The following is a 56,461-nucleotide window of genomic DNA, read 5'->3' on the forward strand; positions in this document are numbered from 1 at the left end:
CGCCGCGGTGGGCGCGCAGGGAGGTCTGGATGAGTTCGAGGTCGGTGAGGAGTTCGGCGGTGCCGAGGTAGTCGCAGCCGGGGCGGTGGGGGGTGCCGGAGGCGAGGCGGGCGCGGGTGTTGACGAGCTTCTGCCGGATGCAGGTGGCCTTGAGCCGGTAGGGCTCCTCGGCGTTCAGCCGCTTGTAGCGGGGGCTGATCTCGGGGAGGCGTTCCAGGTCGGTTTCGAGGGAGGCGAGGAGTTCGTCGGTGGCGCCGGTGTAGCGGATGGAGTTGGAGAGCAGTCCGCGGAGCTGGTCGATGAGTTCGAGGGCGTCGGTGATGCCGTGTTCGTGCTGGAGGATCAGGACGTCCCAGGTGACGGCGGGGGTGACGTTGGGGTTGCCGTCGCGGTCGCCGCCGATCCAGGTGCCGAAGGTGAGGGGGCGGGTTCCGGCGGGCAGTTCGACGCCGACCCGGTCGAGTTCGGCGGCCAGGTCCTCCAGGACGTCGCCCACGGCGTTGGCGTGGAGTTCGTCGAGGTAGTAGATGGCGTTGCGGGCCTCGTCGGCGGGCTCGGGGCGGACGACGCGCAGTTCGTCGGTCTGCCAGATGAGGTCGATGTTCTCGGCGAGGCGGAGGTCCTGGCGGCGGCGGTCGGACTCGACGACGGGGGTGTCGAGGAGGGCGGCGATGCGGCGGAGCTTGTTGAGGACGGAGCGCCGGGCGGCCTCGGTGGGGTGTGCGGTGAAGACGGGGCGGACGTTGAGGTTCTTGACCGTTTCGCGCAGGTGGTCGGGGTCGGCGTCCTTGAGCCGGTCGGCCGTTCGGGCGAGGAGGCCGCCCTCGGCGGCGCGGCGGTCGCGCATCTCGCGGGCGCGGTGCACCTGTTCGGTGACGTTGGCGAGGTGGAAGTAGGTGGAGAAGGCGCGGACGAGCCGGGCGGCGGTCTCCAGGTCCGTCTCGCCCAGGAGCTGGGCGGCGGCTTCGCCGTCGGTGCGGGTCAGGGCGCGGACCCGTTCGACGAGGTCGAGGAGTTCCTGGCCCTCCTGGCGGACGAGGGACTCGCCGAGGAGGTCGCCGAGGCGGCGGATGTCGGCGCGCAGTTCGGTGCTGGCGGCAGGTGTCTGGTCGGCACTGCTCACGGTGTGCGGCTCCTTGCAGTGGTTGAGCACGGGGGTACTCCGGGGCCGCGGCGGGCCGCGCCCCCGGGGGTTTCCGGGACGTGGCGGGCTGCGGGACTGCCGCCGTCCCGGGAAAGCGGAGTGCGGACCGCGCTGTCCGACTCCACTCAGGATAGGTGTCCACGAAGTGGACACCCGCTCGCGGCCCGATCGGGTATCCCCGCTGGCGCGGCCCGGTCGCGCTCTCGTGCGTCGGGCCCTCGCGCTGCCATACTTACGTTGCCGTAGGTTACGGAACCGTAGCCGGAGCTGTCCGTCGTCTTTCTCTTCCCCAGGGGACCCCCCATGAACACCAGTCCCGCCGCGCTCGACGATCCCCGGTCCGCCGCGGCCGACGACGGCCGGCCCCTGCCCTCCGCGACGCTCGGCGGGGACAGCAAGCGGTCGATCGAGCAGATCGCCCTGCTGCTGTTCATCGTGGTGCCGTTCGTGGCGCTGGTCGCGGCGGTGCCGCTGGCCTGGGGGTGGGGGGTGAGCTGGCTGGATCTGGGGCTGTTGGTGGCGATGTACTTCATCGGCTGTCACGGCATCACGATCGGTTTCCACCGGTATTTCACGCATGGCTCGTTCAAGGCGAAGCGTCCGTTGCGGATCGCGCTGGCGGTCGCGGGGTCGCTGGCGGTGGAGGGGCCGGTGGTGCGGTGGGTGGCGGATCACCGCAAGCATCACCGGTTCTCCGACGCGGAGGGTGATCCGCATTCGCCGTGGCGGTTCGGGGAGAGCCTGCCCGCGCTGATGAAGGGGCTCTGGTGGGCCCACATCGGGTGGATGTTCGACGAGGAGCAGACGCCGCAGCAGAAGTACGCCCCCGATCTGATCAAGGACCCGGCGGTCCGCGCGGTCTCGCGTCACTTCGCGACGTTCACGGCGGTCTCGCTGCTGCTTCCGCCGCTGGTGGGCGGAGTGGTGACGATGTCGTGGTGGGGTGCGGCGACGGCGTTCTTCTGGGGCTCGCTGGTCCGGGTGGCGCTGCTGCACCATGTGACCTGGTCGATCAACTCGATCTGTCACGCGGTGGGCAAGCGGCCGTTCAAGTCGCGCGACCGGTCGGGGAACGTGTGGTGGCTGGCGGTGCTGTCCTGCGGCGAGTCCTGGCACAACCTGCACCACGCCGATCCGACGAGCGCCCGGCACGGGGTGATGCGCGGTCAGATCGATTCGAGTGCCCGGGTGATCCGCTGGTTCGAGAAGCTGGGCTGGGCGTACGACGTGCGCTGGCCGGACGCGGCGCGGATCGCTTCCCGCCGGGTCGATGCCGGTCCGAGCGACGCCCGGCGCGACCGCGGTCGTACCGAGGCGGCATGATTGACGACGTGGCGACCGACTCCAGTACCAGCAGCGAGAACACCCGTCCCTCCTCCTCCCGGCGTGCCCGCAGGGTGCGGATGACCGGGAAGGAGCGCCGGGAGCAGTTGCTGGACATCGGTCGCACGCTCTTCGCCGACAAGGGCTTCGAGGGGACGTCGGTCGAGGAGATCGCGTCCCGGGCCGGTGTCTCCAAGCCGGTGGTGTACGAGCACTTCGGCGGCAAGGAGGGGCTGTACGCGGTGGTCGTCGACCGCGAGATGCGCCAGCTCCTCGACATGGTGACCGGTGCGCTGACCGCGGGGCACCCCCGGGAGCTGCTGGAGCAGGCGGCGTTCGCCCTGCTCGACTACATCGAGACGTACACCGACGGTTTCCGCATCCTGGTCCGCGATTCCCCGGTGGCGCAGTCGACCGGGACGTTCGCCTCCCTGATCAGCGATATCGCCACCCAGGTGGAGGACATCCTGGGTCTGGAGTTCAAGGCGCGCGGCTTCGACCCGAAGCTGGCCCCGCTGTACGCCCAGGCGCTGGTCGGCATGGTCGCGCTGACCGGCCAGTGGTGGGTGAACGCCCGCAAGCCGAAGAAGTCGGAAGTGGCCGCCCACCTGGTGAATCTGGCCTGGCACGGCCTGGAGAACCTGGAGTCGAAGCCGAGGCTGATAGGCCACCGGAAGAGCTGAGCCGGGGCTGTTCACCCGTGGGGATGACGGTGGGGGGACAACAGCCCTTAGGGTGGTTTTCAGGGCCGAGGATCCCTCGTATGGGAGGAACCATGACCGCCGAGCCGTTCGCCGGGCACAGCAGCCGCTGGCCGGTGCCGCCCCAGGGCGGATACACGGTGGACGACCTGTTCACCTTGCCCGATCTCCCGCCGCACACCGAGTTGCTCGACGGGAGCCTGGTCTTCGTGAGTCCGCAGCGCCGTTTCCACGCCAAGATGATCGACCTGCTGATGAACGGCCTGCGCGCCCGGATCCCGGCCGAGTTCAAGGCCGAGCGGGAGATGACGGTGATCCTCGACAGCCGCAACGGGCCGGAGCCGGACATCTCGGTGGTGCGTTCGGACGCGATCACCGATTACGACCAGACCCGCTTCCAGGCCGCCGACGTGCTGCTCGCCGTCGAGGTCGTCTCGCCGGACTCCGAGGCCCGGGACCGGGACACCAAGCCGCGGAAGTACGCGGAGGCCGGGATTCCGAACTTCTGGCTGGTGGACATGGCCGGTACCGACCACCACCCCGTGGTGCGGGTCTACGAGCTGGACCCGGTGTCCAAGGCGTACGCCCTGACCGGCATCCACCACGACCGGCTCAAGACGGCCGTGCCGTTCCCGGTCGATATCGACATCACCGGGGATGCCCTGGCCCGGCTGTGACGGCCGGGCCGTCGGGCGTCAGCCGTCCGGCGGAGGGTGTCAGCCGTCCACCGGTTCCAGGAACTCCAGGCGGTTGCCCACCGGGTCCTCGGCGTAGAAGCGGCGGTGGCCGGGGAGGTGGTCGTCCCAGTGGACGTCGGCGCCGTGTGCCGCGAGGCGGGCGGCGAACGCTTCGATGTCCGTGACGCGCAGGCCCGGGTGGGCCTTGCGGGCCGGGCGGAAGTCCGGCTCGATGCCGAGGTGGAGCTGGACGGGCCCGGCCCGGAACCAGCAGCCGCCGCGGGCCGCGAGCGCCGGTGGCTTGGGGATCTCCGTCATGCCGAGCACCTCCGCGTAGTAGGCGCGCAGGGCGTCCTCCGAGCCGGGCGGGGCGGCGAGCTGTACGTGGTCGAGGGCGGCGATCATCGGCTCTCCTTGTGGGCGACGGCGAAGACGCGGCGGAACGGGAAGACCGTGCCGTGCGGGCCGGCCGGGTAGGCGGTGCGCAGCAGGTCGCGGTAGTCGGCGAGGAAGGCGTCGGTGGCCTCGGGGTCGTCGGCGAGGGCGGTCAGGACGGGGCGCAGGCCGGTGCCCTTCACCCAGTCGAGCACCGGGTCCTCGCCGGGCAGCAGATGCAGGTACGTGGTCTCCCAGACGTCCGTGGTGAGGCCGGGGGCGGTCAGCGCGTCGAGGTAGGCGGCGGGGGTATCCACGGCGTCGGCGTGGCGCAGGAGGCCGGAGAGGCGGTCCCGCCAGCGCGGGGAGTCGGCGAGTTCCCGCATCAGGGCGTGGCTGGGCTGGTCGAAGTTGCCGGGGACCTGGAAGGCGAGGGTGCCGCCGGGGGTGATCGCGTCGAGCCAGGCGGGGAAGCGGGCGGTGTGGCCGGGGACCCATTGGAGCAGGGCGTTGGAGATGATCAGGGCGTGTGGTTCGGCGGGGGTCCAGGTGGCGGCGTCGGCCTCGGCGAAGTCCAGGCGGGGGCCGGTGCGGGTGCGGGCCCGTTCGAGCATCTGCGGGGAGTTGTCGTAGCCGGTGATCCGGGCGTCGGGCCAGCGGTCGGCGAGCAGGGCGGTCACGTTGCCCGCGCCGCAGCCGAGGTCGGCGATGCGGGGTGCGGGGGTGGCGGGGAGGTCGGGGACGCGGGCGAGGAGGTCGAGGAAGGGGCGGGTGCGGTGGTCGGCGTGGCGCAGGTACTGGTGCGGGTCCCAGGAGGGTGTGCCGGGTGCGGTCATGGGGCCAGGATCACGCCAGAATTATCTTGATGTCAAGACACTTGAATTCAAGAGACTTCATGTCGACAGACCAACTACACTGATCCGCATGGAGGACGAGGTCGACCGACTGGTCGCTGCATGGCGCCGCGAGCGCCCCGACCTCGACGTGGAACCACTCGAGGTGCTCAGCCGCGTCTCCCGCCTGGCCAGGCATCTGGACCGGGCCCGCCGGATCGCCTTCTCCGAGCACGATCTGGAGCCCTGGGAGTTCGACGTGCTGACGTCGCTGCGCCGGGCCGGTGCCCCGTACCAGCTCTCCCCCGGTCAGCTCCTCACCCAGACCCTGGTCACCTCCGGCACGATGACCAACCGGATCGACCGGCTCACCAAGAAGAACCTCGTCGAGCGGCTGCCCGATCCGAACGACCGCCGCGGCGTCCTCGTCCGGCTCACCGCCGAGGGCCGCGACAAGGCCGACCAGTCGCTGGCCGGACTGCTGGCCCAGGAGCGCGCCATCCTGGGCGAGCTCTCCACCCAGCAGCGGGGCGAACTGGCCGGACTGCTACGCCAGTTGACCGCCCCGTTCGACAACATCCCCTAGGGCGCCGCCCGGCGGGGCGGGGTCGGCCGGGCCAACACCCGCGCGGCGGGCCAGCGCGACCGCGGCCAGGGTGGAGTGCACGCCGAGCTTGCCCAGCACATTCTGCATATGGGTGCGGACCGTGTGCGGGGAGAGGAAGAGGCGTTCGGCCACCGCCTTGCGGCCCAGGCCCGCCACCATGCAGCGCAGCACCTCCCGCTCGCGCGGGGTCAGCGACTCGACCAGCTGCTCACTCTCGCTGCGGTGCTTGCGCGCCGCCGTCAGCTCCCGCAGTACGCCGGTGAGCAGCGCCGGGGGCAGATGCGTCTCGTCGCGCAGGACGCCCCGGACGACCGCGAGCAGGCGTTGCAGCGAGCAGTCCTTGGCGACCCAGCCGGCGGCCCCGGCCTGGAGGGCGAGCGCGGCACGCCGGGGGTCGTCCCGCTCGGCGAGCACCACCGTGCGCACCGAGGGGCGCCCGGCGCGGACACCGGCCACCAGCGAGATGCCGTCCACCGGGGCGTTCCCCCCGTCGGCCGGAACGGGGACGGGGCCCGGTGCCGGGCGGTCGCCCGCCGGAGACAGGGCGCCGAGGTCGGCGTCGACCAGCATCACGTCGTAGCCGCGCCCCTCCGCCGCGCCCCGCTCCAGGCACCGTAACGCCGCGGGGCCGCTGCCCGCCGCGGACACCTCGACGTCCGGTTCGGCCGCCAGCGCCGCCGCGAGCGACTCGGCGAAGATCCGATGGTCGTCCACCACGAGAACCCGGATACGCACCACAGGCACCCCCCTATGTGTCGGTCCCTGAGGCCACCCCGGGGACGACGAAAAGGGGCCGGTCAGTGCGGGTACGGCGACCCGGATCGGGGATTCGGACCGCAGTCCCACGGCCGCCGCCGTGTGCCGACTGCGAACCCTCCCCGGGTGCCGTACCCGACTGTCTCGTACCCCTGAATCAGCACCGGCCCCCACCGGTGCTGTGCATCAGAGTACGGGCGACGGGCCCGGGCGGAAGTGAATTCACAGAACTGGCCCATGCCGCTTGGGTGTTCGGGCCATAACCGGGTTCCGGCCGTCTCCTTCGGATCGGGCCGGACCCCGCGAACCGGGCGTGATCCGGGTGGGACGGCCTACGCGAGGCGGCGGGCGCCTGCCGAGGGGACGGCCGGGAAGATCCGCGGGGCGGTGTACCCGGCCTCGGCGAACGCCTTGCGCACGGCGTCGGAGACCTGCTCCGCGCGCTCCTCCTCGACCAGGACGATCGCCGAGCCGCCGAAGCCGCCGCCGGTCATCCGCGCGCCGAGCGCCCCGGCCGGGCCGGCCGCCGACACCACCAGGTCGAGCTCCGGGCAGGAGACCCGCAGGTCGTCGCGGAGCGAGGCGTGTCCGGCGTCCAGGACGGGGCCGACGGCCCGCGCGTCGCCCGCGTCGAGGAGCGCGATGACCCGCTCCACCCGTTCGTTGTCGCCGACCACATGGCGTACGTAGCGGATCACGGACTCGTCCACCCCGGCCCCGGCCAGGGTCTCCAGCGCCTCGTCGAGCCCGGCGTACGGGATCTCGCGCAGGGTGGCCACGCCGAGCGCCGCGGCGCCCGCCTCGCAGCCGGCCCGCCGCTCGGCGTAGGCGCCGTCGCCGAGCGCGTGCTTGACCTGGGTGTCGACCACCAGCAGCCGCAGCCCCTGGGCGGACAGGTCGAAGGGGACCTGGCGCCGGGTGAGGTCGCGGGTGTCGAGGTGCAGGGCGTGGCCCTCGGTGCAGCAGGCGGAGGCCATCTGGTCCATGATCCCGCAGGGCACGCCCACGAAGGCGTTCTCCGCGCGGCGGCCGATCACCGCCAGCTCGGGCAGGGAGAGCCCGAGGCCGAAGAGGTCGTTCAGGGCGAGGGCGGTGACGACCTCCAGCGCGGCGGAGGAGGACAGGCCCGCGCCGGTGGGGACGGTGGAGCTCAGCTGGATGTCCGCCCCGGTGACCGGGTGCCCGGCCTCGCGCAGCGCCCAGGCCACCCCGGCGGGGTACGCGGCCCAGCCGTGGCCCTCGTGCGGGGCCAGTCCGTCGAGCCGGAGCCGGACGACGCCGCCGGGCACGTCGGTGGAGTGGAGCCGCAGTTCGCCGTCGGTGCGGCGGGCGGCGGCGGCGAGCGCGGTGTGCGGCAGGGCGAGCGGCATCACGAAGCCGTCGTTGAAGTCGGTGTACTCGCCGATCAGGTTGACCCGGCCGGGGGCGGCCCAGATCCCTTCCGGCGCGTACCCGTAGAGCTCGGTGAAGGAGGCGGTCAGGGCACCGGTCTCGGTGGTCATGGGGCGGTGGGCTCCTCTCGGCGGGCGAAGTTCCAGGCGTCGGTGACGATTCCGGCCAGGTCGGCGCGGGACGGGGTCCAGCCGAGCCGCTCCCGGGCGGTGGCGGCGGAGGCGACCAGGACGGCGGGGTCGCCCGCGCGGCGGGGGGCGACGACCTCCGGGACGGGGTGGCCGGTGACCGCGCGGACGGTCTCGACGACCTCGCGGACCGAGAAGCCGTTGCCGTTGCCGAGGTTGCAGATCAGGTGCTCGCCCGGGGTCGCGGCGTCCAGGGCCAGCAGGTGGGCCTCGGCGAGGTCGGCGACGTGGATGTAGTCGCGTACGCAGGTGCCGTCGGGGGTCGGGTAGTCGTCGCCGTAGACCGAGATCGAGGCGCGGCGGCCGAGGGCGACCTGGAGGACCAGCGGGATCAGGTGGGACTCGGGGTCGTGCCGCTCCCCGCATGTGCCGTACGCCCCGGCCACGTTGAAGTACCGCAGGGAGACGGCGGCCAGTCCGTGGGCGGCCGCCTCGCCGGTGATCATATGGTCGACGGCGAGCTTGGTGGCGCCGTAGGGGTTGGTGGGCGCGGTCGGGTCGGTCTCGGTGATGGGGGTGGTGGCCGGTTCGCCGTAGGTGGCGGCGGTGGAGGAGAAGACCAGGGTGCGCACCCCGGCGTCGCGCATCGCGGCGAGCAGCGCGAGGGAGCCGCCGACGTTGTTCACCCAGTACTTCTCGGGGTCGGTGACGGACTCGCCGACCTGGGAGTACGCGGCGAAGTGGAGGACCCCGTCGTAGGAGGCGTCGAGCCACTTCCCGGCGTCCTGGACACGGCCCTCGATGAACTCGGCGCCGGCCGGGACGCCCTCGCGGAAGCCGGTCGAGAGGTCGTCGAGGACGGTGACCGCGTGGCCGGCCTCCAGCAGGTGCTGGGCGACCACGCTGCCGACGTATCCGGCACCGCCGGTGACCAGGTACTTCTTCGGGGGCTTGCTCACTGGCTCGCTACCTCTCTCAGTCGCTTCGCCGCGGCTTCCGGCGGCACGTCGTTGATGAACACGTTCATGCCGGATTCGGAACCCGCGAGGAACTTCAGCTTGCCGGAGGTGCGTCGGATGGTGAAAAGCTCCAGATGGAGCCCGAACTCCTCCCGCCCCTCGACGCCGAACGGGGCCTGGTGCCAGGCGGCGATGTACGGGGTCGGCGGCTCGTCGGGGCCGAAGATCCGGTCGAACCGACGCAAGAGTTCCAGATAGATCTGTGGGAACTCTGTGCGCGCGGCCTCGTCCAGCTCGCGCAGGTCCGGGACGCGGCGGCGCGGGTGGAGGTGGACCTCGTACGGCCAGTGCGCCGCGTACGGCACGAAGGCGATCCAGTGCTCGCCGGCGAGGACGATCCGGGAGCCGTCGGCCTCCTCGCGGGCCACCACGTCGTCGAAGAGGTTGCCGCCGGTCTCGGCGCGGTGGGCGGCCAGGGAGCGGAACATCAGCTCGGTGCGCGGGGTGACGAAGGGGTAGCCGTAGATCTGCCCGTGCGGGTGGCCGAGCGTGACGCCGATCTCGGCACCCCGGTTCTCGAAGCAGAACACCTGCTTGACCTGAGGGAGTTCGGCGAGGGCGGCGGTGCGGTCGGTCCAGGCCGCGAGGACCAGTGCGGCCTGTTCCTCGGTGAGGTCGGCGAAGGACGCCTCGTGGTCGGAGGTGAAGCAGACGACCTCGCAGCGGCCGGAGTCGCCGGCCAGCGAGGGGAAGCGGTTCTCGAAGACGGCGACGTCGTACGTGGCCTCGGGGATCTCGCTGTGCTTGCCGTCCCGCGAGGGGCAGAGCGGGCACTCGTCGGCCGGCGGGTGGTACGTACGGCCCTGGCGGTGCGAGGCGATGGCCACACTGTCACCGAGGAAGGGGTCGCGGCGGATCTCGGAGGAGGTCGACACGGCGCCGAGCGGGCGCTGGTCGACGGCCTCGCGCACGGTGTCCTCGCGGCGGTCGTAGTAGATCAGCTCCCGGCCGTCGGCGAGCGTCGTAACCGTCTTCTTCACCAGTCTCCTCCCAAACATAACCAAACACAATGAACCACAAGTCAACATTCGCGTCAATGAGTGGCGCCCGCCCGCGGGGAGCGGGCGGGCGCGGGAGGGGGTGCTGCAGGAGAGGCGTTACAGCTGGCGGAGGTGGTCGCGCAGGCGGCGGGCCACCTCGGACATCAGGGCCTCGGCCCCGGGCTGGGCGCTCGCCGGGACGGAGGACTCCGTGAGCACGGCGACGGCGAAGGTCTGGCCGTCCGCGTGCTCCACGACGCCGACCTCGTGCCGGAGGTTGAGGAGGGTGCCCGTCTTGGAGGACCAGGTGCTGGCGTCGGAGGCGAAGTCCGGGGCGAGCCGATGCCGCAGGACGTTGTCGCCCAGGAGGCCGCGGACCCGCCCGGCCACCTCCGGGTGGATCGCCGAGGGCGTCCACAGGGCCTGGAGCAGGTCGACGAAGGCGCGGGCGCTGCCGGTGTTGGCACGAGTGGTGTCGAGCTGCGGCACCCGGTGCCCGCGACCACCCGTACCGGCGTCGATGGCCAGTGCGTGGGCGAGGTGGCGCCCCGCCGCGTCGAAGCGTTCGACGGGGGTGTCGGTCAGCTCGCCCATGGTGTGCCGGACGGTGATCCCGCCCAGGCCCAGCTCGTGGAGGATCGCGGCGACCCGGGGCGGCGGGGTCAGGTCGAAGAGCGCGTCGGCGGCGGCGCTGTCGCTCAGGCAGGTGCTCAGGTAGAGCAGGTCGTCGATCGCCATCCGGGCGGGGTGGCGGAAGCGGCTCAGCCCGGTCGGGCCGGGGGTGGTGATCCGGCCGGGGAGGACGTCGATCATGGTCGCCCCGTCGAGTTCGCCCCGGTGGACGCGGACCGCGGTCGCCAGGGCCAGCGGGAGCTTGATCAGGGAGGCGGCGGGCAGCCGGGTGTCCGGGTCGATGCCCAGCTCGTCGCCCGTGCGCAGGTCCCGGACGAGCAGGCAGCCGCGCAGACCGCCGTCGTCCAGTCGGCGGCGCAGCGCGCGCAGCAGGGTCTCGCTGTTCACGTCGCGGGGCCCTTCTCGCGGCCGCCGGTGCGCGGGGCGCTTCGGGTGTGCGGGGTGCGTGCGGTACGTCCGGGGCCGGGCGGAACTTCTGGGGCGGCGGGGCGGGGCGGGGCACCGAGGCAGCGCGCCAGGGCGTCGTCCAACTGGTCCCGCAGGGGCCGGGGGTCGCCCTCGGCGGCGGCCACGAGCGCGTAGCCACGGCCGAGGGGGAGCTCCCCGACGGGGCGCCAGTGCAGGCCGAACTCGCGGGCCTGGTCCGGGGAGCACAGCAGCAGGTCCCGCGTCCGGAGGACCTCGGCCAGGGCGGTCGTCGGATCGGCCGCGACGGCGAGCTGCCCGGGACGCAGCCCCAGCGCGTCCCGCAGCCGGGTCAGCGGGTCGCGCAGGTGCGGTACGTCGTCCTCGGGCTGGAGCCACACATGACGGGCCGGGCCGGTGGAGCCGCGCCCGAGCCGCAGGGTCTCCAGGTAGACGCGGTTCACGCAGGGGTCCCCGGCCCCGGCCAGGCCGAGGGGGACGGACCAGGCCGCCTCGTCGGCCGGCACGGCCAGCAGGGCGGCGCGGACCTGCTGGAGGCGGACCAGTTCGGCGCGGCGCGCGGGTGGTGCGACGCGGAGGTCGAGGACGAGGCCGTGGTCCCGGGCCTCGGCCACCAGGTGGGCGAGGGCCACGGCGGAGCAGGTGCCGGGCACCGCGAGCCGCACCGGCCTGCTGCCGGCCGCCCGCGCCTCGTGGATCAGGTCGTCGGCGGCCTGCACGAGCTGCCGGGCCGCCGGGAGGAGGTCCCGGCCGAACGGGGTGAGGACGGCGGCCCGGCGCGAGGTCCGCTCGAAGAGCCGCTCGCCGAGGCGTGCTTCGAGCGCGGCGATGCGGCGGCTGGCGACCGGCTGCGACATCCGGGCCGCGGCGGCGCCGACGGTGAAGCCGCCCCGCTCCCCGACGCTGACGAACGCGCGACACGCTCCGACAAGGTCCACGCACGCATCCTAGAAGGGTCACATGTGGAAAGAGCATGGAACCGGCCATGCGCGTATTGGACCGTATGTCGGTGCGGGGGTCAGGGTGTTCGTACGCCCTCACACCACCGGGACGGAGCCTTCTGCCGCTCCGTCCCCCGACTGCCCTGCCCCGAGCGGGGCGACCGGAGGTACGGATCATGCGCATTGCCCGTTCCCACCGCACCAGGCTCGGAGCGCTCGCCGCCGTTCTCGCGTTGACCCCGCTGACGGCCTGCGGTGCGGAGTCCGAGGACCGGTCCGCTTCCCCGTCCTCGTCCTCGTCCGTCCCGGGCGCGGCGGGGAAGGGCGCCGTGAAGCCGTACGCGGGGCGGCTCGAGGAGTTGGAGCGCGAGTTCGGCGCCCGGCTGGGCGTGTACGCCGTCGACACCGGCACCGGGCGGGAGGTGGCGTTCCACGACGGCGAGCGGTTCGCCTTCCACTCCACGTTCAAGGCCCTGGAGGCCGGTGCCGTGCTCCGCGAGTTCTCCCTCGACGGGATGGACAAGCGGATCAGGTACACGCGGGACGACCTGATCCCCAACTCTCCCGTGACCGAGAAGCATGTGCGGACCGGGATGACGCTGGCCGAACTGTGCGACGCCGCCGTCCGCTTCAGCGACAACGCGGCGGCCAACCTGCTCTTCGACGAGATCGGCGGGCCCGCGGGACTCGACGCCGTACTGGAGGGCATCGGGGACGACGTGACCCGGATGGACCGCCGCGAGACCGCGCTGAGCCGGTGGGTGCCGGGTGAGCAGCGGGACACGACGACGCCCCGGGCCCTCGCCGGGGACCTGCGCGCCTTCGTCCTCGGTGACGTCCTCCCGAAGCCGGAGCGGGCGCAGCTCACGCGGTGGCTGCGGGACAACACCACCGGGGACGAGCTCATCAGGGCCGGGGTGCCCAAGGGGTGGGAGGTCGCCGACAAGACCGGGACCGGCACCTACTACGGCGGCCGCAACGACATCGCCGTGGTGTGGCCGCCGGGATCCGCCCCCGTCGTCATGGCCATCCTCTCCCACCGCAACACCAAGGACGCCCCCTACGACAACCGGCTGATCGCCCGGGCCGCGGCCGTGGTCAGCGCGTCCCTGTCCTGAGGGCGGAACTGCCTTCGTAACGGCATTAGGAACGGTCTTCGGGACACGCCCTACGCGGTTCCGGGGCGGGTGGCGCGGTCCAGCAGTCCGGTGCGGGCGGCGAGGGCGGCGGCCTCCAGGCGGGAGCCGACGCCCAGCTTCATCAGCACCCGCTGCACATGCGTCCGCGCGGTGCTGGGCGCGATCCCCATCCCGGCCGCGATGACCCGGGTGTCCTCGCCCTCGGCGACCCGCACCAGGACCTCGACCTCGCGCGGGGTGAGCAGCCGGAGCAGCCGCCGGCCCTCGTCGTCCGGGGCCGCGGCCGGGTTGAGGAGTTCGGCGAAGGCGCTGCGCAGCAGTTGCGGCGCGACCGCGGCCTCGCCGGCCCGCGCCTTGACCATGGCCCGCTCGACGCCCTCCATGCGCTCGTCGTGGCGGACGTATCCGGCGGCGCCGGCCGCGAAGGCCGCCGCGATGCCGCGCGGGCTGGGCACCGGTCCGAGCACCACGACGGCCACCTGCGGGCGCTCCCGCCTGATCCGTGCGACCGGGTCGAAGGTGCCGGGGGCGGCAGGGGCGGCGGTGCCGAAGAGGCAGACCTCCGGGGCCCTGCTGACGACCAGTTCGGCCGCGCCGGCCGTCGGCGCGGTCGCCGCGAGGACGCGGTGGCCGCGGAGTTTCATCGCCGAGGCGAGCGCCTCGGCGAGCAGCCTGTGATCATCGACCACCATCAGCCGCACGCCCATCGCACACACCCCCGTCGCACCGGCACGCCGGGCACCCCGGCTTTCCTGGTCCGGCAAGTTACACGCTTGTTCGACGCCGAGGGGCGCCTTACGGCCAAAAGGCGACGGGACACGCGAAGGGGGTGGTGCCCGTCCCCGGGCACCACCCCCTTCGTACTTACGCGCGTGTCAGCCCCGGCTGAAGCTGACGACCAGTCGGCGGTCGTTGTCCAGCGAACCGCTCGGCTTGCTGACCATCGTGGCGGACAGGAAGAGGCGCCCGTCGCTGTAGACGAACTCGGAGTAGTCCGGCGTGAAGCTGGTCTCCGCGTTGCGGACCGATTCGTCGCTCGGGTTCTCCATCAGCACCGTCTGCTTGAAGGTGGCACCGTCGATGGAGACGACCTGGCCGCCCTTGTCGTACGGCGGCTCGCGGTACGCGATGATGTTGCCGCCGTCCATCCGGAGCGGGAACATCGTGTAGCGGTTGCCGGCGTCGGCCCGGTCGCCGGTCTGCTTGCCGGTGGTGAGGTCGAAGGAGACGATCTCGTTGGTGTTGCCGTAGTCGCCGGTGCCCTCGTGCTCCTCGGTCGGCAGGTAGATGCGGTTGTTGCCGACCGCGAGCTGGCTGCAGCTCTCGACCTCGGTGGATGCGCAGCGCGCCGCGTACTTCTCGGCGTCGGCGGCGATCCGGGTGGTCAGCTTGCCGGTCTCGGCGTCGATCGAGAAGAAGTCCGAGATGCCGCTGCCGTCACCGGCGGTGTCGCCGACGTCGGCCGCGACCACCAGCGGCTTGGTGGAGACGATGCTCGCGTAGTCGACGCCGGGCGGCATCTTGTACGAGGAGATCGGGGCCCCGGAGGTGGGGTTCAGCGCCTGGATGACGAGCTGCGGGTCGTCGTACGTGCCGCACTTGCGGACCACGGCGAGGGCGGGGCCGCCGCCGTAGCCGAGGTCGTAGCAGCCGTCGGAGGAGGTCTTCGGCTTCCAGCGCTCGGCGCCGGTGTTCAGGTCGAAGGCGGCGCCGCCCTCCAGGCCGCCCGCGGCGACGGTGGTGCCGCTGACGGTGACCTCGGCGAACCGGACCGGGGCGTCACCGCTGGTGGCGGCGGTGATCGACTTGCTCCAGAGCAGTTTGCCGGTCTTCAGGTCGAGCGCGCCGACCTGGTTGCACGGCGGGTACTTGAGCTGCTTGGTGGGCTTGCTCTGCTGGAAGAGGATCGCGGTCCGGAAGTCGTCGGACATGTGCCGGGAGGCGGCGCAGACCTGGCCCGCGAGCGGGATGGACCAGAGCTTGGCGCCCTTCTTGGCCGGGTCGTAGGCGACGATCTCGTTCAGCCCGGTCTTGACGTACGCCTTGTCGGTCAGCCAGGAGCCGTCGACCTTGGTGACCTCGGTGACCTTGGGCATGGGGACCTGGAAGGCGACGGTGGACTTGGGGTCGGAGGGGGCCTTCTCCTTGCCCGCGCCGTCGGTGGCGCCGCCGCCCTTGTTCTCCCCGTCCGTCCCACCGCTGGTGCCGCCGGACTGGGTGGCCTCGTCCTTCTTGTCGTCGCCGCTGTTGGCGTACCAGATCCCGCCGCCCACGATGAGGACGACGGCCACGGCGGCGGCCACGATGATCTGCATCTGGGTGGTGAACTTCTTGCCGCCGCCGGTGTTCTGCGGCGGCATCGGCTGCTGCTGCATCGGCGCGGTCGGGTAGCCGTAGCCCTGCTGGGGCGGCGCGCCGGGCGGCATGCCCTGGGGAAAGCCGTAGCCCTGCTGCGGCTGGCCGGGCACGGGGGCCTGCGGGTAGCCGTAGCCGGGCTGGGCGGGCTGGGTCTGGGGGTAGCCGTAGCCCGGCTGGGTCTGCGGGTAGCCGTACCCGGCGCCCGGCTGCTGCTGTTGCTGCGGCGGCGGGGTCGGGGAGCCGTACCCGCCGGGCGGCGTCGCGGGGGACTGCGGGCCCTGAGGTGTCTGGGGCGCCTGGGGTGGCTGGGCACCGGCGGGTGGCGGGGTCGGGGCGCCGAATCCACCTGGCGGCGGGTCCTGCGGGGCACCGAACCCGCCCGGCGGCGGGTCCTGCGGGGCGCCGAATCCGCCCTGGGGCGGCTCGTTGGGCGGCTGCGTCATGGCGTACGTACCTCTGGGAGGGGACTGGAGGGACTGGAAGGAAAGAGAGTGGTGGGACGGGGGCGGCGGGGCGGGCGGTGCGATCCGGCCGCCCCGCCGGCCGTGAGCCGTGGGGCTTCGGCGGCCGGTCCCCACCGGGGTCCGGCCGTCGAGGGACTTCCTGAGCCGTCAGTCGCCGAAGGCCATCATGGTCTTCGTCTCCAGCTCTTCCTTGTCGTTTCTGGCGCTGACCCGGCCGCTGGCGAGGAAGGAGCGGCCGTCCGCGTAGACGATCTGCGGCCGGTAGAAGCTCTTCTCCAGCTGGGACGTCGACGAGGGGTGCGTCAGCACCGTCTTCACGGCGCCGCCGGTCGGGGCGAGGGTGGCGATGCCGCCGCCGCGCTGGTAGCCGGGCTCCATGTAGAGCAGCACGTTGGCGCCGTCCATGCGCAGCGGCTTCACCGTGGTCTTGGCCGGGGCCGTGGCCTTCCACTTCGGCTTGCCGGTGTTCAGGTTGAACGCCACGACCTTGTTGGTCTGTTCGAGCCCGCCGCCCGCGTCGGTCGCGATGTAGAAGGTGTTGGCGTCGGCGGCGACCCCGGTGCACCCGTCGAGGGACTTGCCGAAGACGGCGAAGGCGCTGCCGCAGTCCGGGGCGAACGAGTCGCCCTTGTCACTGGAGAGGCCGGAGCGCAGCGTGCCGTCGTGCTTCAGCGCGAGGATGCTCCACTCCTTCTCCTTCTTCAGCGAGACGACCAGCGGGTCCACCGAGTAGACCTTGTCGATCTCCCAGCCGCGCTTGGGCTGGTACGTCCACCGGGCCTTGCCGGTCGCCGGGTCGATCTCCTGGATCTGGTGCTGCGGGTTGTCGACGTCGTCGGTGCGGCAGCTGGCGGCGGCGATCAGCTTGGAGCCGCCGGCGAACGCGAAGGGCTGGCAGTTGCCCGCGGGCTTGCCGAACAGCTCCTTGCCGTCGCTGACCCGGTACGCGTTGGAGTTCCCGGTGCGGGCGACGGTGACCGTGTCACCGCTGACGGCGAGGGAGATGTCCGAGAGGAAGTCCCAGGTGCCGTTCTTCTTGACGGACTTCTTCCAGCCCGCCTTGCCGGTCTTCAGGTCGATCATCTGGAGGTCCGCGCAGTCGGCCCGGCTGGTGGTGCCGTTCTTGACCCCGATGACGATCTTGCCGTCGGCGGTGGTCTGGTTGGGGGCCGCGCACAGGTCGGCGGGCAGGTCGACCGACCACTTCTTCTTGCCGTCGGCGACGGAGTAGCCGGTGACCTGGCGGTACATGCCCTTGACGATCGTGTCGCCGACCACCCAGGGGCCGCGTACGTCGGAGCCGTTGCGCGGCAGGTCCACGTCGTTCGTCTGGAGCCAGAGAACCTTGGCCTCGCCGGCCTTGCGCCCGGCGTTGAGGTCCCCGTCGCCGCCGCGGCCCGTGCCGTCGCCGTTGCCGTCGCCCTGGTCGACGGAGGCGGAGACGCTCGGCTTGGCGCCCTCGCTCTCCTTCGCGACGGGCTTGTCGTCGGAGCCGCCGCTCGTGGCGACGTAGATGCCGGTGCCGATCACCGCGAGCGCGGCGACCGCGGCACCGATGATGATCGCGGGCTTGCGCTTGGCGGAGCCGCCGCCCGGACCGCCCGGACCGCCCGGGGCCGGGGCCGGGGCGCCCGGGTACTGCTGCTGCGGGTAGCCGTAACCCGGCTGCTGCTGCCCGTACGGACCGGGCTGCTGGCCGTAGGGTCCGGGCTGTTGGGCGTACGGGCCCGGCTGCTGCTGGGTGGGGGCTGCGGGCTGCTGCCCGTACGGGCCAGGCTGCTGGGCGTACGGGCCCGGCTGCTGCTGACCGTACGGGCCGGGCTGGGGCTGGGTCGGCGGCTGAGGCGGCTGGGGCTGCTGAGGGGCCTGCTGCGGGTAGCCGTAGCCCGGCTGGGTCGGCGGCTGGGGCGGGGCCTGGGGCGGCTGAGGAGTTCCCGGCGGCGGGTCCTGCGGCGCGCCGAAGCCTCCCTGCGGCGGTTGCTGGCTGGGCGGCTGGGTCATCAGCACGTCCCCCTTCGTGCGGTCCGGATGCCCGTTCCGATCTCCCCCGCGATTCCGTGGAACACCACGGGGCCGAAACCCCGCCGAATTCCCCGGAAAGGAGCGAATCGGGCATGGATCCCGCGGCGTTGCGTCAGTCGAGCGGGGCTTCTTTGTACCACCCGCGGATGCCCGGACAGCGGGTCGGTCCATCCCCTGTTCCCAAGGGAGAACCGCCCCGTGATGGCTCCGTTACGCCTGGGACCTTGCGTTCGTACCAAGGTTTCCACCCGTCGCGGCGTCAGTCGCCGAACATCTCCAAGGACTTCGCCCGTACCTCGTCCCCGTCCTTGATCCCGCTGATGAACGTGGTCATCACCAGGGAACGGCCGTCCCGGTAGACGACCCGGGGCTGGAACAGGGAGCGTTCGGTCGGCGATCCCGCGTCCGGGTGCTGGAGCAGCAGTTCGGGCTTGCCGCCGGTCTGCGGCAGGGCGGCGATGGCACCGCCCTTCTTCGACTCCGGTTCCACGTAGAGGATCAGCCGGCCGTTCTCCGTCCGCAGCGGCATCATGCCCTGCCCGGCGGGGGCCGGGGACCGCCAGCGGGGCTTCCCGGTGGCCAGGTCGAAGGCGACGACCTTGTTGTCGACGGCGGAGTCGGAGGCGTCGGCACCGAAGGACTTGGTCGCCAGGTAGACCGTCCGGTCGTCGGTGGCCACCCCGGCGCAGTTGTCGAGGTTCCCGTTGCCGGTGATCAGGTCGGAGTCGCACTGCACCCGGTAGTCCTCGCCCTTGCCGCCGACCAGCTGGGAGCGGTAGGTGCCGTCCGGGTTGAGCGTGATGATCGCCCAGCCCTTCTCCTCCTTCTTCTCCAGGGAGACGACCAGCGGATTGACGGAGTAGAACTGCCCGATCTGCCAGCCCTTCTTGACCTTGTACTTCCACAGGAGCTTTCCGGTGGCCGGGTCGATCCGCTCGACCAGCTGCTCCTTGTGGTCGTCCTCGGCCGTCTGGCAGCTCGCCGCCGCGATGCCCTCCGGGCCGCTGGCGAATCCGAACGGCTGGCAGTTGCCCGGGAGTTCACCGAAGAGCACCTTGCCGTCACTGATCCGGAAGGCATCCGTCCGGGTCGTGCGGCCGACGGTCACGGTGTTGCCGTTGGTCGCCATCGCGAGGTCGGAGAGCATGTCCCAGGCCCCCTGGCGCCGGTAGCTCTTGAACCAGCCGGCCTTGCCCGTCCTGAGGTCGACCATCTGGAGCCCGTTGCACATCGCCCTGTCGCCGGTGCCGACCTCGACCCCGAGGACGATCTTGCCGTCGGCGGTCGCCTGCGACGGGGCCCCGCACATCCGGCCGGGCAGCTGGAGGGTCCACTTCTCGGCGCCGTCGCCGACCGCGTAGGCGGAGACGGTGCGGTACATCGCCTTGACGACGGTGTCGCCGACGAACCAGGGACCGTACGCGTTCTGGCCGTTGCGGGGCAGGTCGATGCCGCCCTCCTGGAGCCAGAGGACCTTCGCCTCGCCCTTGCCGCGCAGCTTGTTGATGCCGTCCGCCTCGGCGCGCAGGTCGCTCGGGCCGGGGCTCTCCTCGCCCTTGCCGGTGGGCTTGGGGGCGGGGACGGTGGGACTCGCGCTCGCCTTCCCGCCGGGGGACGGGTCCTCGCTGCCGCCAGTGGCCAGCCAGACGCCGCCCCCGGCGAGCAGCGCGACCGCGATCACGCCGCCGACGATCGCCCCGCGCCTCCCCCGGAAGAAGCCGCCCCCACCGGAGGAGCCGCCCGCCGGAGGGCCGGGAGGCGTCTGGGGCGGTGCGCCGTACGGGCCGGGCTGGGTGGGCACGTTGTACGGACCGGGCTGGGTCGGAGCGTTGTACGGACCGGGCTGCTGGGGCGGCGTGCCGTACGGGCCCGGCTGCTGGGCCGGGGCGTTGTACGGGCCCGGCTGGGCGGGCGCTCCGTACGGGCCGGGCTGCTGCGGCGGCCGGCCGTACGGGTTCGGCTGCTGCCCGTACGGGTTCGGCGGGGGGTCGCAGGAGGCCGGCGGGGGGTCGTACGGAGCCCCGAAGCCCTCCTGCGGCGGCTGCTGGCCGGGCGGCTGGGTCATCAGCACGTCCCCCTTCGTGCGGATCGGCCCGGCTGCGGAACCGGGGCAAGGTTTCTTTCTATCACCCGCCCCGTGAGCCCCATCCGTCACACCTGACGCACCCGCCGAACCACCGCGTTCCCGTCAGCTTTCAGGCGCCATGCGTCGGCCGCCCAAGCGTCAGCCGTCAGGCGTCCTCGGCCAGTTCGAGCCAGCGCATCTCCAACTCGTCGCGCTCGGCGACCAGTTCACGCAGCTCCGCGTCGAGCGCGGCGACCTTCTCGAAGTCCGTGGCGTGCTCCGCGATCTGCGCGTGCAGCGCGGTCTCCCGGGTGGAGATCTTGTCGAGCTGCCGCTCGACCTTCTGGAGCTCCTTCTTCGCCGCGCGGGCGGCCTGCGGGGAGACCGTCGCCGCCGGGGCGGCCGTCTCCTTCGCCGGGGCGGGGGCGGCGGACGGGGTGGCCGCCTCCTCCATCCGCTGCCTGCGCTCCAGGTACTCGTCGATCCCGCGCGGCAGCATCCGCAGCGTGCGGTCGCCGAGCAGGGCCATCACCCGGTCCGTGGTGCGCTCGATGAAGAACCGGTCGTGGGAGATCACGACCATCGACCCGGGCCAGCCGTCGAGGAGGTCCTCCAGTTGGGTCAGGGTCTCGATGTCGAGGTCGTTGGTCGGCTCGTCGAGGAAGAGGACGTTCGGTTCGTCCATCAGCAGGCGCAGGATCTGGAGCCGGCGCCGCTCACCGCCGGAGAGGTCGCCGACCGGCGTCCACTGCTTCTCCTTCGTGAAGCCGAACCGCTCGCAGAGCTGGCCCGCGGTCATCTCCCGGCCCTTGCCGAGGTCGACCCGGTCGCGTACCTGCTGGACGGCCTCCAGGACCCGCAGCGCCGGGTCGAGCTCGCGGACCTCCTGGGAGAGGTAGGCCAGCCTGACGGTCTTGCCGACGACGACCTTCCCGGCGGCGGGCTGCACGTCGCCCTGGGTGCGGGCCGCCTCGGCGAGCGTCCGCAGCAGCGAGGTCTTGCCCGCGCCGTTGACCCCGACCAGGCCGATCCGGTCGCCGGGGCCGAGCTGCCAGGTGAGGTGCTGGAGCAGGGTCTTCGGGCCGGCCTGGACGGTCACGTCCTCCAGGTCGAAGACGGTCTTGCCGAGCCGGGCGTTGGCGAACCGCATCAGCTCGCTCGTGTCGCGCGGCGGCGGCACGTCGGCGATCAGCTCGTTGGCCGCCTCGATGCGGTAGCGCGGCTTGGACGTACGGGCGGGGGCGCCGCGGCGCAGCCAGGCCAGCTCCTTGCGGACCAGGTTCTGCCGCTTGGTCTCCTCGGTGGCGGCGATCCGCTCGCGCTCGGCGCGGGCGAAGACGTAGTCGGAGTAGCCGCCCTCGTACTCGTAGACCGAACCGCGCTGGACGTCCCACATGCGGGTGCAGACCTGGTCGAGGAACCAGCGGTCGTGGGTGACGCAGACGAGTGCGGAACGGCGGGCGCGCAGATGGCCGGCGAGCCAGGAGATGCCCTCGACGTCGAGGTGGTTGGTGGGCTCGTCGAGGACGATCAGGTCCGGCTCGCCGATCAGCAGCTTGGCCAGGGCGATCCGGCGCCGCTCGCCGCCGGAGAGCGGGGCGATGACGGTGTCCAGACCGTGCTCGAAGCCGGGCAGGGCGAGGCCACCGAAGAGGCCGGTGAGCACATCGCGGATCTTGGCGCTGCCCGCCCACTCGTGGTCGGCGAGGTCGCCGATCACCTCGTGGCGGATGGTGGCCCCGGGGTCGAGCGAATCGTGCTGGGTGAGGACGCCGAGCCGCAGCCCGCCGCTGTGCGTGACGCGGCCGCTGTCCGCCTCCTCCAGCCGGGCGAGCATCCGGATCAGCGTGGTCTTGCCGTCGCCGTTGCGGCCCACGACGCCGATCCGGTCCCCCTCGGACACACCGAGGGACACCCCGTCGAGCAGGGCACGGGTGCCGTACACCTTGCTGACCTGCTCGACATTGACCAGATTGACGGCCATTTCACTCCTGCCCGGTGGATCGATCGACTCTCCAGGGTAATCGGCCGACGGCTGCGCTAGCGTGCGGCGACCGATCAAGGGCCGCGGCCCAGGTCGGAAGGGCTTCGGCATTTCGGGAGTGGGGACATCGATGGGGAATTCCACGGCGCACGGCGCACGGCGCGACGTCATGGACGGCGCCCGGCACGGCGCCCGGCGCGACGCCGCTCGCGGACCGGTTCGCGGTGTGACCGCGGCGGTGGCGGTGCTGGCGGCGTTCGTCCTGGTGGGCTGCACGTCCCCGGCACGGGACGCGGACGCCGGGGAACCGTCGCGGAAGGCGGACGCGGAGGCGGGGGAGAAAGCGGGGGCGGCCGGGAGGACCGCCGCCGGGGCGGGTTCGGTCGGAGCCGCCGGCTCGGCCTGCCCGATGCCCCTCTCCTTCGACCTCGCGGCGTCCTGGAAGCCGAAGGCGGCCCATGTAGACAAGGACTCCGAGCTGGGCGCCGCGCTGGGGGTGCAGGGCGGGGCCACCCTGATCTGCGAGATCGACGCGAAGCCCGCGGGGAACATCGGGTTCCTGCGGGTGTGGCGGGGCGAGAAGTCCGACGCCACCCCGCGCCGGGCCCTGGAGAGATTCACGGCGGCCGAGGACGGCGCGGAGAAGTTCGTCTACACCGAGGTCAGGGCCGGTGACCTGCCCGCGGTCGAGGTGGCCTACACGGCCCACAGCGAGCTGCTGGACGAGAGCAAGAAGGAGCGGGCGTTCGCCGTCGCCACCCCGGACGGCCCGGTCGTGGTCCACCTGGGCGGGATGGACACGCGGGAGCACGAGCAGATGCTCCCGGCCTACGAGCTGGCGAAGAAGACCGTGCGGCTCGGCTGACCTGGCGGAGGGCGCGGGAGCCCGCCCTCTCCGGCCCGCTCCCCCTCGTGCGGGCCGTCTACAGGACCGTGGCCACCGGGGCGGGCGACACTGCGGTGCGGGCCTCGCGGCAGGTGCCGGAGGCCATGAGGGCGGCGGCCACCTGGCGGGCCGACTCCTCGTCCGCCGCCAGGAAGGCGGTGGTCGGGCCGGAGCCGGAGACCAGGGCGGCCAGGGCCCCTGCGGCGGTGCCCTCGGCGAGGGTGTCGGCGAGCGAGGGGCGCAGGGAGAGCGCGGCGGGCTGGAGGTCGTTGGAGACCGCCGCGGCCAGGGCCTTCGGGTCGCCGGTGCGCAGGGCGTCCAGGAGGGCGGGCGAGGCGGTGGGCGCGGGGACGTCGGTGCCCGCGGTGAGCCGGTCGAACTCGCCGTAGACGGCCGGGGTGGACAGGCCGCCGTCGGCGACCGCGAAGACCCAGTGGAAGGTGCCACCGACCTCGACCGGGGTGAGGTGCTCCCCGCGCCCGGTGCCGAGGGCGGCGCCGCCGACCAGGCTGAACGGGACGTCGCTGCCGAGCTCCGCGCAGATGGCCAGCAGCTCCTCGCGGTCCGCGCCGGTGTTCCAGAGGGCGTCGCAGGCCAGCAGGGCGGCGGCCCCGTCGGCACTGCCGCCCGCCATGCCGCCGGCGACGGGGATGTCCTTGGCGATGTGGAGGTGGACGTCGGGGGCGATGCCGTGCCGTTCGGCCAGCGCGATCGCGGCGCGGGCGGCGAGGTTCGTCGCGTCCAGCGGGACCTGGGCCGCGTCCGGCCCGGAGCAGGTGACGCGCAGCGCGTCGGCAGGGGTGGCGGTGACCTCGTCGTACAGGCCGACCGCGAGGAAGACGTTGGCCAGGTCGTGGAAGCCGTCGGGGCGCGGGCCACCCACGGCGAGCTGGACGTTGACCTTGGCCGGTACCCGGACGGTGATGCTCACGCGTCGCTCCCTGTGGGCTCGCTGGTGGTGCTGGTCGGCTTGTGCTCGGCGATGGCGGCGAACTCCTCGACGGTGAGCGCCTCGCCCCGGGCCTGCGGCGAGATCCCGGCGGCGACCAGGGCGGCCTCGGCGGCGGGGGCGGACCCCGCCCACCCGGCCAGGGCGGCCCGGAGCGTCTTGCGGCGCTGGGCAAAGGCGGCGTCCACGACCGCGAAGACCTCGGTGCGGCTCGCCGTCGTGGCGAGCGGTTCGGTGCGCCGGACCAGCGAGACCAGCCCGGAGTCGACGTTGGGCGCGGGCCAGAAGACGTTGCGGCCGATGGAGCCGGCCCGCTTGACGTCCGCGTACCAGGCGGCCTTCACGGAGGGCACGCCGTAGACCTTGTTGCCCGGCCGGGCGGCCAGCCGGTCGGCGACCTCGGCCTGGACCATGACGAGGGTGCGCTCGATGGTCGGGAACCGCTCCAGCATGGTCAGCAGGACCGGCACGGCGACGTTGTACGGAAGGTTGGCGACCAGCGCGGTGGGCGCCGGGCCGGGCAGCTCCCGGACGAGCATCGCGTCGGAGTGCACCAGGGCGAACCGGTCGGCCCGCTCCGGCAGCCGGGCGGCGACGGTGGCGGGCAGAGCGCCCGCCAGCACGTCGTCGATCTCCACGGCGACCACCCGGTCCGCCGCCTCCAGCAGGGCCAGCGTCAGCGAGCCGAGCCCCGGGCCGACCTCGACGACGACGTCGTCCGGGCGGACCTCCGCCGTCCGTACGATCCGGCGGACCGTGTTGGCGTCGATGACGAAGTTCTGGCCGCGCTGCTTGGTGGGGCGTACGCCCAGCGCGGCGGCCAGTTCGCGGATGTCTGCGGGGCCCAGGAGGGCGTCGGGCTCTGTGGTGCTCACCTGTAAAGCGTAAGGGCACCCCGCGCGGCTCCCCCGCGCCTCGGTCAGTAGTCGAAGGCCCTCGCCGTGTTCACGGCGACCGCCTCGGCCAGGACGTCCTCCTGGACGCCCTTCACCTCGGCCATCGCGCGCAGGGTGACCGGGATCAGGTACGGCGCGTTCGGCCTGCCCCGGTACGGGGCCGGGGTCAGGAACGGCGCGTCCGTCTCGACGAGCAGCAGCTCCAGCGGGGCGATCGCCAGGGCGTCCCGCAGCGGCTGGGCGTTCTTGAAGGTGACGTTCCCCGCGAAGGACATGAAGTACCCGGCGTCCGCGCAGATCCGGGCCATGTCGGCGTCGCCGGAGTAGCAGTGGAAGACGGTGCGCTCGGGGGCGCCCGCGTCGGCGAGGACGCGCAGGACGTCCTTGTGGGCGTCGCGGTCGTGGATGACCAGCGCCTTGCCGTGCCGCTTGGCGATCTCGATGTGGGCTCGGAAGGACTCCTCCTGAGCGGCCATGCCCTCGGGGCCGGTGCGGAAGTGGTCGAGCCCGGTCTCGCCGACGCCGCGTACGTGGTCGAGGGCGGCCAGGGCGTCGATCTCTGCGAGGGCCTCGTGCAGTGCGGCCCGTCCGCCGGCCGGGCGGGCGCCCTGGCGGGCGGTGCCGTCCGGGTCGCCGTGGACGATGCGCGGGGCCTCGTTGGGGTGCAGCGCCACCGCCGCGTGGACCTGGGGATGTGCGGCGGCGGTCTCGGCGGCCCAGCGCGATCCGGCCAGGTCGCAGCCCACCTGGACCACGGTGGTCACATTGACCGCGGCGGCCCTGGCCAGGGCCTCCTCGACGGTCGCGTCCTGCATGTCCAGGTGGGTGTGCGAGTCTGCGACCGGCACCCGGAGGGGTTCGGGCAGCGGCGGGGCTTCGGTACGGCTCATGCGGACGATCGTACGAGGGCGCGCCGGTGACCCCGTGCCGTTTCGGTGGAGGTGCCGCTTCCGGTGGAGGCCCCGCTCGGGTCTCCGGCGGCCCGGTGGAGGCGCTACTTCCGGTGGAAGGGGTGCAGCAGGTCGGACAGGTGCCAGTGGTGGCCGGTGGCCGCCGGTACCGGGGTCGCGCCCGCGGGCTCCGGGGCGTCGGCGCTCCCGGCGGCGGGCCTGAACCGGACCGGCGGGGAGTGGCGGAGCAGCTGCTGGACGGTGGAGACCCGGCCGGGGCGCATGATGCGGACGACCTCTCCGCCGCAGTTCGCGCAGCTGGGCCTGGAGAGCGGCGAGGGGACCTGCTCCCCGTCCGCCTTGTAGATGACGAATGCGTTGTTCGAACCGTCGACGTGGTGCTCTATCTCGTACGCCTGTTCCCAGCCGTACCCGCACCTCATGCAGGCGAAGGCGTACGCCTCGTGTGCGGTGGTCGCTGCGATGTCGCTCATGCCCGCTCCTTTGTCCGCCGGACAGGCTCCCCGGGCAGGCGGCCCGGAGAGCCGGAGAACGCGTCCCCGAACCAGTGGACGCCTTCACCAGGAAGAGCGCACCGGGCCCGGCCGACTATTGGAGTCCTTTTGGTCTTCTCGTGGCGGAAAAGGCCGGTGCGCGGCTCTTGCTTTGCTTTTTACGATAGTCCTTTTGACCTACCGGAAGCAGGTGCACGATCAAGGGCCGGCGGCGGTGTTCTCCGCTCAGCCCTTCGCTCCGCCCTTCGCTCCGGTCTTCGCCGCGTCCTTGGCCGCGTTCTTCGCCGCCACGACCGCGTCGAACACCTCCCGCTTGGGCAGTCCGGCGTCGGCGGCGACGGCGGCGATCGCCTCCTTGCGCCGCTCCCCCGCCTCCTCCCGCACCAGGACCCTGCGCACCAGCTCCTCGGCGTCCAGCTCCTCGGGCCCGGACTCGGCGGCGCCCTCGACGACGACGGTGATCTCACCGCGTACGCCTTCGGCCGCCCAGGCCGCCAGCTCGCCCAGCGGGCCGCGCTTGACCTCTTCGTACGTCTTGGTCAGCTCCCGGCAGACCGCGGCCCGGCGGTCGGCGCCCAGGACCTCGGCCATCGCGGCAAGGGTGTCGTCGAGCCGGTGCGGGGCCTCGAAGAAGACCATGGTGCGACGCTCCCCGGCCACCTCGCGGAGCCTGCCCAGCCGCTCACCGGCCTTGCGGGGCAGGAAGCCCTCGAAGCAGAAGCGGTCCACCGGCAGCGCGGACAGGGCGAGCGCGGTGAGCACGGCGGACGGGCCGGGCACGGCGGTGACCTTGACGTCCTTCTCCACGGCGGCGGCCACCAGCCGGTAGCCGGGGTCGGAGACCGACGGCATCCCCGCGTCGGTGACCAGCAGCACCCGGGCGCCACCGGTCAGCGCCTCGACGAGTTCGGGCGTACGGGCCGCCTCGTTGCCCTCGAAGTAGGAGACGACCCGGCCCGTGGTGTGGACGCCGAGCGCCTGGGTGAGGCGGCGCAGCCGCCGGGTGTCCTCGGCCGCGACGATGTCCGCCGTCTCCAGCTCGGCGGCGAGCCGGGGCGGGGCGTCCGCCACGTCGCCGATCGGGGTTCCTGCCAGTACCAGCGTTCCAGTCGTTCCAGTCACGGGAACCATCCTCCCAGCACGGGCGACAGCGTTCCCACAGACGCGTTCCCTACGATGGCGCGGTGACGAGTACAGCGCCCGAAGCCCGGCAGGGCCAAGACGCCGGGGAACCGCACGGCGAAGAATCGGCCTCCTGGCAGCGGCGGCTCCGCCGCTTCGGCCATGTGCCCAGGCCCGAGATCGGGCTGCGCGAGCGCCTGGTCCCGCCGTACACGCGGCCCGGCGCCCAGCTGTGGGCGGTGCTCGGGGTCTCCCCGCGCCTGGCCGACCGGCTGGTGCGGTGGTCGGCGTGGGGCGGTCCGCTGCTGGTGGCACTGGTCGCCGGAGTACTGCGGTTCTGGAACCTGGGCAGCCCGCACGCCCTGATATTCGACGAGACGTACTACGCCAAGGACTCCTGGGCGCTGATCCACCAGGGGTACGAGGGCAACTGGCCCAAGGACGTCGACAAGCTGATCCTCGCCGACCCCTCGAAGGTCGACATCCCGGTCGATCCGGGGTACGTGGTGCATCCGCCGGTCGGCAAATGGGTGATCGGCCTCGGTGAGCAGCTCTTCGGTTTCACGCCGTTCGGCTGGCGGTTCATGGTGGCACTGCTCGGCACGGTGTCGGTGCTGATGCTCTGCCGGATCGGGCGGCGGCTGTTCCGTTCGACGTTCCTGGGCTGCCTGGCGGGGACGCTGCTGGCGGTGGACGGCCTGCACTTCGTGATGAGCCGGACCGCGCTGCTCGACCTGGTGCTGATGTTCTTCGTGGTGGCGGCGTTCGGTGCGCTGCTGATCGACCGGGACTGGGCGCGGCGCCGGCTCGCCGCCGCCCTGCCGGTCGACGAGGAGGGGGTGCTGCGGCCGGACGCGTGGACCGCCGACCGCCTGCGGCTGGGCTGGCGGCCGTGGCGGATCGTCGCGGGCCTGATGCTGGGGCTGGCGTTCGGCACGAAGTGGAACGGCCTGTACATCCTGGCCGCCTTCGGCCTGATGACCGTCCTCTGGGACGTCGGCGCGCGCCGCACCGCGGGCGCCGCACTGCCGTACCTCACCGTGCTGAAGCGGGATCTGCTGCCGGCCTTCGTGTCGACGGTGCCGGTCGCGATCGGCACGTACCTGGCCTCCTGGACCGGCTGGATCGTCACCGGCAAGGGCTACTACCGGAACTGGGCGGCGACCGACGGGCAGGGCGGCCACTGGACGTGGCTGCCGGACTGGCTGCGCAGCCTGTGGCACTACGAGTACCAGGTGTTCGAGTTCCACGTGAACCTGACGTCCGGCCACACGTACCAGTCCAACCCCTGGAGCTGGATCGTGCTGGGCCGCCCCGTCTCGTACTTCTGGGAGGAGGAGCCCGGCTGCGCGGCGTCGGAGACCGGCAAGTGCGCCCGCGAGGTGCTGGCCATCGGGACGCCGCTGCTGTGGTGGGCGGCGTGCTTCGCCCTGGTGTACGTGGTGTGGCGGTGGATCTTCCGACGCGACTGGCGCGCGGGCGCGATCGCCTGCGGGGTGGCCGCGGGTTGGCTGCCCTGGTTCATGTACCAGGAGCGGACGATCTTCCTCTTCTACGCGGTCGTCTTCGTGCCGTTCCTCTGTCTGGCGGTGACGATGATGATCGGCGGCCTACTGGGCCCCGCGGCCGGAACCGGCCCCCGCCCACCGGGGCTCACGACGACGGGCGACGACCCGACCGGCGAGCGGCGCCGGACCCTGGGCGCGGTGGCGGCGGGTGTCCTGGTCCTGCTGATCATCTGGAACTTCATCTACTTCTGGCCGATCTACACGGGCGCCTCCATCCCGGACGGCTCGTGGCGCGACCGGATGTGGCTGGACACCTGGATCTGAGCACGGGCAACCGCGTACGCGACGGACCTGGCCTGGCCTGGCCTGGCCTGGCCAGGAACATGTGGTCCCCGCAGGCGCGGGGGTGGTCCAGGGCTCAACCTACTCACGTGAGTAGGTTGAGCCGTTGTCCCCGCAGGCGCGGGGACGGTCCCAGGACAGGGCCGCCCATCTCGCTGCCGGCATTGCCGCCCCCTGGCACCCGCGTTCGAGGGTGTCGCCCTCTCGGGCGGTCATCGCCCCTTTCACGCCGCTGTGCCGGTAAAGGACCTTCTCGGGCCATGGCGGCGAAATTACCCTTCAGCACATTGGGACGGTTCTCGGCGAAAGGGTAAAAAATGCGTTTCTCCATGCGGGCCCTGGTAGTTGGCGGCATGTCGGCGGCCGCACTCTCGTGTGCGGCCGCCTTCCCCGTGAACGCCACCGAGGCACCGGCCGCCGCGCCCGTCACCGTGGCCACCGGCTGTTACATCCACAACGTGTCGGGCAGCACCCTCAACATCCGCAGCGGGCCCGGAACCCGGTACACGGGGATCGGGACGATGGCGGCGGGCAGTCGGCTGCCCTGCGGCGTCGACAAGGAGAGCGTGACGAAGGGCCAGAGCTACACCTCCTGCGGCGGCGGGAACGGCTGGATGACCGTGAAGATCGACGGCCGGGACGGCTGGGTCGCCGAGGAGTGCGTGGCCGTGGGCGCCAACTGACGCGCCATCGATGGGACGGGACGCCTCGGAGGCTGGGTCTCCGGGGCGTCCCGTCGCGTCGGACGAAGTCGGACGAGTTCAAACGAGGTCGGACGGGCCCGCGTCGGCGCCGCACAGGGCGACGCGAATCTTCTGCCCGGCGGCCGACCGGTAGCCGTGGCCCGCGGTGTCGCCGTACGGGCGCCGGTGGCCCGTCGCCGCTCCTGCCGAGAGATGGTGGTGGCCGGGCTACGAGCCGGTCCGCGCCACCCCGTATCGCGTTCCGGTAACAACCGTCACGGCTTCAACCATCCTCCCGTAAGGTGCCCAGAAGTATGCCGTTGAACATGTTCAACGGAAACTTCCGGGGAGGGGGACTGCGGATATGCGCAGTGGAGTGAAGATAGGAATGGTCAGTGGAGTCCTCGCCGTCGTGGTCGGCGGGGCGGGATACGGGGCGTACAACGTCTGGTCCGCGCTGAACGAGGGGAACGGCGGGGGTACGGACACGGCGTCCGCCTCCACCGAGGTGAAGACGGGGCCCGTCACCAAGGAGGAGATCGCGGACGCCTCCAAGAAGTTCCTGCTGGCCTGGGCGAACGACGAGTCGGACGCCGCGTCCCAGCTCACCAACAACCCCGTCGAGGCCGAGCCGCTCCTCGCCGGGTACCGCGGGGACGCGCATGTCACCAAGGCGGTGATCACGCCCGGGGCACCGACCGGCGCGAAGGTCCCGTACACGGTGAAGGCGACCGTCTCCTACGGGGGCAAGTCCGCGTCGTGGTCGTACGCCTCGGAGCTGACCGTGGTGCGCGGGGTGACCACCGGCCGCCCGTTGGTGGACTGGTCCCCCTCCGTGGTCCACCCGGACCTCACCGACGGCGCGAAGCTTCGGACGGGCGGGCCGAGCACCCCGGCGATCAAGGCCCTCGACCACACCGGCCGGGAGCTCACCAAGGAGAAGTACCCCTCCCTGGGCCCGATCCTCGACACCCTGCGCGAGAAGTACGGGCAGAAGGCCGGCGGCACCGCGGGCATCGAGACCTGGATCGAGTCCGGCGAGGCGAAGGGCCCGGACAAGACGCTGCTCACCCTGTCCAAGGGCCGCCCCGGCGAGCTGCACACCACCCTGGACGCCCGGGTGCAGGCGGCGGCCGAGGAGTCGGTCAAGAAGTTCAGCCAGGCGTCGGTGGTGGCGATCCAGCCGTCCACCGGGTCGATCCGGGCGGTCGCCAACAATCCGGCGACCGGGTTCAACGCGGCGATGCTGGGCAAGCAGGCCCCCGGTTCGACGATGAAGATCGTGACCTCGGCACTGCTCATCGAGAAGAACCTCGCGGCGTCCGGCCGGCCGATCGAGTGCCCGGAGACCGCGATGTACCAGGGCCGCACCTTCAAGAACCTGGACGGGTTCTCGATCCCCAACGGCACCCTCACCACCAGCTTCGCCCGGTCCTGCAACACCGCCTTCATCAAGCTGATCGACGACACGAAGGACGACGCCGCTCTGGCGAAGGAGGCCCGTGACGTCTTCGGCATCGGCCTGGACTGGCAGACCGGCGTCGCCTCCTTCGACGGCAGCGTCCCCGAGGAGACCGGCGGCGAGGCGGCAGCCCAGTACATCGGCCAGGGCACGGTCCAGATGAACGCCCTCAACATGGCGTCGATCACCGCCACCGCCCGCAACGGCACCTTCCGCCAGCCGGTCCTCGTCTCCCCCGAGCTGGACAACCGCCCCATCGCGCGGGCCGCCCGCCCGCTGCCCGCCTTCGTGTCCGGGCAGCTCACCGAGATGATGCGGCAGACGGCGAGCTGGGGCACCGGCAAGCAGGCGATGGCCACGGTCGGCGGCGACAAGGGCGCCAAGACGGGATCGGCGGAGGTGGACGGCCAGTCCACGTCGAACAGCTGGTTCACCGGGTTCAGCAACGACCTGGCCGCCGCGGCGGTCGTCCAGTCCGGCGGCCATGGCGGCGACGCGGCCGGTCCGGTGGTGGCGGCGGTCCTGCGCGCGGGCCCGTGACCGAGGAACGGAACGTCCGTGAGGGCGAGTTGCCCGGCCCGTAGAGTGCGGCCATGACCACTCCTGACACCACCGCCGCCGAAGCCCACCCCCGATTCGCCGAGGCCCTGCGGGAGCTGGGCCTCGGCGTCGAGGTCCGCCGCTTCCCGGAGGCCACCCGTACCGCCGCCGAGGCCGCGGCCGCGATCGGCTGCGAGCTCAGCGCGATCGTCAAGTCGCTGATCTTCGAGGCCGACGGCGTGCCGGTGCTGGTCCTGATGGACGGCTCCTCGCGCGTCGACGTGGAGCGGGTACGGGTGGAGCTGGGCGCCGCGAAGGTCAAGCGGGCCGGGGCCGATCTGGTCCGCGAGACCACCGGGTACGCCATCGGCGGCGTACCGCCCTTCGGTCATCGGACCCGGACGCGGGTGCTGGCCGACCGCGGCCTCCTCGACCACGACGTGGTGTGGGCGGCGGCGGGCACCCCGCACACGGTCTTCCCGCTCGACCCCACGTCCCTGATCGGGCACGCCGGAGGCACCCTGGTGGACGTGCGCGAGCAGACGAAGTGACCCCGCTGGTCGCCCTGGCGGTCCTGGTCGCGGCGGTCACCCACGCGAGCTGGAACGCCATCGCGCACGCCATCCGCGACCAGTTGGTCTCCTTCACGCTGATCTCCGGGGGCGGGCTGCTGATCGGTGCGGCCCTCGCCTGCTTCACCCCGCTCCCGGCGGCCGGGGCCTGGCCGTATCTGCTGGTCTCGGCGGCGCTCCATGTGGCGTACATGCTGCTGCTGATGCGTTCGTTCACCCTGGGCGACTTCGGGCAGATGTACCCGATCGCCCGGGGTACGGCCCCGCTGGTGGTGACGGTGCTGGCCGCCGTGTTCGTCGGTGAGCGGCCCGGCGGCTGGACCACCGCGGGGGTGGCGGTGGCCTCGGCGGGGCTCGTCGGGCTGGCGCTCTGGGGCATCCGGGGCTCGGGCCGCCGCCCGGACTGGCCCGCCCTGCTGGCCGCCGGGGCGACCGGCCTCGCCATCGCCGGGTACACCACCGTGGACGGGGTCGGCGTACGCGCCTCCGGTACCCCGCTCGGCTACATCGCGTGGCTGATGGTCCTGGAGGGCCTGGCCATCCCCGCCTACGCCCTGTACCGCCGCCGCGCCGAACTGCTGCCCGCCCTCCGCCCGTTCGTGGCGCGCGGCCTGCTGGGCGCGGCCCTGTCGGTGACCGCGTACGGCCTGGTCCTGTGGGCCCAGACCCGGGCCGCGCTGGCCCCGGTCGCCGCTCTGCGCGAGTCGTCGATCATCGTCGGCGCGGCCATCGGCACGGTCCTGTTCAAGGAACGCTTCGGCGCCCCGCGCATCGCCGCGGCCGGTCTGATGGTCATCGGCATCGGCCTGATGCTCCACCCGGGCTGAGCGCGTCGTACCGCACCGCCCTTGCCCGGCACCGCCGTTCAGGCGGGCCGGCGGCGGATGTGCAGGTGCCCCTCGCCGGGGAAGGCGGGCGGCGCCGGGGGCAGGACGCGGTCGAAGTCGTACCGGCTCTTGCGCGCGACGCGGCACGACGCCGGGTTGTCCACCTGGTGCAGGAGTTCCAGCCGCTCCAGGACGTCCGGCCCCCAGGTGGCGAAGGCCCAGTCGGTGACGGCTTCCAGGGCGCGCGGGGCGACGCCGCGACCGCGGGCGTGCGCCGCGGTCCAGTAGCCGACCTGGGCGGATACTCCCTTCTCCGCCTTCCGGAGGGCGACTTGCCCGGCCAACCGCTCATGCGGTTCGCCGGACCGACACTCGATGACGGCAAACCCGAACCGAACTCCCGCGATCCAGTCCTCTTCCTGAGACCGCACCCACCGCTCCGCATCGGCCGAACCGTCCGGGACCTGGATGACCCAACGACGCAGCACGGGGTCCCGGAACGCGTCGACGAGAGCCGGTACGTCGGCCGGCCGCCAGGGGCGGAGCAGCAGGGCGGGAGCGGACGGGGTCGCGTCCGCGCGCAGGGTGGTGGCAATGGGCATCGACCGATCGTACGGATCGGCGCCCCGCATCACCAAGGGGCGCGGACACGGCGGTAGTTACGGTCCGTGCCGCGCCCCCGGCCCCCGGTGGGGGTCGCGAAAAGATGTGACAGGTCGGGGGGCGAGTGTCACACCTTCTGCCTCGGGGGCGGGGAGACGGCGCGGGTTCGGCCCCGATGTCCGGGGCTGCGGAGGCGGCGTTCCTCGCCCGCCGTCTCCGCCGATTTCGTCGCGGGCGTCAAGTACACGTGTTTCGGCGGGCAGTTCGGTACCCCTCACGGTTGACCCGGGACTCTTCTGACATGCGGTGATTCACAGGTATGCCGCCGCGGATAGACCCAGTGGAGTGAATGATCGGCAGCCCGCTGGACTGGCGCGAAACGTAGCTGTTTGGGTGCGATACGTAATCGTTTTGTTTTGCCCCAGGAGGCTTTCCGTGTTCCACCGCAAGACGTCCCCCGCCGCCGGTTCCGGGCACGGCAGGGGATTCGTCCGCAAGGTCGCTCTGGGGGCGGTGGCCACACTGACGCTCGTGGCCACCGCGCAGGCCGGCGCCTCGGCGGCTCCGGCATCCGATCCGGCCACGGCCCCGGGCCCCGCTCCGGCTCCGGAGGCCGAGCCCGCGCAGTGGGTGGTGCTCGGTGACTCGTACACGAGCGGGGAGTTCGTCGGCGACCCGAGTCCGGCACTGGGCAATCCCGGCCGGGACGGGTGCGACCGGACGACGGGCGCGTATCCGAGCCTCGTCGCACGCAAGCTGGCCGCCGACCCGCCGGGCGGCCGGGCCGTGAAACTGACCGACGTCAGCTGCGGCGGCGCCACCATCAAGGAGATCACCACCGACCGGCAGACCCCCGTCAGCCTGGTGGAGCCGCCCGAGGGCGGCTGGCCCAGTGTGTCCTCCCAGATCGGTCGGGCCGGGATGAATGCCGGCACCGACGTGGTCACGATCAGCGCCGGCGGCAACAGCCTGCCGTTCACCAAGATGTTCGTGTCCTGCCTGATCGGCGGGATCGGGCAGTCGGACGGGGCCGCCCCCTGCCGGGACGCCTACGAGGCGAACGGCCCGGTCTTCGACCCCGAGTCGATCCAGACCAAATACGACCGGGTCACCCGGGAGTACGCCGCCATGCTGCGCGCCGTCCACCAGAAGGCACCCAAGGCCAAGGTCATCACGGTCGGCTACCCCACGATCGTGCCGTCCGACCCCGCCACCTGCGACCGGCAGGACTCCAGCGAACTGGCCGCCGACGTCCAGGGCCTCGGCCGCATCTCCGTCACCCATGGGGACATCGCCTGGCTGAACGGGGTCAACACCCACCTCAACGCGATCATCAAGGCCCTCACGAAGCTGAGCGGCGACACCTACATCGACATCGCGGCCCCCAGCGTCGGCCACGACGCCTGCCAGCCCCGGGCCAGGAAGTGGGTGGAGGGGATCTGCGGCGAGGGCGGCCCGTACTGGCCGCAGGAGACCGCCCTCGGCCTGGTCACCCTGTCGTGCCCCGATGACCAGCGGGCCACCCTCATGCACCCCAACGCCACCGGTCAGGCCGATACCGCCACCCGGGTCGAGGCCGCCGTCCGCAACGCCCTGAAGTAGCCCGGGGCGCCACCCGGCGGGCCCCGCACCCTCTCCGCCCCCGGTCGACTCCGGTCGGCCGGGGGACAACCTCGGGGCCGGTCGGGGTTGGCCGGAACGTGCCGCCCTGTCCCTCCGTCACGCCGGAGGCGCACTGGAACGGCTCAGGGAGAGGTCTCCGCCACCGGCGCGGGCGCCGGAGCGGTTCCGGGCCCGGTACCCCCGGGGCCGAGCCCGCCGGACGCGTCGCCGTCCCGAGCCGGCGGAGCCGTCGCCCCGGCGGACGTAACCGCCGCGCCCGACCCGGCCGGGCGCAGGAGCAGGGCGCAGGCGAGGGCGGCCAGGAGGGCGAGGGAGCCCGCCACGGTCATGCAGAGCCGCATGCCGTCCAGGAACGACTCGCTCAGCGCGCCCAGGGCCTGCCCGGTGGCCGCGTCCAGGTCGAGCCCGGCCACGGCGCCGAGCCCCTGCTCGCGGGCGGTGTCGACGACGAGGGCGGCGGTCCGGTCCGGGACACCCGCGTCGGCGAGGCGGCCGGGCAGCGCGTCCACGGCGCGGGTGGTCAGCAGGGCGCCGAGCACGGCGGGGCCGAGGGCACCGCCGACCTGGCGGAAGGCGTTGTTCCCGGCCGCGGCCATCCCGGCGAGCCGGAACGGTACGGAGGAGACCGCGGAGGCCGTCATCGGGGTCATCACGGCGCCCATGCCCAGCCCGAGCAGGACCAGCCGCCAGGCCATCGCACCGTAGGAGGTGCCGGCGTCGACGGTGTTCAGCGAGAACATCGCGGCCGCCGCGACGACCAGGCCCGAGGTGATCAGGACCCGGGCCGGGACCCGGTGCATCAGGCGCCCGACGGGCACCGCGACCAGCAGCGACGTACCGGACATCAGGACCATCCGCAGCGCCGCGTCGATCGTGCTCAGGTGCTGCACCATGCCGAAGTACAGGCTCAGCACGAAGAAGAAGCCGATCAGCCCGAGGAAGCTGATCATGGCGACCAGGGTGGTGGCGGTGAAGGCCGGGCTGCGGAACAGCGCCAGGTCCAGCATCGGGCTCGTGCTGCGCCGCTCCACGAGGACGAAGACGACCGAGGCGACGGCACCGAGCGCCAGGGTCGCCACCACGACGGGCTCACCGAACCCGTCCGCGCCGCCCTCGATGACGCCGTAGACGACGGCGGAGACCGCGACGGCCGCGCTGATCTGGCCCGGCCAGTCGAGACGGCGGCCGTGCGGGGCGCGCGAGTCGGGCAGCAGGAACGCGGCGACGACCAGCACGATCAGCGAGACCGGTATGGGCAGCAGGAAGATCCAGCGCCACCCGACGTGCTCCAGCAGCGTCCCGGCGATCAGCGAGCCCACGGCGAGCGAACCCATCAGGGACATCGCCCACAGGCCGATGAACCTGCCGCGCTCCCGGTGGTCGGGGACGGCGTGGCTGATCAGGGCCAGCGTCGTGGGCAGCAGCGCCGCCGCACCGAGGCCGGAGGCCGCCTGACCGGCCCACACGCCCTGCACCGAGTCCGAGAACAGCGAGATCGCCGCGCCCAGGGCACAGAGGGCCATGCCCGTCTGGAACACCCGCTTGCGGCCGTGGACGTCACCCCACACACCGGTCGTCAGGATCAGCGCGGCCATCGGCAGCACGAACGCGTCCGACACCCAGGACAGCTGGGAGGTGGAGGCGCCCAGGGCGCGCTGGATGGCCGGGAGGCTCACCGAGACGGTGGTCACGGGGAGGTAGGCGACGAAGACGCCCAGGCAGGCCATCAGGAGCGTGACGCCGCGCCCCGATGCTGCGGCGGCCGGCTTCCCGGCGGAGTGCTCGGCCCGGCGGTCCGGGACGGCCTGGGTCGTTGGGGGGTTCACTGGTGGTTCCTCCGGCGCTTCGCGCGGGTGTGCGCGCTTGGGTGGGTGAGCGCCGCCGCCAGGCGTGCGCCCGCTCGCGGGTCCGGCGCACCGGCGCACCACCACGGTCCGCGCGGGCCGCCGGTCGCCCGCGGAGCCGCCGACCAGCTTCGCCCCGGACCGCGCCGAACTCCCAAAAGATCCCGCCGGGTGTCATGAAACCCCCGCCCAGGGCGCCGAACGTGTGAGGATTCCTCCATGACCGACGATCTGGACCGCACAATCATCCACGGACTGAGCTGCTCGCCCCGGGTCTCCTTCCGCCGCCTCGGCGAGGTCGTCGGGGTGTCCGAGCAGACCGTGGCCCGCCGCTACAACGCGCTGAAGCGCGGCGGGGTCGTCCGGGTCGTGGGGCTGAGCAACCCCGTCGCCCGCGGCCGGTCCGAGTGGATCGCGCGACTGCGCTGCCGCCCGGACGCGGTGGGGCCGCTCGCGGACTCGCTGGCCCGCAGGCCGGAGGTCACGTACACCAGCATCGCCTCGGGGGGCTCGGAGATCATCTGCATCATCCGCTCCCCCGCCGGGACGGCCGGCGACAACGTGCTGCTGCGGCGGCTGCCCCGGTCGGCGTCGGTCCTCGACATGAGCGTCGACCTGCTGATCCATCCCTTCGGCTCCCCGGAGACGACCGGCTGGTCGGGCGGGGAGGGCTCGCTCACCGACGAGCAGGTGCGGCGGCTGACGGCGGACCGGCCGGTGGTGACCGGGCCCCCGCGCCCCGCCACCGACGAGGACCGTCCGCTCCTCGAAGCGCTGGCGGAGGACGGCCGGGCCTCCCACACCCGCCTCGCGGAGGTCACCGGCTGGTCCGCGCCGCGTGTGGCCCGGCGGCTGGAGGCCCTCGAAACGTCGGGCGCGCTCGTCTACGACGTGGACGCCGTGCCCGAACGCCTCGGCTACGAGCTCAACGCCACCCTCTGGCTCCAGGTCGACCTCCCCCGGCTCCAGGAGGTCGGCGAGGAGCTGAGCGGGCACGACGAGTGCGCGTTCGCCGCGGCGGTCAGCGGCAGGCACAACATCATGGCCGTCGTCATCTGCGAGGACGCACAGCACTTCTACCGCTACCTCAGCGGCCGTCTCGCCCGGACCGAGGGGGTCAGGGGGTACGAGATCAGCGTGCGGGTGCGCCGCCTCAAGCTGGCCGCCTCCCTGATCCTGAACGGGCGGCTGATCCACCCCGCGCTCGCCTGAGGGGCGGGCGGCTCAGGAAGGGGTGCACGCCTCGGCGATCGACACGCTGTTCTCGTAGAGGTGGAACCGGACGATCCGGCCCTCCTCGACGGTGACGCGCAGCGCGTAGGGGCCCTCGAAGGACTTCCCCGTCGCGCGCACGGTGCCCGCGAGGTGTCCCATCAGGACGGCGTCGGTGCCGTCGACGAGGAACGTGTCGACGGAGGCCCGCGCGTCCTCGGGCACGGTGTGCGCGGCCAGTTCCCCGAACTGGGCGGCGCATTCGGCCGCGGTGGAGCGCGGCCGGATCCACGGGACGGCGGGGTTCTCGGCGAGCTGCCAGTCGACCTCGTCCGCGAAGAGGGCGACGAGCCGCTCCGTGTCCTCGGCGGCCCGCGCGGTGAAGAACTCCTGGACGACCCGGCGCGTGGCCTCGGCGGCGGAACTCGCGTTCTTCACGGTCGGATTGACGGTCATGACCGCTCCTCTGTCCTCGGTGCCGGAACCCCTGTCGGGTGTCGTTGACGTGCCCCACCCTGCCCCGGCGGGGACACGTCGTCGATGACGTCCGGGGTAATGACCGGGTGACCACCGGGACGGCAGGTGGATCACCGGGCGGGTCAGGCGTCCGAAACAGCGTGGTGGAAGCCGTAGTTGGAGGAGGTCAGGCCGCCGTCCACCCGGAGGGTGGTGCCGGTGATCCAGGAGGCGTCGCGGGAGGCGAGGAAGGCGACGGCGGACGCGATGTCCTCCGCCTCGCCGACCCGGCCGAGCGGGTAGAGGGCGGCCGCGCGTGCCAGTTGGGCGTCCTTGCCCGCCCAGGCGTCGGTGCGGATGGTGCCGGGGGCGATCAGGTTGACGCGGACGCCGCGCGGTCCGGCGTGGCCGGCGAGGGTGCGGGTGAGGCTGGCGAGCCCCGCCTTCGCGGCGCTGTAGCCATGGTTGCCGAAATCCTGCTCGCCGTTGACCGAGCCGATGTTGACGATCGCGCCCCGGCCCGAGGCCACCAGGTGCGGGAGGGCGGCGCGGGCGCAGCGGTAGGGGCCGGTGAGGCTGACGTCCAGGTCGCGCTGCCAGGACTCGTCGGGCTCGTCCTCGAAGAGCGGGACGTCGGTGGAGCAGGCGTACGCGTTGTTGACCAGCACGTCGAGGGTGGGGAAGGCGGCGACGGCGCGGGCGACCGCCGCTTCGACGGCGTCCTGGTCGGCGACGTCGCAGGCGAGCGCCTCGGCGGTGCCGCCCGCCGCGCGGACCGGCGCGGATTCCCGGATCGCCTCGGCGGTGCGGGCGGCGCGGGCGCCGTCCAGGTCGGTGACCAGGACGTGGGCGCCCTCCGAGGCGAGCCGGTGTGCGGTGGCGGCGCCGATGCCCCGGCCCGCTCCGGTGATCAGTACGCCGTAGCCGTCGAACCTCGGTGTCGTTCCAGGGGGTTGAGTGGGTGTCATAGCGCCGACCGTACTGCCCTGACCAGTGCCTGGGCACGGGGGTCGGCGGTGACTCCCTTCTGCAGGCCGTTGGTGACGTAGCCGAGCGCGATGCCCGATTCGGGGTCGGCGAAGCCGAGCGAGCCGCCCCGGCCGGGGTGGCCGAAGGAGCCGGGGGCGAGCAGCGGTGCCGCCGGGCCGTGCAGCATGTAGCCGAGGCCGAAGCGGGTGCTGACGACCAGGACCCGGTCCGGGCCGGCCGATTCCTCGGTGCGGGCCAGGGTGAGGGTGGCGGGGGCGAAGAGGCGGTGGCCGTCGACCGGGCCGATCATCGCGGCGTAGGCGCGGGCCAGTGCGCGGGCGGTGGAGATGCCGTTGGAGGCGGGGAGTTCGGCGGCCCGGTAGCCGGGGTCGTTCTCGTCGGGCAGCGGGTCGATGGCGCCGAAGGCGCGGCGGGTGAGGGACTCCGGGTCGCGGTAGGCCTCGGTGACGGAGCGTTTGGGGCGCATCCGCAGGACACCGCCGTCCGATGTGCCGGTGGCGGCGGGCGGTTCGACGGGGCCGATCCGGCCGACCCGGTGGGTCTCGTCGGCGGGGAGGCCGAACCAGAAGTCCAGGCCGAGCGGGCGGGCGATCTCCTCGGCGATCCACCGGCCGACGGTGCGTCCGGTGACCCTGCGGACCAGTTCGCCGACGAGCCAGCTGTAGGTCTGGGCGTGGTAGCCGTGGTCGGTGCCGGGCTCCCACTGGGGGCGCTGGGCGGCGACGGCCTGCGGGCCGGAGATCCCGTCGGCGGCCTCGGAGGGGGTCAGCGGGCAGTCGAGGGCGGGGAGTCCGGCCCGGTGGGCGAGGAGGTGGCGGACGAGGGTGCGTTCCTTGCCGACGGCCTTGAACTCGGGCCAGTACGTGCTGACCGGGGCGTCCAGGTCGAGTTGGCCGCGCTGGTGGAGGAGGAGCGGCACGGCGGCGGCGATGCCCTTGCCGGCCGAGCGGACGACCTGAACGGTGTCCAGGGCCCAGGGTTCGGTGCCGTCAACGTCCCGGGTCCCGGCCCAGAGGTCGACGACCTTGTGGCCGTCCCGGTAGACGGCGACGGCCGCGCCGCGTTCGCCGCGCTGCTCGAAGTTACGGACGAAGGCGTCCCGGACCGGTTCGAATCCGGCCGCCACCGTGCCGCGTACGTCCACGCCCGCACCGGCGCCTGCTTCTGCGCTCCCGCTCATCCCCCCATGGTGCACGCCGGAGCGCGTGGGGCGGGGACCGGGTCACCCGTGGCGGACGGTCACCGAGCGCGGGTCGAAGCCGAAGGGCAGCTCCAGCCGGTGGGCGCGCATCAGTTCGTCGTCGCAGAGGAGGTCCTGGGTGCGGTCGTCGGCGGTGATGACGCCGTCGCTGAGGATCACCGAGCGCGGGCAGAGCTCCAGGGCGTACGGCAGGTCGTGGGTGACCATGAGCACGGTGACGTCCAGGGACCGCAGGATGTCGGCGAGTTCGCGCCGCGAGGCCGGGTCCAGGTTGGAGGACGGCTCGTCCAGGACCAGGATCTCCGGCCGCATGGCGAGGACGGTGGCGACGGCGACGCGGCGGCGCTGGCCGAAGGAGAGGTGGTGCGGCGGCCGGTCGGCGTACTCCGCCATCCCGACCCGGGTCAGCGCCTCGGTGACCCGTTCCTCCAGTGCGGCGCCGCGCAGCCCGGAGGCGGCCGGGCCGAAGGCGACGTCCTCGCGGACGGTGGGCATGAAGAGCTGGTCGTCGGGGTCCTGGAAGACGATGCCGACGCGGCGGCGGATCTCGGCCAGGTTCTTCTTCTCGACGGGGAGTCCGGCGACCCGGACGGTGCCCGCGCCGGCGTCGAGGATGCCGTTGAGGTGGAGGACGAGGGTGGTCTTCCCGGCGCCGTTGGGGCCGAGCAGGGCGACGCGTTCGCCCCGGCCGACCGTGAGGTCCACGCCGAAGAGGGCCTGGTGGCCGTCGGGGTAGGCGAAGGCGAGGCCGCTGACCTCCAGCGACGGCGCTCCGTCCGGGGACGGGGCGGCTTGGGGGGACGGGGTGGGTCGGCTCATAGGGTCCATCCCAGCAGACAGACGGCGAGGGCGAGCAGGGGGAGCACCGCGGCGTGCGCCCACTGGGCCCGGGAGGCGGTCACCTCGTCGATGACCGGCATGGTGCCGGTGTAGCCGCGGCTGACCATGGCGAGGTGGACGCGTTCGCCGCGTTCGTAGGACCGGATGAACAGGGCGCCCGCCGTCTTGGCGAGCACCCCCCAGTGGCGTACGCCGCGCGCCTCGAAGCCCCGGGAGCGGCGGGCGATGGACATCCGGCGCAGTTCGTCGGTGACGACGTCGCCGTAGCGGATCATGAAGGAGGCGATCTGGACGAGGAGCGGCGGGAGCTTGAGTCGCTGGAGGCCGAGGAGCAGTTCGCGCAGTTCGGTGGTGGAGGCGAGGAGCACGGAGGCGGCGACGCCGAGGGTGCCCTTGGCCAGGACGTTCCAGGCGCCCCAGAGACCGGGGACGCTGACGGAGAGGCCGAGTACGTGGGTCTGCTCGCCGGGCACGACGAACGGCATGAGCACGGCGAAGGCGACGAACGGCACCTCGATGAGCAGCCGTTTGAGCAGGAGGCCCGCGGGGATGCGGGCCAGTGCGGTGACCGCGCCGAGCAGCGCCGCGTACAGCCCGAAGGCCCAGACCGACTCGCGCGGGGTCAGGACGACGACCACGACGAAGCAGAAGGCCGCGGCGATCTTGCAGTGCGGCGGCAGTGCGTGGACGGGCGAGTGGCCGTGCCGGTAGAGCTTGTGCGCGTGCCCGGCGCCCATGTCAGACGGTTTCCTTGTCGTGGGCGGGGGCCTCGGGGGTGTCCTGGGCGCGGCGGCGGCGGAGCACGTAGAAGACTCCGCTGCCGACGACGACGGTGGCGCCGACGCCGATGACCCCGGCGAGGCCGCCGGAGAGCCGGGCGTCGGCGACGTCCTTGACGCCGTAGTCGGCGAGCGGGGAGTCCTTCGCCGCGTGCTCCTCGGTCTTCTTGTCGATGCCCTGGTCGGCGGCGACCTTCTCCAGGCCGTCGGGGCTGGAGGAGGCGTAGTACGAGACGAAGCCGGCCAGGACGAGCGCCGTGACCAGGCCGGTGGCCCACAGGCCGCGGTGGGAGCGGGCGGCGGCCGGGGCGGGGGCGGGGGCGGGGGCGTCGACGAGTTCGCCGTCGACCCGGAGCTTGAGGGTGGTGGCCAGGCCCCGGGCGCCGTGCACCAGGTCGGGGCGGACGGCGATGACGGCGCCGACGGTCAGCGCGGTGATCAGCGCCTCGCCGATGCCGATCAGGACGTGGACGCCGACCATCGCGGTGAAGACCTTGCCGATCGGGATGTCGGTGGTGCCGCCGACCCAGTAGATCAGCGTGAAGGCGACGGCCGCGGCGGGCACGGAGACCAGCGCGGAGACGAACGAGGCGACGGTCACCGAGCGGCGCGTACGCGGCAGCACCGTGAGCAGCCCGCGGAAGAGGGCGTACGCGACGACGACGGTGACGACGCCCATGTCGAGCACGTTGACGCCGAGCGCGGTGAGGCCGCCGTCGGCGAAGAGGATGCCCTGCATCAGCAGGACGACGGTGACGCAGAGGACCCCGGTGTACGGCCCCACCAGGATCGCCGCCAGCGCCCCGCCCAGTAGATGGCCGCTGGTGCCGGCCGCGACCGGGAAGTTCAGCATCTGCACGGCGAAGATGAACGCGGCGACGAGGCCGGCGAGCGGCGCGGTCCGTTCGTCCAGCTCGCGCCGGGCCCCGCGCAGGCCGACCGCGACCGCGCCCGCGGCGACCACGCCGGTGACGGCGGAGACGGGCGCGTCGATGAATCCGTCGGGTACATGCATGGAGGACTCCGCTCCCTGAGGTCCGGGGCCGCCACGGACGGCGCGACCAGGAATGTCGTGAACCGCTCAATAGTAGGGCCTTATTGCGAAGACTTCGCAAGAGCGTACGTACGACGACTGCCCGCCATGCCGCCCGGCAAATCATTGGTGAAGATAGGGGACACTAGGTGACGAAGTAGTACAAACACGAGGAGTCGTTCCATGTCCCCCGTGATCCGTGAGCAGGCCGACGCCTGGCTCGTCAACGACACCCCCGACCTCCCGGCGGTCCCGGTCGACCTGCTGTACGACGCCGAGAAGGATCCGCGCACCGTCCATGTCTCGTTCCCGGGCGGCGCCGACTGGGCCTTCGCCCGCGATCTGCTGGAGGGCGGGCTGACCGCCCCCACCGAGCGCGGCGGCGTCCGGGTCTGGCCCTGCGGGCGTACGCAGCTGGTGGTGGAGGTGCACTCGGCGGAGGGCGTGGAGGTGGTGCAGTTCGACAGCGCCCCGCTGATCCGCTTCCTGCACCGCACGCACGCCTGACCCGCGGACGGGCCGCACGCACCCGTACCCGTGCGGTGCCTGACACGCGGACGGCCCGCACCCGCGCCGGGGAGGCGGGGTGCGGGCCGTCGGCGTACCAGTGGCAGGGTCAGACGCGGGCCAGCTCTCGCCCGTCCCCGCCCCCGGCACCGTCACCGGGGCCGTCGCCGGGCGTTTCGTCGAGCTGCTTGCGCAGTCCCTCGCCCTCCACGTCCACGTTGGGCAGGATCCGGTCCAGCCAGCGCGGCAGCCACCAGGCGCGGTGGCCGAGCAGGGCGAGGACGGCGGGCACGATCGCCATCCGGACCACGAAGGCGTCGAAGAGGACGGCGATGGCGAGCGAGAAGCCGATCATCTTGACCATCTGCTCGCTGGAGCCGATGAAGCCCGCGAAGACCGCCATCATGATCACGGCCGCGGCCGTGACGACCCGGGCGCCGTGCCGGAAGCCGGTGACGACGGCCTGGCCGGGCTTCTCGCCGTGGACGTACGCCTCGCGCATCCGGGTGACGAGGAAGACCTCGTAGTCCATCGCGAGGCCGAAGACGACGCCCACCATGAAGATCGGCATCATCGACATGATCGGACCGGTCTGCTCCACCCCGAAGAGCGAGCCGAGCCAGCCCCACTGGTAAACCGCGACGACCGCGCCCAGGGCGGCGACCACCGAGAGCAGGAAGCCCAGGGCCGCCTTCAGCGGCACCAGCACCGAGCGGAAGACCACCATCAGCAGGAGGAAGGCGAGACCGACGACGAGTGCCAGGTAGGGCAGCAGGGCGTCGTTCATCTTCTGCGAGAAGTCGATGTTCATCGCGGTGGAGCCGGTGACCAGCAGTTCGGCGCCGGTATCGGACGTGATGTCCTGACCCGCGTCCCGGATCGCGTGGACGACGTTCTCCGTCTCGACGGAGCTCGGCCGGTCCTTCGGGACCACGGTGATCATCGCGGCGTCGCCGGCCTTGTTGAACTGGGCCGGGGTGACGGCGACGACGCCCTTCATGCCGGAGATCTCGTCGGTGACCCGCTTGGCGGCGACCTTGCCGTCGGAGCTGTTCGCGGTGTCGACGACGACCATCAGCGGCCCGTTGAAGCCGGGGCCGAACCCTTCGGAGAGCAGGTCGTAGGCGCGGCGCTGGGTGGTGCTGGTGGGCTGGGAGCCCTCGTCCGGCAGCCCCATCTCCAGGGACGCGGCCGGTACGGCGACGGCCCCGAGGCCCAGGACGCCGACGAGCAGCACCCACACCGGGCGGCGCAGCACGAACCGGGCCCAGCGGGTGCCCATGTTCGGCTTGGCGTCGGCGGCCTTCCCGGCCGCCTCCGCCTTGCGCGCCTTGCGGCCCATGACCCGCTTCCCGGCGAAGCCCATCACCGCCGGGACCAGGGTGAGCGCGATGAGGACGGCGATCACGACCGTGCCGGCCGCGGCGAAGCCCATCTTGGTGAGCATCGGGATGTTGACGACGGCGAGGCCGGCCAGCGCGATGACGACGGTGAGCCCGGCGAAGACCACCGCGGACCCGGCCGTGCCCACGGCCCGCCCGGCCGCCTCCTCGCGCTCCCGGCCCTCGGCCAGCTCGGCCCGGTAGCGGGAGACGATGAACAGCGCGTAGTCGATGCCGACCGCGAGGCCGATCATCATCGCCAGGATGGAGGTGGTGGAGCCCAGGTCGAGCACGTTCGCCAGCGCGGTGATCGTCGAGACGCCGACGCCGACGCCGATCAGCGCGGTGAGCAGCGGCAGCCCGGCGGCGACCAGCGAGCCGAAGGTGATGACCAGCACCACCGCCGCGATCGCGACGCCGATGATCTCGGTGGCACCGGTCTCCGGCATCACCTGGAGCGCGTCACCGCCGATCTCCACGGTCATCCCGCTCTTCTGCGCCGCGTGGCCCGCGTCCTCCAGGGCGTCCCGGGTCGCGTCGGTCAGCTCCATCGAGTTGACCTTGTACGAGACCGAGACGTAGGCCGTGGAGCCGTTCTTGCTGACGGCGTTCGCGGTGTACGGGTCGCTGACCGAGGCGACCTGGTCCGAGCCCGACTTCAGCTCGGCGACCGCCTTGCCCACCGCGGCCTTGTTGGCCGGGTCGGCCATCTTCTCGCCCTCGGGGGCCTTGAAGACGACCCGGGCGGTCGCGCCGTCGGCGCTGGCCCCGGGGAAACGCTGTTCCAGCAGGTCGAAGGCGCGCTGCGCCTCCGTGCCCGGTATCGAGAACGAGCTGGAGGTGGGGGTGGACGCGGTGGCGGCGCCGAATCCGGCGAGCGCCAGCAGCGCCACCCAGATCAGGGCGACGTACCGGCGGCGCCGGAAGGCGAGCCGTCCGATGCGGTAGAGGAATGTGGCCACGGAGGAGGTCTCCCGGGTCGGGTCGTGGTGGAAAAAAGGGCGTGCGGTGCCGACCCGACGACGAGAGCGGCGTGTCAGGTGGACCTGGGGAGGGGTCGTGAGGTCGTACGGGGACCGGACCGCGCTCGGGGCACGTCCGGGGGGACCGGACCGCTCGGGACGGCCCGGGAGGACCGGGGACCGGGCCGCGCCGGGGCGCGTCCGGGGTCAGACTCCGAGGGCGGGGAGAACCACGGAGTCGACGTAATCGATCAGGAACGCCTGGTCGACGGAGCGGTCCTCGACCAGCTGCCGGGCGGCGAAAGCGCCGATCAGCATGTGCGACACATATTTCAGCGCCGGGTTGTCCGGACGCACCTCGCCCCGGTCCACGGCTCGGCGCAGCAGCAGTTCGAGACCGGTCATCTCCGGCTCGATCAGCAGGTCGCGCAGGGCCTGGTGCAGATCGGGATTCTCGTGGACGGCATGGCTCAGGCCCCGCATCAGCGCGGAGTCCTTCTCCATCTGGCAGTCGTCGGTGCGGCTCAGCACGGCGTGGAAGTCGCCGCGCAGCGAGCCGGTGTCGATCTCCACGAGGGACACCGGTTTGTTGTGCCGCAGTGCCTTGACGACCAGCTCGGGCTTGCTCCCCCACTGGCGGTAGAGGGTGGCCTTGCTGGAACGGGTGCGAGCGGCGACGGCGTCCATGGTCAGGGCGTCGTAGCCGACCTCGCGCAGGAGGTCGAGCACGGCGGCGTAGAGCTCGCTCTCGCGCTCGGGCGTGAGCCGGGTACGTGCCATGTCGGCCTCCTTTCTCGTACGCGTACGGCGGCCTCGTACGGCGGCGGGTCTCGCACACCAGTCAATCGAACGAAACCGTTTCGTACACATCGACGGTACCCCGCCCGCCGAGCGAAACGAAATCGTTTCGCTTGTGTTCCGCACCACAAGCGACGCGCACCGCGGGGCCGCCGCCGCGTTCCCGCCGCGGTCCGGCCCACCGCGCTACGACACACCACGCACCAGGAGTTGCCGGGGCCGTTGAGCGCGGAAAGCATGGGAGGGTGAGTGACGACGTCGCGTATCTCCGTTTCCCGCACCTCCACGACGATCTGCTGTGCTTCGCGGCCGAGGACGACCTCTGGGTCGCCCCTCTCGCGCCCGAGGGACAGCGGCCCGGCCGCGCCTGGCGGCTCACCGTCGACCGGACCAGGGTCGGCCACCCGCGCTTCTCCCCGGACGGCAGCCGGATCGCGTACACGAGCTGGCGCAGCCTCGACCCGGAGATCCATCTCGTGCCGGTCGACGGCGGACCGGCCCGCCGGCTCACCTACTGGGGTTCGACCGACACCCGGGTCTGCGGCTGGACCCCCGACGCCGGGGACGCCGCCCAGCTCCTGGCCGTGTCCTCGCACAGCCAGCCGTTCTCGTACGTCTCCTGGGCCTACAGCGTCCCCACCGACGGCAGCCCCGGCGGCAAGCTGCCCTGGGGCCCGGTCTCCGACATCGCGGTCAGCGACGTGGACGGCGAACGGCGCACCCTGCTGCTCACCGGCACCCCGCCGCACGAACCGGCCGCCTGGAAGCGGTACCGGGGCGGCGCGACCGGCCGGCTCTGGCTGCACGGCAAGCGGCTGCTGCCGGACATCGGCGGCCACCTCGCCTCCCCGATGTTCGTCGGCGGCCGGATCGCCTTCCTCTCCGACCACGAGGGCGTCGGCAACCTGTACTCCTGCCGCCACGACGGCACCGACCTGCGCCGCCACACCGACCACGACGCCTTCTACGCCCGCCACGCCTCCAGCGACGGCCACCGGGTCGTCTACCAGTGCGCGGGCGAGCTGTGGCTGGTGGACGACCTGGCCTCGCCGGACGCGGTCCCCCGGAAGCTGGAGGTCCGGCTCGGCGGTCCGCGCACCGGGCGGCGCCCCTACCAGGTGCCCGCCGCCAGCCACGTCGACTCGCTCTCCGTGGACGAGACGGGCCGGGCCAGCGCCGTCACCGTGCGCGGCAGCCTCTACTGGCTCACCCACCGCGACGGCCCCGCCCGCACCATCGCCGACACCCCGGGCGTCCGCGTCCGGCTGCCGGAGATGCTCGGCAGCAGCGGCCGGGTCGCGTACGTGACGGACGCCGAGGGCGAGGACGCCGTCGAGATCGCGTACCTGCCGCGCGCCAGCGGCGACCGCGCGCCGCACAGGCTGGCCTCCGGGCGGATCGGCCGGGTGCACGAGATGGTCGCCGACCCGGAGGGCGAACGGCTGGCCATCGCCACCAACGACGGCCGCCTGCTGCTCCTGGAGACGGACGAGGAGGCCATGGCGGCGGAGGGCGCGGGGGACGCGGCCGCCCCGGAATCTCCAGGCACCGCCGGAGCCCCGGCCGCCGCCCCCGGCGAACCCACCGAGCTGATCCGCTCCATCAACGGCCCCGTCCGCGACCTGGCGTTCTCCCCGGACGGCGCCTGGCTCACCTGGTCGCACCCCGGCATCGGCCGCTCCCTGCGCCAGATCAAGCTGGCCCGCATCCTGGGCACCGGCGCCCCGGTGATCGTCGACGTCACCAACGGCCGGTTCGAGGACGAGAACCCGGTCTTCACCGGCGACGGCCGCTATCTCGCCTTCCTCTCCTGGCGCGGCTTCGACCCGGTGTACGACGTCCACACCGGCGACCTCTCCTTCCCGCTGGGCTGCCGCCCCTACCTCGTGCCGCTCTCCTCCGCCACGCCCTCCCCCTTCGCCCTCTCCCCGGAGGGGCGCCCGGCGGCGGGCGGGCTCGACCCGGCCGACGACCTCCCGGAGACGGGCGGGGGCACGGTGCCGGTCACCGTCGAGTTCGAGGGGCTGGAGAACCGGGTGACGCCCTTCCCGGTCTCCGCGTCGAAGTACTCGGCCCTGTACCCGGTGAGCGGCGGCGGACTGGTCTGGCTGCGCTGGCCGATCTCCGGCGCGCTCGGCGAGACCTTCGCCAACCCGTCGGACATGTCGGGCCGCCCCACCCTCGAACACTTCAACATCTCCAAGGCCAGGAAGACCGAACTCGTCGCCCACCTCGACTGGTTCGCGGTCAGCGGCGACGCGACCCGGCTGGTCGTCATGGACGAGGGCGAGCTGCGCGCGGTCCCCGCCACCGAGCCCGGCGACGGCGACTCGACCGTCTACCTGGACCTGCGCCGCATCCTCCACGAGGTCGACCCGGCCGCGGAGTGGCGCCAGGCGTACGCCGAGGCCGGCCGCATCATCCGCGCGTACTTCTGGGAACCGGACATGTGCGGCATCGACTGGGACGCCGTGCTCGACCAGTACCGCCCGCTGCTCGACCGGGTCGCCTCCCCCGACGACTTCGCCGACCTGCTCCGCGAGGTCCTGGGCGAGCTGGGCACCTCGCACGCGTACGTGTCCCCGGCCCGCCGCAACGAGGGCCCGCCGCACTACCAGCGGGCGATCGGCCTGCTCGGCGCCAACCTGGTCTGCCGGGACGGCGCGTGGACGGTCCGCCGCATCCTGCCCGGCGACTCCTCCGACTCCAAGGCCCGCTCCCCGCTGGCCGGTACGGGAATCCGGGAGGGCGCCGTCCTCACCCATGTGGACGGCCGCCCCGTCGACCCGGTCGCCGGCCCGTACCCGCTGCTCACGGCGGCGGGCGGCACCACCGTCGAGCTGACCTTCCGCCCGGCGGAGGGCGGCGGGCGGCCCCGCCGGGTCGCGATCGTCCCACTGGTCGACGAACGCCCGCTGCGCTACCAGGACTGGGTGGCCAAACGCCGCGAGGTCGTAAGGGAGTTGAGCGGCGGCAAGTGCGGCTACCTGCACATCCCGGACATGGGCGGATCGGGCTGGGCACAGTTCAACCGGGACCTGCGCATGGAGGTGTCGCGCCCCGCGCTGATCGTCGACGTACGGGGCAACGCGGGCGGACACATCAGCGAGTTGGTGGTGGAGAAGCTGACCCGCACCATCCTCGGCTGGGACCTGACCCGCAACGCCCAGCCGGTCAGCTACGCCTCCAACGCGCCCCGGGGCCCGGTGGTCGCCCTGGCCGACGAGGCGACCTCCTCGGACGGCGACATGATCACCGCCGCGTTCCGCCTGCTGAAGCTCGGCCCGGTGGTCGGCCAGCGGACCTGGGGCGGGGTGGTCGGCATGACCGGCCGGACCCGGCTGGGCGACGGCACGGTGATCACCGTGCCGATGAACGCGGCCTGGTTCGACACGTACGGGTGGTCCGTCGAGAACCACGGCGTCGAACCGGATCTGGAGGCCCTGCGCACCCCGCTCGACTGGGCCGAGGGCCGTTACGCGGTGCTCGACGACGCGGTCCGCGTCGCCCTGGACCTGCTGGCCGCGCAACCGGCGGCCGCCCCGCCCACGTACGAGGACGTCCCGGACCGCCGCCGCCCGCCCCTGCCCCCGAGATAGCCCGAGGTGACCGGGGGTGCCGGGGGGGGTGCCGGGGGCGTTCCGCGACGGCCCGGGGCGGCCGCGCGACGGCCCGGTACAGCCCGCGGCGGTCTGCGGCGGTCTGCGGCCGGCCCGACCGGGGGCCCCCTTCCGAACCGGCCTGGTTCCGGCCCCACCCGGCCCCGTTCGATCCCATCCGATCCGTTTCGGACAGAAGGCCCCGACCCAGCGGAATCCGATGCTCCGCTCCGGGCCGGGGCCTTCCGCGTCCTGTCCACATCGCCCCGGAACGGGTGACATGATCGGGTTGGGTGATTCGCCACGAGCGGAGAGCCACACGATCAGGACCGGGGAGGACCGTGATGCGCGATCAACTCCTGGGAAACCGCTACCGCCTGGTGCGTCAGCTCGGCGAGGGCGGCATGGGGGAGGTCTGGGAGGCACAGGACGAGACCCTGGACCGCCGGGTCGCGGTCAAGGTGATCTCCCTGCTCGCCGGGGGCGGCAGCCGTGGCAGCGAGGCGCGGGCCCGCTTCCTGCGCGAGGCCCGGATCACCGCCGGCCTCCAGCACCCGAACGTGGTGACCGTCCACGACCTCGGCGAGAGCGGTACGGAGAACGGCGACGCCCCCTTCCTGGTGATGGAGTTGCTCCAGGGCGAGACCCTGGAGACCAAGCTGGGCCGGGGCCCCGTCCCGCTGGTCGCGGCGGCCCGCTGGGGTGCCCAGGTGTGCGACGCGCTGGCCGAGGCGCACGCGGCGGGCGTCATGCACAGGGACATCAAGCCGTCCAACATCGTCATCACCGACGCCGGGACGGTGAAGGTCCTCGATTTCGGGGTGGCCCGCGCCGCCGACCCGTACGCGACCTCCGACCGGCTCACCCGCACGGGTGTCATCGTGGGCACGCCCCCGTACATGGCGCCCGAGCAGGCCCGGGGCCGCCCGGTGCCGGGCAGCGACCTGTACGCGCTGGGCTGTCTGCTCTTCGAACTCATCACGGGGCGGCTGCCGTTCGACGCCCCGGACGCGATGGGGTTCCTCACCGCCCACCTCAGCCAGGACCCGCCCGCCCCCAGCTCGGTGGCCCCGGGCATCCCGGCGCCCTGGGACGACCTCGTCCTCACCCTCCTCCACAAGGACCCGGACGAGCGGTACGCGTCCGCCGCCGAGGTGGCCCTCGCGCTGCGCCGTCTGGACCGTGTGCCCGGACCGGCGGCCGCCCCGACCTCCGACTCCCTCGCCCCGTCGCTGCCGACGCTGAGATATCCGCCGTCCCGGCCCACTCCGTCGCCCGCCCGGCCCAGGAACCCGATCCCGGCAGGCACCTGGCGCGCGGCCGGGGTCTGGCTCCTGGTGGTGATGGTGAGCACCCCGCTGGCGGTGGGCAACACGAACGGGGTCGGGGACGCCCGGGACATCTCCTCCGCCGTCGGCATGATCACCCTGGCCACCGCCGTGTTCATCAGCTACGTGGTGCTCGCGGTGCCCGGCGGGGCGGGGGTGCAGCTCCTCGACTGGCGGGCCAAGGCGGCGGCGCTCTTCCGCTTCCTCCCGCCGACCCTTCTGTTCGGCGCCTACGTCACGGCGGCCGCGCCGAACGCCGAGTTCCACCCGTACATCACCAGCGCCGGTTCCTCGGCCGCCCTGGCGGGACTGCTGGTGCTGGCCGCCGCCCTCACCCCTCGCTCGGGGCGCGGGACGCGCGGGGTGGGCTACGTGTTCCTGGGGCTCAACGCGGCCGCCGTGTTCAACACGGAGATCCTGGTGCTGATGGACGTACGGTTCCCGTATCTCGCGCTGGTCCCGCCGCTGACGGTCAGCCTGGGTGTGACGGTCCTGGCCATCGCCCTGTTCCGCGTACGCGAGACCGCCACCCGCCGCATGAGCCACCAGCCGGACACCGCGTAGCCGGGCTCCGACCCCAGGCCGAGTGAGGGTACAACTCACGTGTTGGCCGCCGCCGTTGCGGTGGTGCCGTCAGCGTGACGTCAGCCCGGCGTGAGCGAAGGGCACGCGGCACGTCGGCGGCGGCGTGCAGGGTGAGGCCCGCCGCCCGGGCCGTCGCCGCGCTGCGGGAGGGAAACGCCTGACCGCCCTCGGCCCCGCCAACCGTTGACCGCTGCCCCGGTCAGCCGGTGGCCTTCCGGCCGAGCAGCGCCTGTAGGCGTTCGGCCTGGAAGAGGGCGAACTCCGACGCCTCTCGGACCTGGTTCGGCCCGCCGGCCTCCACGAAGACCTCGGCGAGGACCGTTCCGACGCGGAAGACGACGACGTTGTCCGTGCCGCCGCTCGCGGTGCGCGTGAAGTACTGCGACTCGTTCCCGGCCGCCGCGCCCTCGGACTTCACCTCGCCCTCGCCACCGGCCGCCGCGGCCGCGAACCGGGCGCGCGCGTGCTCGATGCTGTCGTACGACTCCAGGCCCGAGTGGGTGACCACCCCGGCGGCGTCCTTGTACTCCCCCGTGGCGGTGAACAGCGCACCGGAGCAGGGAATCGGGTCGATCAGGCAGTCGTCCTCGGCGTCGTCCACCGGGTCGGCCCGGAGCGCGTCGGCACCGCCCGACGTCGACCAGCCCTCGATGAGCTCGCCGCGCGCGGGAAGCATCTGCTTCAACTCGTCCGCGCCCCGCAGCACGACGTCCGGATCGGCCATGGGCGTCGAGGACTCCGCGGGCCGCGACGGCGACGGCTTGGCGGCAGGCGGCGGTGCGGGGTCGGCCCCCGTGTCCGAGCCATGGCCACACGCCGTCAGCCCCATCAGCGCCGCCGCCGTCACCATCGCCACGCGCACGTACCCGGCCTTCATGCAATCCCCCGTCCGTGTATGAACCATCAACGGCAACTACGTTCCCACGAACGCCCGTTACGGCGGAACTTCGCTTCCCCGCCCCTGCACGTCCCGGCCTTCGGTGCGGCGGCCCCGCCCCCTCACTCAAGGGGCCCCGCCATACACCCTTTCGTTGCCACCCGTGACGAACACGTCACACACTGCCGCGCAGGCCTCTACCGTTGAGGCATTTCTTGCCCCTTGCCCCTTGCCCCTTCTCCCTCGTCCCTTGTCCACGGAGCACAGCACGTGTGAAGGCGGACCGGTCGAGGAATCCCGAACCCGCAACACCCCGGAGAGTCGATGAACGAGCTGGAACAGATCAACGTCGCATGGGACCGGATCGAGGCGTGGCTGGGGCGGCATGCGCCCCGGACGCTGTACTCGCTGGACGACCCGGTCGACGAGGGGGTTCTGCGCGAGGCGCAGCGGATGCTCGGCCTACGGTTCACGCCCGCCATCGTGGCGTCCTTACGGCGACACGACGGGGCCTCGGCGTTTCTGCCCATGGAGCCGCCGACCTCGGACGAGGCCGTGTTCTTCCTGCCCACCGGATGCCGTCCGCTCTCCGTGGTGGAGATGATGATCGGCACGTACAAGCTGCGCTCCCTGGAGGCCGAGGACGGGGAGGGCGCCGCGATGTGGGAGCACGGCTTCGCCCCGATCGCCATGGACACCACCACAAACCGCTGCCACTTCATCGACTGCCGGTCCACCTACGAAACCCACGGCCGCCTCGGCACGTTCACCCCCGAGTCCGGTGTGGAGTTCACCGAGCCGGGCAGCATCGGCGCGCTCTTCCTCGCTGCCGCCGAGGCACTTGAGGCGGGGAAGGGGAGGCTGATCGACCGGCACGGCCGGGAGGTCGACGAGGAGGATCCGGGCACCGTGTCGTTCAGGGAGCGCGCGCTGATCTGGGGAGAGCCCAGGCCGCCCATCCCCGACGTGATCGAGGAACTCGACGGTCCCGGCGGGTACGGCGGGACCGGCGTGCCGGGCGAAGCCGCCTGAGGCCCGTCACCCGATCCGGTTCCTCCGTCGGGTGTGTCCTGGCGGGCGGCTGGTGACCGCCCTGTTCACCGATTGGCCCGAAGCCGCGTCAGCTCTGTGTATGCCTGTGGCACGTGCGGGTGGTTTCGGGCCTTCGTTGTGTTGAGCCTCGGGATCGGCGAACACGATGACCTAGGTGGTTCACACCTGAATCACCAACGCCCACTGCCGAACCGAGGAACACGATGAAGCTCTCCCGCACTCTGTCGATGATGGCCTCAGCCACCGTTCTCGGCACGCTCGCTCTGGCCGGTCAGGCGTCATCGGCCTCCGCCGCCTCCTTCGTGGTCAGCGAGGCCCAGTTCAACCAGATGTTCCCGTCGCGGAACGCCTTCTACACGTACAGCGGTCTCACCGATGCTCTGGGCGCGTATCCGCAGTTCGCCAACTCGGGCAGCGACACCATCCGCAAGCGTGAGGCGGCGGCGTTCCTCGCCAACGTCAGCCACGAGACGGGTGGGCTGAAGTACGTCGTCGAGCAGAACACCGCCAACTACCCGCACTACTGCGACACGTCCCAGCCCTACGGCTGCCCGGCCGGTCAGGCCGCCTACTACGGGCGCGGCCCGATCCAGCTGAGCTGGAACTTCAACTACAAGGCCGCCGGGGACGCGCTCGGCATCGACCTGTTGAACGACCCGTCCAAGGTGGAGAAGGATCCGGCGGTCGCCTGGAAGACCGGCCTCTGGTTCTGGAACACGCAGTCCGGCGCCGGAACGATGACCGCGCACGACGCCATCGTCAACGACAAGGGCTTCGGCGAGACCATCCGCACCATCAACGGCGCCCTGGAGTGCAACGGCAACAACCCGGACCAGCGCGACGACCGGATCAACCTGTACAAGCAGTTCGCCTCCGTGCTGGGCACCGACCCGGGCGGCAACCTCTCCTGCTGAGAAGCTGCGGGTAGTCCGACGGATTCTCCGGCAGTACGGGCCGGTGCCTCACGGCGCCGGTCCGTTCCGATGTTCCCCGTCGCTTCCCACGCGCGGGACGTGGCGGTGCGGGAGGCGGTGCGCGGCACCGGCATCTACACGGCAAGCGAACGTCTCTGGCTCGTGGGGTCGCCACAGGTCGCGCCAACGGCCTGGTTGGCTTTGACCACGACAACCGGCTCTGGCTCAGTTTTCGTTCAGTGGCCATGATGATGAAGGGATAAGCAGTGCCTCTCAGAGACCGCAGGGCAGCGAAAGGCATCGGCGACTTCCTGATCGACACAGTGGGAGAGGCCGTCGCCGAGGTGATCCTCAACCTGCTCGCCTGCGCGCTGCTGGGCGGTCTAGCTCTCATCGCCTACCTGAGCTGGACCTTCAGTCCACGCTTGACCATCGCGGGGGCCGGCCTGCTCAGCCTCGTCCTCGCCCACGGTGCCTGGCGGACCTTCCGTACTCCCACGAAGGGCCGCCGTCGAGGCCTCGCCGCCGTGACCGCTTTCGGCTTCACCGCGACCGCTGCAACGGCCCTGTTCCTGCTGCTCTACGCCACGGACTGCGACTGTCTGTGAGACCGCCTGGCTCCTTGTACTCAGTCGTCCGTGAGCGAAGTCATGGCGTTGATTCAGGGGGTGGGGTCGGGTTCGCGGCAGGGGCGGCAGAGTCCGTCGCGGAAGGCT

The 56,461-nt window shown here is 72.5% G+C and carries 50 protein-coding genes (2 of these 50 only partly in view); 19 read left to right on the plus strand and 31 right to left on the minus strand.

What is annotated here, in order from left to right; genetic code table 11:
* Positions 1-1,123: the start of a phosphoenolpyruvate carboxylase gene (ppc, locus tag ACWC97_RS22355; RefSeq protein ID WP_352276873.1), read on the minus strand. 1,607 nt of this gene lie to the left of the window's left edge; only the first 1,123 of its 2,730 coding nucleotides appear in the window; its start codon is at positions 1,121-1,123; its stop codon lies beyond the left edge, outside the window.
* 324 nt (positions 1,124-1,447) lie between these two features.
* Here ppc and ACWC97_RS22360 point away from each other — a divergent pair, with 324 nt between their 5' ends.
* The 3 genes from ACWC97_RS22360 (at position 1,448) to ACWC97_RS22370 (ending at position 3,845) form a co-directional block, all read left to right on the plus strand.
* Positions 1,448-2,467 (plus strand): acyl-CoA desaturase, encoded by a 1,020-nt coding sequence (locus ACWC97_RS22360; RefSeq protein WP_385206736.1) that lies wholly within the window; start codon positions 1,448-1,450, stop codon positions 2,465-2,467.
* Complete coding sequence (locus ACWC97_RS22365; RefSeq protein ID WP_352276870.1) at positions 2,464-3,150, plus strand: TetR/AcrR family transcriptional regulator; 687 nt, start codon at positions 2,464-2,466, stop codon at positions 3,148-3,150. The genes ACWC97_RS22360 and ACWC97_RS22365 overlap by 4 nt, the downstream gene beginning before the upstream one ends.
* 92 nt (positions 3,151-3,242) lie before the next feature.
* On the plus strand, positions 3,243-3,845 hold the full coding sequence (locus tag ACWC97_RS22370) for a Uma2 family endonuclease (RefSeq protein WP_450651365.1): 603 nt from the start codon (positions 3,243-3,245) through the stop codon (positions 3,843-3,845).
* Between the two features lie 39 nt (positions 3,846-3,884).
* On the opposite strand, the gene ACWC97_RS22375 is transcribed toward ACWC97_RS22370, so the two are convergent.
* A complete protein-coding gene (locus ACWC97_RS22375; protein ID WP_450651127.1) occupies positions 3,885-4,250 on the minus strand; it encodes a VOC family protein in 366 nt (121 codons plus the stop codon).
* Positions 4,247-5,056 (minus strand): trans-aconitate 2-methyltransferase, encoded by an 810-nt coding sequence (locus tag ACWC97_RS22380; protein WP_352276866.1) that lies wholly within the window; start codon positions 5,054-5,056, stop codon positions 4,247-4,249. Before ACWC97_RS22380 ends, ACWC97_RS22375 begins: the two co-directional genes overlap by 4 nt.
* 88 nt (positions 5,057-5,144) lie before the next feature.
* Between ACWC97_RS22380 and ACWC97_RS22385 the strand changes: the two genes are divergently transcribed.
* The gene (locus tag ACWC97_RS22385; RefSeq protein ID WP_352276865.1) at positions 5,145-5,639 is read left to right on the plus strand and encodes a MarR family winged helix-turn-helix transcriptional regulator; all 495 of its coding nucleotides are present in this window, start codon (positions 5,145-5,147) and stop codon (positions 5,637-5,639) included.
* Here ACWC97_RS22385 and ACWC97_RS22390 read toward each other — a convergent pair.
* The 6 genes from ACWC97_RS22390 to ACWC97_RS22415 form a co-directional block, all read right to left on the minus strand.
* Positions 5,601-6,398, minus strand: coding sequence for a response regulator transcription factor (locus ACWC97_RS22390; RefSeq protein ID WP_352276864.1), 798 nt, complete (start codon positions 6,396-6,398; stop codon positions 5,601-5,603). The genes ACWC97_RS22385 and ACWC97_RS22390 overlap by 39 nt on opposite strands.
* A gap of 350 nt (positions 6,399-6,748) precedes the next feature.
* The gene (gene galK, locus ACWC97_RS22395; RefSeq protein WP_352276863.1) at positions 6,749-7,918 is read right to left on the minus strand and encodes a galactokinase; all 1,170 of its coding nucleotides are present in this window, start codon (positions 7,916-7,918) and stop codon (positions 6,749-6,751) included.
* Positions 7,915-8,895 (minus strand): UDP-glucose 4-epimerase GalE, encoded by a 981-nt coding sequence (galE, locus tag ACWC97_RS22400; protein WP_352276862.1) that lies wholly within the window; start codon positions 8,893-8,895, stop codon positions 7,915-7,917. The genes galK and galE overlap by 4 nt, the downstream gene beginning before the upstream one ends.
* The gene (galT, locus tag ACWC97_RS22405; protein WP_392278563.1) at positions 8,892-9,935 is read right to left on the minus strand and encodes a galactose-1-phosphate uridylyltransferase; all 1,044 of its coding nucleotides are present in this window, start codon (positions 9,933-9,935) and stop codon (positions 8,892-8,894) included. The genes galE and galT overlap by 4 nt, the downstream gene beginning before the upstream one ends.
* A gap of 117 nt (positions 9,936-10,052) precedes the next feature.
* Positions 10,053-10,955: a serine hydrolase gene (locus ACWC97_RS22410; RefSeq protein ID WP_385206754.1), complete on the minus strand. Its 903-nt coding sequence runs from the start codon at positions 10,953-10,955 to the stop codon at positions 10,053-10,055.
* Positions 10,952-11,932 carry a LysR family transcriptional regulator gene (locus ACWC97_RS22415; RefSeq protein WP_450651131.1) on the minus strand — a complete coding sequence of 327 codons (981 nt, stop codon included), beginning with the start codon at positions 11,930-11,932 and terminating at the stop codon, positions 10,952-10,954. Before ACWC97_RS22415 ends, ACWC97_RS22410 begins: the two co-directional genes overlap by 4 nt.
* A gap of 179 nt (positions 11,933-12,111) precedes the next feature.
* Here ACWC97_RS22415 and bla point away from each other — a divergent pair, with 179 nt between their 5' ends.
* A complete protein-coding gene (gene bla / locus ACWC97_RS22420; protein WP_450651133.1) occupies positions 12,112-13,053 on the plus strand; it encodes a class A beta-lactamase in 942 nt (313 codons plus the stop codon).
* 50 nt (positions 13,054-13,103) lie between these two features.
* Here bla and ACWC97_RS22425 read toward each other — a convergent pair whose 3' ends face one another.
* The 5 genes from ACWC97_RS22425 to ACWC97_RS22445 all read right to left on the minus strand — a co-directional run bounded on the left by ACWC97_RS22425 (position 13,104) and on the right by ACWC97_RS22445 (position 21,967).
* Positions 13,104-13,781: a response regulator transcription factor gene (locus ACWC97_RS22425; RefSeq protein ID WP_352276858.1), complete on the minus strand. Its 678-nt coding sequence runs from the start codon at positions 13,779-13,781 to the stop codon at positions 13,104-13,106.
* A 168-nt stretch (positions 13,782-13,949) separates the two neighbouring features.
* A complete protein-coding gene (locus tag ACWC97_RS22430; RefSeq protein ID WP_352276856.1) occupies positions 13,950-15,875 on the minus strand; it encodes an outer membrane protein assembly factor BamB family protein in 1,926 nt (641 codons plus the stop codon).
* 168 nt (positions 15,876-16,043) lie between these two features.
* Entirely contained in the window at positions 16,044-17,897 is a 1,854-nt protein-coding gene (locus ACWC97_RS22435; RefSeq protein ID WP_450651135.1) for an outer membrane protein assembly factor BamB family protein, read from the minus strand.
* A 280-nt stretch (positions 17,898-18,177) separates the two neighbouring features.
* Positions 18,178-19,983, minus strand: coding sequence for an outer membrane protein assembly factor BamB family protein (locus ACWC97_RS22440; protein ID WP_450651137.1), 1,806 nt, complete (start codon positions 19,981-19,983; stop codon positions 18,178-18,180).
* Positions 19,984-20,149: 166 nt separating this feature from the next.
* Positions 20,150-21,967 (minus strand): ABC-F family ATP-binding cassette domain-containing protein, encoded by a 1,818-nt coding sequence (locus ACWC97_RS22445; RefSeq protein ID WP_450651139.1) that lies wholly within the window; start codon positions 21,965-21,967, stop codon positions 20,150-20,152.
* A gap of 130 nt (positions 21,968-22,097) precedes the next feature.
* Between ACWC97_RS22445 and ACWC97_RS22450 the strand changes: the two genes are divergently transcribed.
* Complete coding sequence (locus ACWC97_RS22450; RefSeq protein ID WP_450651141.1) at positions 22,098-22,832, plus strand: lipoprotein; 735 nt, start codon at positions 22,098-22,100, stop codon at positions 22,830-22,832.
* A 58-nt stretch (positions 22,833-22,890) separates the two neighbouring features.
* Here the strand turns inward: ACWC97_RS22450 and ACWC97_RS22455 are convergent, their stop codons facing one another.
* The 5 genes from ACWC97_RS22455 to rsmI all read right to left on the minus strand — a co-directional run bounded on the left by ACWC97_RS22455 (position 22,891) and on the right by rsmI (position 27,234).
* Positions 22,891-23,784, minus strand: coding sequence for a 4-(cytidine 5'-diphospho)-2-C-methyl-D-erythritol kinase (locus tag ACWC97_RS22455; RefSeq protein ID WP_450651142.1), 894 nt, complete (start codon positions 23,782-23,784; stop codon positions 22,891-22,893).
* On the minus strand, positions 23,781-24,677 hold the full coding sequence (gene rsmA, locus ACWC97_RS22460; RefSeq protein WP_352276845.1) for a 16S rRNA (adenine(1518)-N(6)/adenine(1519)-N(6))-dimethyltransferase RsmA: 897 nt from the start codon (positions 24,675-24,677) through the stop codon (positions 23,781-23,783). The genes ACWC97_RS22455 and rsmA overlap by 4 nt, the downstream gene beginning before the upstream one ends.
* 44 nt (positions 24,678-24,721) lie before the next feature.
* Positions 24,722-25,588, minus strand: a complete 867-nt coding sequence (locus tag ACWC97_RS22465; protein ID WP_352276844.1) for a TatD family hydrolase — start codon at positions 25,586-25,588, stop codon at positions 24,722-24,724.
* A 104-nt stretch (positions 25,589-25,692) separates the two neighbouring features.
* On the minus strand, positions 25,693-26,082 hold the full coding sequence (locus ACWC97_RS22470) for a hypothetical protein (RefSeq protein WP_450651144.1): 390 nt from the start codon (positions 26,080-26,082) through the stop codon (positions 25,693-25,695).
* 246 nt (positions 26,083-26,328) lie between these two features.
* Positions 26,329-27,234 (minus strand): 16S rRNA (cytidine(1402)-2'-O)-methyltransferase, encoded by a 906-nt coding sequence (gene rsmI / locus ACWC97_RS22475; protein WP_352276840.1) that lies wholly within the window; start codon positions 27,232-27,234, stop codon positions 26,329-26,331.
* A 53-nt stretch (positions 27,235-27,287) separates the two neighbouring features.
* Between rsmI and ACWC97_RS22480 the strand changes: the two genes are divergently transcribed.
* From ACWC97_RS22480 to ACWC97_RS22500, 5 genes are all read left to right on the plus strand, one after another.
* Positions 27,288-29,057: a dolichyl-phosphate-mannose--protein mannosyltransferase gene (locus ACWC97_RS22480; RefSeq protein ID WP_352276839.1), complete on the plus strand. Its 1,770-nt coding sequence runs from the start codon at positions 27,288-27,290 to the stop codon at positions 29,055-29,057.
* Between the two features lie 335 nt (positions 29,058-29,392).
* Positions 29,393-29,758 (plus strand): SH3 domain-containing protein, encoded by a 366-nt coding sequence (locus ACWC97_RS22485; RefSeq protein WP_450651147.1) that lies wholly within the window; start codon positions 29,393-29,395, stop codon positions 29,756-29,758.
* A 364-nt stretch (positions 29,759-30,122) separates the two neighbouring features.
* Positions 30,123-31,760 carry a penicillin-binding transpeptidase domain-containing protein gene (locus ACWC97_RS22490; protein ID WP_352276835.1) on the plus strand — a complete coding sequence of 546 codons (1,638 nt, stop codon included), beginning with the start codon at positions 30,123-30,125 and terminating at the stop codon, positions 31,758-31,760.
* Between the two features lie 53 nt (positions 31,761-31,813).
* The gene (locus ACWC97_RS22495; RefSeq protein WP_450651149.1) at positions 31,814-32,311 is read left to right on the plus strand and encodes a YbaK/EbsC family protein; all 498 of its coding nucleotides are present in this window, start codon (positions 31,814-31,816) and stop codon (positions 32,309-32,311) included.
* Entirely contained in the window at positions 32,308-33,159 is an 852-nt protein-coding gene (locus ACWC97_RS22500) for an EamA family transporter (RefSeq protein WP_450651151.1), read from the plus strand. The genes ACWC97_RS22495 and ACWC97_RS22500 overlap by 4 nt, the downstream gene beginning before the upstream one ends.
* A gap of 38 nt (positions 33,160-33,197) precedes the next feature.
* On the opposite strand, the gene ACWC97_RS22505 is transcribed toward ACWC97_RS22500, so the two are convergent.
* Positions 33,198-33,761, minus strand: coding sequence for a GNAT family N-acetyltransferase (locus ACWC97_RS22505; protein ID WP_450651153.1), 564 nt, complete (start codon positions 33,759-33,761; stop codon positions 33,198-33,200).
* Between the two features lie 436 nt (positions 33,762-34,197).
* On the opposite strand from ACWC97_RS22505, the gene ACWC97_RS22510 reads away from it, so the two are divergent.
* Entirely contained in the window at positions 34,198-35,364 is a 1,167-nt protein-coding gene (locus ACWC97_RS22510) for an SGNH/GDSL hydrolase family protein (RefSeq protein WP_352276828.1), read from the plus strand.
* 143 nt (positions 35,365-35,507) lie between these two features.
* On the opposite strand, the gene ACWC97_RS22515 is transcribed toward ACWC97_RS22510, so the two are convergent.
* On the minus strand, positions 35,508-37,112 hold the full coding sequence (locus ACWC97_RS22515; protein ID WP_352277063.1) for an MFS transporter: 1,605 nt from the start codon (positions 37,110-37,112) through the stop codon (positions 35,508-35,510).
* Between the two features lie 336 nt (positions 37,113-37,448).
* On the opposite strand from ACWC97_RS22515, the gene ACWC97_RS22520 reads away from it, so the two are divergent.
* Entirely contained in the window at positions 37,449-38,441 is a 993-nt protein-coding gene (locus ACWC97_RS22520) for an Lrp/AsnC family transcriptional regulator (protein ID WP_352276826.1), read from the plus strand.
* 12 nt (positions 38,442-38,453) lie between these two features.
* Here the strand turns inward: ACWC97_RS22520 and ACWC97_RS22525 are convergent, their stop codons facing one another.
* The 6 genes from ACWC97_RS22525 to ACWC97_RS22550 all read right to left on the minus strand — a co-directional run bounded on the left by ACWC97_RS22525 (position 38,454) and on the right by ACWC97_RS22550 (position 43,722).
* The gene (locus ACWC97_RS22525; RefSeq protein ID WP_450651155.1) at positions 38,454-38,897 is read right to left on the minus strand and encodes a nuclear transport factor 2 family protein; all 444 of its coding nucleotides are present in this window, start codon (positions 38,895-38,897) and stop codon (positions 38,454-38,456) included.
* 143 nt (positions 38,898-39,040) lie between these two features.
* Positions 39,041-39,865: an SDR family NAD(P)-dependent oxidoreductase gene (locus ACWC97_RS22530; RefSeq protein WP_450651157.1), complete on the minus strand. Its 825-nt coding sequence runs from the start codon at positions 39,863-39,865 to the stop codon at positions 39,041-39,043.
* The gene (locus tag ACWC97_RS22535) at positions 39,862-41,031 is read right to left on the minus strand and encodes a serine hydrolase domain-containing protein (protein ID WP_450651367.1); all 1,170 of its coding nucleotides are present in this window, start codon (positions 41,029-41,031) and stop codon (positions 39,862-39,864) included. The genes ACWC97_RS22530 and ACWC97_RS22535 overlap by 4 nt, the downstream gene beginning before the upstream one ends.
* A 78-nt stretch (positions 41,032-41,109) precedes the next feature.
* Positions 41,110-41,907: an energy-coupling factor ABC transporter ATP-binding protein gene (locus ACWC97_RS22540; protein ID WP_352276820.1), complete on the minus strand. Its 798-nt coding sequence runs from the start codon at positions 41,905-41,907 to the stop codon at positions 41,110-41,112.
* Positions 41,904-42,665: a cobalt ECF transporter T component CbiQ gene (gene cbiQ, locus ACWC97_RS22545; protein WP_352276819.1), complete on the minus strand. Its 762-nt coding sequence runs from the start codon at positions 42,663-42,665 to the stop codon at positions 41,904-41,906. Before cbiQ ends, ACWC97_RS22540 begins: the two co-directional genes overlap by 4 nt.
* Before the next feature lies 1 nt (position 42,666).
* On the minus strand, positions 42,667-43,722 hold the full coding sequence (locus ACWC97_RS22550; RefSeq protein WP_450651160.1) for an energy-coupling factor ABC transporter permease: 1,056 nt from the start codon (positions 43,720-43,722) through the stop codon (positions 42,667-42,669).
* A gap of 201 nt (positions 43,723-43,923) precedes the next feature.
* On the opposite strand from ACWC97_RS22550, the gene ACWC97_RS22555 reads away from it, so the two are divergent.
* Positions 43,924-44,247 (plus strand): SsgA family sporulation/cell division regulator, encoded by a 324-nt coding sequence (locus ACWC97_RS22555; protein WP_352276816.1) that lies wholly within the window; start codon positions 43,924-43,926, stop codon positions 44,245-44,247.
* 109 nt (positions 44,248-44,356) lie between these two features.
* Here ACWC97_RS22555 and ACWC97_RS22560 read toward each other — a convergent pair whose 3' ends face one another.
* Positions 44,357-46,591 (minus strand): MMPL family transporter, encoded by a 2,235-nt coding sequence (locus ACWC97_RS22560; RefSeq protein ID WP_352276815.1) that lies wholly within the window; start codon positions 46,589-46,591, stop codon positions 44,357-44,359.
* Positions 46,592-46,798: 207 nt separating this feature from the next.
* Positions 46,799-47,371, minus strand: a complete 573-nt coding sequence (locus ACWC97_RS22565) for a TetR/AcrR family transcriptional regulator (RefSeq protein WP_352276814.1) — start codon at positions 47,369-47,371, stop codon at positions 46,799-46,801.
* A 263-nt stretch (positions 47,372-47,634) separates the two neighbouring features.
* Here ACWC97_RS22565 and ACWC97_RS22570 point away from each other — a divergent pair, with 263 nt between their 5' ends.
* Complete coding sequence (locus tag ACWC97_RS22570) at positions 47,635-50,988, plus strand: S41 family peptidase (protein WP_450651163.1); 3,354 nt, start codon at positions 47,635-47,637, stop codon at positions 50,986-50,988.
* A 344-nt stretch (positions 50,989-51,332) separates the two neighbouring features.
* Positions 51,333-52,880, plus strand: coding sequence for a serine/threonine-protein kinase (locus ACWC97_RS22575; RefSeq protein ID WP_450651165.1), 1,548 nt, complete (start codon positions 51,333-51,335; stop codon positions 52,878-52,880).
* A 220-nt stretch (positions 52,881-53,100) separates the two neighbouring features.
* Here the strand turns inward: ACWC97_RS22575 and ACWC97_RS22580 are convergent, their stop codons facing one another.
* Positions 53,101-53,778: a hypothetical protein gene (locus ACWC97_RS22580; RefSeq protein ID WP_450651167.1), complete on the minus strand. Its 678-nt coding sequence runs from the start codon at positions 53,776-53,778 to the stop codon at positions 53,101-53,103.
* Between the two features lie 324 nt (positions 53,779-54,102).
* Between ACWC97_RS22580 and ACWC97_RS22585 the strand changes: the two genes are divergently transcribed.
* From ACWC97_RS22585 to ACWC97_RS22595, 3 genes are all read left to right on the plus strand, one after another.
* Complete coding sequence (locus tag ACWC97_RS22585; protein WP_352276808.1) at positions 54,103-54,810, plus strand: SMI1/KNR4 family protein; 708 nt, start codon at positions 54,103-54,105, stop codon at positions 54,808-54,810.
* Between the two features lie 224 nt (positions 54,811-55,034).
* Positions 55,035-55,745 carry a chitinase gene (locus ACWC97_RS22590; protein ID WP_352276806.1) on the plus strand — a complete coding sequence of 237 codons (711 nt, stop codon included), beginning with the start codon at positions 55,035-55,037 and terminating at the stop codon, positions 55,743-55,745.
* A gap of 266 nt (positions 55,746-56,011) precedes the next feature.
* Complete coding sequence (locus ACWC97_RS22595; RefSeq protein ID WP_450651169.1) at positions 56,012-56,353, plus strand: lysine transporter LysE; 342 nt, start codon at positions 56,012-56,014, stop codon at positions 56,351-56,353.
* Between the two features lie 53 nt (positions 56,354-56,406).
* Here ACWC97_RS22595 and ACWC97_RS22600 read toward each other — a convergent pair whose 3' ends face one another.
* Positions 56,407-56,461 carry the final stretch of a hypothetical protein gene (locus ACWC97_RS22600; RefSeq protein WP_450651171.1) on the minus strand. It continues 581 nt past the right edge of the window, so the window shows 55 of its 636 coding nt (coding positions 582-636); its start codon lies off the right edge, out of view; it ends in the stop codon at positions 56,407-56,409.

Source organism: Streptomyces sp. NPDC001108 (assembly GCF_053598535.1).

What these genes read in the sequence shown, in the direction of transcription:
- ACWC97_RS22575 (WP_450651165.1), top strand. Translation starts at nt 51,333, where the DNA reads ATGCGCGATCAACTCCTGGGAAACCGCTACCGCCTGGTGCGTCAGCTC.
- ACWC97_RS22495 (WP_450651149.1), top strand. Translation starts at nt 31,814, where the DNA reads ATGACCACTCCTGACACCACCGCCGCCGAAGCCCACCCCCGATTCGCC.
- ACWC97_RS22520 (WP_352276826.1), top strand. Translation starts at nt 37,449, where the DNA reads ATGACCGACGATCTGGACCGCACAATCATCCACGGACTGAGCTGCTCG.
- ACWC97_RS22470 (WP_450651144.1), bottom strand. Translation starts at nt 26,082, where the DNA reads ATGAGCGACATCGCAGCGACCACCGCACACGAGGCGTACGCCTTCGCC.
- ACWC97_RS22440 (WP_450651137.1), bottom strand. Translation starts at nt 19,983, where the DNA reads ATGACCCAGCCGCCCGGCCAGCAGCCGCCGCAGGAGGGCTTCGGGGCT.
- ACWC97_RS22505 (WP_450651153.1), bottom strand. Translation starts at nt 33,761, where the DNA reads ATGCCCATTGCCACCACCCTGCGCGCGGACGCGACCCCGTCCGCTCCC.
- ACWC97_RS22580 (WP_450651167.1), bottom strand. Translation starts at nt 53,778, where the DNA reads ATGAAGGCCGGGTACGTGCGCGTGGCGATGGTGACGGCGGCGGCGCTG.
- ACWC97_RS22365 (WP_352276870.1), top strand. Translation starts at nt 2,464, where the DNA reads ATGATTGACGACGTGGCGACCGACTCCAGTACCAGCAGCGAGAACACC.
- ACWC97_RS22525 (WP_450651155.1), bottom strand. Translation starts at nt 38,897, where the DNA reads ATGACCGTCAATCCGACCGTGAAGAACGCGAGTTCCGCCGCCGAGGCC.
- ACWC97_RS22450 (WP_450651141.1), top strand. Translation starts at nt 22,098, where the DNA reads ATGGGGAATTCCACGGCGCACGGCGCACGGCGCGACGTCATGGACGGC.
- ACWC97_RS22550 (WP_450651160.1), bottom strand. Translation starts at nt 43,722, where the DNA reads ATGCATGTACCCGACGGATTCATCGACGCGCCCGTCTCCGCCGTCACC.
- ACWC97_RS22465 (WP_352276844.1), bottom strand. Translation starts at nt 25,588, where the DNA reads ATGAGCCGTACCGAAGCCCCGCCGCTGCCCGAACCCCTCCGGGTGCCG.
- cbiQ (WP_352276819.1), bottom strand. Translation starts at nt 42,665, where the DNA reads ATGGGCGCCGGGCACGCGCACAAGCTCTACCGGCACGGCCACTCGCCC.
- ACWC97_RS22485 (WP_450651147.1), top strand. Translation starts at nt 29,393, where the DNA reads ATGCGTTTCTCCATGCGGGCCCTGGTAGTTGGCGGCATGTCGGCGGCC.
- ACWC97_RS22540 (WP_352276820.1), bottom strand. Translation starts at nt 41,907, where the DNA reads ATGAGCCGACCCACCCCGTCCCCCCAAGCCGCCCCGTCCCCGGACGGA.
- galK (WP_352276863.1), bottom strand. Translation starts at nt 7,918, where the DNA reads ATGACCACCGAGACCGGTGCCCTGACCGCCTCCTTCACCGAGCTCTAC.
- ACWC97_RS22425 (WP_352276858.1), bottom strand. Translation starts at nt 13,781, where the DNA reads ATGGGCGTGCGGCTGATGGTGGTCGATGATCACAGGCTGCTCGCCGAG.
- ACWC97_RS22565 (WP_352276814.1), bottom strand. Translation starts at nt 47,371, where the DNA reads ATGGCACGTACCCGGCTCACGCCCGAGCGCGAGAGCGAGCTCTACGCC.
- ACWC97_RS22445 (WP_450651139.1), bottom strand. Translation starts at nt 21,967, where the DNA reads ATGGCCGTCAATCTGGTCAATGTCGAGCAGGTCAGCAAGGTGTACGGC.
- ACWC97_RS22370 (WP_450651365.1), top strand. Translation starts at nt 3,243, where the DNA reads ATGACCGCCGAGCCGTTCGCCGGGCACAGCAGCCGCTGGCCGGTGCCG.
- ACWC97_RS22490 (WP_352276835.1), top strand. Translation starts at nt 30,123, where the DNA reads ATGCGCAGTGGAGTGAAGATAGGAATGGTCAGTGGAGTCCTCGCCGTC.
- ACWC97_RS22385 (WP_352276865.1), top strand. Translation starts at nt 5,145, where the DNA reads ATGGAGGACGAGGTCGACCGACTGGTCGCTGCATGGCGCCGCGAGCGC.
- ACWC97_RS22375 (WP_450651127.1), bottom strand. Translation starts at nt 4,250, where the DNA reads ATGATCGCCGCCCTCGACCACGTACAGCTCGCCGCCCCGCCCGGCTCG.
- ACWC97_RS22585 (WP_352276808.1), top strand. Translation starts at nt 54,103, where the DNA reads ATGAACGAGCTGGAACAGATCAACGTCGCATGGGACCGGATCGAGGCG.
- ACWC97_RS22515 (WP_352277063.1), bottom strand. Translation starts at nt 37,112, where the DNA reads ATGGCCTGCCTGGGCGTCTTCGTCGCCTACCTCCCCGTGACCACCGTC.
- ACWC97_RS22430 (WP_352276856.1), bottom strand. Translation starts at nt 15,875, where the DNA reads ATGACGCAGCCGCCCAACGAGCCGCCCCAGGGCGGATTCGGCGCCCCG.
- ACWC97_RS22360 (WP_385206736.1), top strand. Translation starts at nt 1,448, where the DNA reads ATGAACACCAGTCCCGCCGCGCTCGACGATCCCCGGTCCGCCGCGGCC.
- bla (WP_450651133.1), top strand. Translation starts at nt 12,112, where the DNA reads ATGCGCATTGCCCGTTCCCACCGCACCAGGCTCGGAGCGCTCGCCGCC.
- rsmI (WP_352276840.1), bottom strand. Translation starts at nt 27,234, where the DNA reads ATGGTTCCCGTGACTGGAACGACTGGAACGCTGGTACTGGCAGGAACC.
- ACWC97_RS22555 (WP_352276816.1), top strand. Translation starts at nt 43,924, where the DNA reads ATGTCCCCCGTGATCCGTGAGCAGGCCGACGCCTGGCTCGTCAACGAC.
- ACWC97_RS22435 (WP_450651135.1), bottom strand. Translation starts at nt 17,897, where the DNA reads ATGACCCAGCCGCCCAGCCAGCAACCGCCGCAGGGAGGCTTCGGCGCG.
- ACWC97_RS22590 (WP_352276806.1), top strand. Translation starts at nt 55,035, where the DNA reads ATGAAGCTCTCCCGCACTCTGTCGATGATGGCCTCAGCCACCGTTCTC.
- ACWC97_RS22380 (WP_352276866.1), bottom strand. Translation starts at nt 5,056, where the DNA reads ATGACCGCACCCGGCACACCCTCCTGGGACCCGCACCAGTACCTGCGC.
- ACWC97_RS22530 (WP_450651157.1), bottom strand. Translation starts at nt 39,865, where the DNA reads ATGACACCCACTCAACCCCCTGGAACGACACCGAGGTTCGACGGCTAC.